The following is a 57671-nucleotide window of genomic DNA, read 5'->3' on the forward strand; positions in this document are numbered from 1 at the left end:
GAGCCCGACCCCTCGGATCCGGACCTGCTCCGGTACGCCGAGGACCGGGACTCGTTCAAGGTGGAGCTGGCCGCCCGGCTGCGTGAGCGCGGCGAGCGCCCCACCCCGGTGCTCATCGACCGGGAACTCGCCCGCTTCGAACGGCTGCAGGCGGCGCTGACCGCCGTACAGGCCGTCGAGCGGGCCGGCGGATCGGTGCACTACCACGCGGTCGACCTGACCGATGCGGGCGCCGTCGAGAAGGTCATGGCCCAGGTACGCGACACCAGCGGCCGGATCGACGTGCTGCTGCACGCGGCCGGCGTGGAGATCAGCCACGCGCTGCCCGACAAGGAGCCGGCCGAGTTCGACCTCGTGCTCCGGGTGAAGGGCGACGGGCTGTTCACCGTGCTGCACGCCGCGCGCGGGATGCAGCTGGGCACGGTCGTCGCGTTCAGCTCGGTCGCCGGCCGGTTCGGCAACGTGGGGCAGACCGACTACAGCGCCGCGAACGACCTGCAGTGCAAGGTGCTGAGCAGCCTGCGGCGCAGCCACCCCGGCGTACGCGCCCTCGCGATCGACTGGACCGCCTGGGGCGACATCGGGATGGCCACCCGCGGCTCCATCCCGCAGCTCATGGAGCGGGCCGGGGTCGAGATGCTCCCGGCCGCGACGGGCGTGGCCTGGGTACGCCGCGAGCTGACCTGTGTCACCGCCGACGCCGAGGTGGTCGTCGCCGGGGCGCTCGGCGCGATGGCGGCCGAGTACCACGCGACCGGCGGGCTGGACGTGGCGACGTTGCCGGCCGGCGGCCCGGTCGCGACGGCTCCGGCGGCCCTCAGCGTCCACGAGGGACTCGTCGTGCACACCACGCTGGACCCGGCGGCCACGCCGTTCCTGAACGACCACCGCATCGACGGCACCCCGGTGCTGCCGGGCGTGATGGGCGTGGAAGCCTTCGCCGAGGCGGCGCGCCTGCTCGTGCCGGACCGGCACGTGGTCGCCGTCGAAGACGTGGACTTCGTGGCGCCGGTGAAGTTCTACCGCGACGAGCCGCGCACGCTGCGGGTCACGGCACTGCTGCACCCCGACGGCACCGACCTGCTCGCCGAGTGCCGGCTGTCCACCGAACGGACGCTGCCCGGCACCGGTGAGGTTCAGCGGACGGTCCACTTCACCGGGTCCGTACGCCTGTCGGCGCAGCCGTACGAGCCCGGGCACGACGACGGCGAGGTACGCCCCCAGCCGCCCGAGCTGACCCCGGACGACGTGTACCGGCTGTACTTCCACGGGCCCGCGTACCGGGTCGTCGGCTGCGCGTGGCGGCAGGGCGACAGCGCGGCGGCCCGCTTCGCCGACGGCCTGCCGAGCCAGGCGGACGCCCCCACCGTGACCGCGCCGCGCCTGGTGGAGCTGTGCTTCCAGACCGCCGGGCTGTGGGAGGCCGGGCGGCAGGGACGGCTGGCGCTGCCGGCACACGTCGACGCGGTCCGGCTCGGCACGGCGCCGGCGGAGGCCGCCGGGCTGCTGGCCGTGGCGCGGCCCGACGGGCGTGGCGGCTTCGACTGCGTGGTGCGCGACGAGGGCGGCGCCGTGGTGCTGCGGGTCGACGGGTACCGCACGGTGCAACTGCCCGACCCGGTGCCGGACGAGATCCGTGCCCCGTTCCGTTCCGTCATGGACAGCTGAGGAAGGACGGACGCCATGCTGCCCCCCATCCGGCGGCTGGCCATCGCGAACCGCGGTGAGCCGGCGATCCGCGCCCTGACCGCCGTACGCGAACTCAACCAGCTGGGTGACCGGCCGCCGATCACGACGGTGGTGCTGCACACCGATCCGGACGCCGACGCGTGGTTCGTGCAGGAGGCCGACGAGGCCGTGTCGCTGGGCTCGGCGACCTGCGCGGACCCCGTCACCGGCGAGCGCCGGTCCCGCTACCTCGACGAGCCGGCGGTGCTGGACGCGCTGGTCCGCGCCGGCGTGGACGCGGTCTGGGTCGGCTGGGGCTTCCTGTCGGAGCGGGCCTCCTTCGCGCAGCTCTGCGAGGAGGCCGGGATCGCGTTCGTCGGCCCGGACAGCGCCACGATCCGGATGCTGGGCGACAAGGTGGCCGCCAAGCGCGTGGCGCAGCGGGCGGGCGTACCGGTGGTGCCGTGGAGCGACGGTCCGGTCGGCGATCCGGCGGAGGCCCTGGCGCAGGCCGGGCGGATCGGGTACCCGCTCGTGCTCAAGGCCGCGGCCGGGGGCGGCGGGCGGGGCATCCGGCTGGTGCACTCCGCGGACGAGCTGCCGGCGGCGTTCGCCTCGGCGCGCGAGGAGGCGCGGCAGGCCTTCGGCGATCCGACGCTGTTCCTGGAGAAGCTGGTGCCGAGCGCCCGCCACGTCGAGGTGCAGGTGATCTCGGACGGCCGGGGCACCACGTGGGCGGTGGGCGTTCGCGACTGCACCCTGCAACGCCGGCACCAGAAGGTGATCGAGGAGTCCGCCTCGACCGTGCTGGACGCCGCGGGCGAGGACGCGATCCGGGCCGCGGCGGTCCGGCTCGCCGACGCCGCCGGCTACCGCAACGCGGGCACCGTCGAGTTCCTCGTCGACCCGGACACCGGCCGGTTCCTGTTCCTGGAGGTGAACACCCGGCTGCAGGTGGAGCACCCGGTGACCGAGGCGACCACCGGGCTGGACCTGGTGAAGCTGCAGCTGCACGTGGCGGCCGGGGGCCGGCTGACCGGAACGCCGCCGCCCGTGCGGGGTCACGCGGTGGAGGCTCGGCTGTGCGCGGAGGATCCGGAGGACGGCTTCGCTCCCGCGCCCGGCCGGCTCGTCCGGCTCACCCTGCCGGCCGGGACCGGCGTCCGCGTCGACCCGGGGTTCCGCGAGGGCGACCGGATCCCGCCGGACTTCGACTCGATGATCGCGAAGATCGTGGCCTGGGGGCAGGACCGGGCGGAGGCGCTGTCCCGGCTCCGCCGCGCCCTGGACGACACCACGGTGGTGATCGATGGCGGCACCACCAACCGGTCCTTCCTGCTGGGCCTGCTCGGCCGGCCCGAGGTGCACGCCGGGCGTTTCGACAACCATTGGCTGGACCGGCTGACCGCCGACGGCGCCCATCTGCCCGCCCCCGATCCGGTGGCGCTGCTGGCGGCCGCCGTGACGTCGTACGACCTCGATCAGGCGGCGGAACAGGCCGCGTTCCACGCGCGGGCGCGGCGCGGCGGGGCGGAACCCGCGGCCGAGGTGGGACACCGCTGCCGCCTGCGCTACCGCGGTCAGCACTACGACCTGCGGGTGTACCGGACGGGGCGGTGCACGTACCGGATCACCGGCGGGACCAGCGCCGCCGACCTCACGGTGGAGCGGCGCGACGGCCACCAGCTGCGCGTGCGCGTCGCCGGCCGGCCGTACCGGATCATCGCGGTCGTCGAGGGCGCCACCCTCCGGCTGGACGTCGACGGCCGGTCCCATGTGATCTCCCGCGACGACGGCGGCGTGGTCCGCAGCGCCGGCCCGGCCTTCGTGGTGTCGGTGCTGGTCGCCCCGGGCGACCCGGTGAGCGTGGGACAGCCGCTCGCGGTGCTGGAGAGCATGAAGATGGAGTCGACGGTCACCGCCCCGTTCGACGGGGTGGTCGCCTCGGTCGAGACCGCCGAGAACGTCCAGCTCGACGCCGGGGCGCCGGTGGTCCGCATCCGCCCGGACAGCACCCGGACGAGCATCGCGGGGGCCCGGCTGGACCTCACCGGGCTGGTCGCCGTCGAGCCTCCGGGCACCCCGCCGTGCGAGCGGGTGTACGCCGCCCTGCGCGGCTACCTGCTCGGTTACGACCTCGACCCGGCGTCCGTCCGGGCGATGATCACCCGCCAGCGCCGCCTCGGCGAGGTCTCGCCGCCCGCCGATCCCGGCCTGCTGCGGTGCGAGAACAGCCTGCTGGACCTGTACGCGGACGTCGGCTCGCTGTACCGGCCGCGCGGCCCGGTCGACCCCGACGACGCGGCCACCGGCGGCAGCGCCCAGGAGTACCTGCTGTCGTACCTGCAGTGGCTGGACCCGGACCGCGCCGGGCTGCCCGACGAGTACCGCCACCGCCTGGAGCGGGCGCTGCGCCGGTACGACGTGGCCGGCCTCGACCGCACCCCCGAGCTCGAGGAGGCGGTGCTGTGGATGTCCCGCTCGTTCCGCCGCGTCGGCGAGCTCGCGCCGGTGATCACCACCATCCTGACGCGGCGGCTACGGCACCACGCCGACCTGGCCCGCCACGCCGACGCCGGCACCCGCGGCCGGCTCGACCGGCTCGCCGCCGCCGCGCAGGGACACCATCCCGTCATCGCCGACCTGGCGCGCGACGTGCGCTACCACTACCTCGACGAGCCGCTGCTGGACGACGTCGTGGCCCAGGAGTACGCCCGCGTGGAGGCCGACCTCGACGCCCTGGGCGACGGCGCGCCGGGCGAACGGATCGAGCGGCTCGTCGGCTGCCCGCAACCGCTGCGGGGCACGCTGCTGCGCCGCTGGCGGGACACCGCCGACCCGGCTGTGCGCAGGACCCTGCTCGAGGTGTACACCCGCCGGTTCTACCGGATCCGGGCGCTGTCCGACGTACGCGTCACCGAGGTGGACGGGTGGCTGCTGTGTTCCTCGGACTACGGCGTGGACGAGCTCGCGGTGCATCTCGTGACGGCGTACGCGGCGCTGACCGAGCTGCCCCGGCTCGCCCGGGCGGTGGCCGCGCACCTGCGCACGGCCGGCGCCGGGCGCGAGGTGGTGGTGGACGTGGCCACGTGGCGGCACGGGCAGCCGGCCGACACCGAGGCCGTCGTGGAGGAACTCGGCAAGCTCCTGCCGGACTGCGACTTCGGCCGCCCGCTGCGGCGCCTCGACGTGACAGTGACCATGGTGGACGGTTCCGCCCCGGAGCGGTTCCGGACCCATCACGTCACGTACCGGCAGAGCGACGGGGACTTCGTCGAGGACCGGCTGTACCGCAACCTGCACCCGATGCTCGCCAAGCGGCTGGACCTGTGGCGGCTGGGCAACTTCCGGCTCGAACGGCTGCGCTCCGCGGAGGACGTGTACCTGTTCCACGGCGTCGCCCGCGACAACCCGAAGGACCATCGGCTTTTCGCCCTCACCGAGGTGCGCGACCTGCGGCCAGCCCGGGACGCCGGCGGGGCGATGCGGTACCCGAGCCTCGAGCTGATGGGCCTGCGCGCGCTGTCCGGCATCCGGGAGGCACTCACCGCTCTCGGTACGGACCCGCCCGCGGCCAACCGGATCGTGCTCTACGTCCGGCCGCCCTGGGACCTCACGCCGGACGCGTGGACCGAGCTGGTGCGCTCGCTCGCCCCGCTGGCGATCGGCGCCGGCCTGGAGAAGGTGGTGCTGCGGGTACGCCGGCCCGACGGCAGCGACACGGTCCTGCACGTGGAGGGCTGGGGCACCGGGGTCACCGTGCGCGAGCGGCCGCCGGGGCAGGAGCCGATCCGGCCGCTGACGCCGTACCGGCAGAAGGTGCTGCGGGCGCGGCGGTTCGGGGCGCCGTACCCGTACGAGATCGTGCGGATGCTCACTCCCCCGCCCGGCGCCGTGGCGCGGTTCCCGGTCGGCCGGTTCACCGAGTACGACCTCGGCGAGCACGGCGAGCTGGCCGAGGTGTCCCGCCCGTACGGCCTGAACAGCGCGAACATCGTCGTCGGCGTGCTCAGCAACGACACCGAGACGGTGCCCGAGGGGATGGCCCGGGTGGCGCTGTTCGGCGACCCGACCCGGGGCCTGGGCAACCTCGCCGAGCCGGAGTGCCGGCGCATCATCGCGGCCCTGGACCTGGCCGAGCGGCTGCGCCTGCCGGTGGAGTGGTACGCCCTCTCCTCCGGCGCCAAGATCGCGATGGACAGCGGTACCGAGAACATGGACTGGATCGCCGCGGTGCTGCGCCGGCTGATCGAGTTCACCCAGGGCGGCGGGGAGGTGAACGTCATCGTCACGGGCATCAACGTGGGCGCGCAGCCGTACTGGAACGCCGAGGCGACGATGCTCATGCACACCCGCGGGATCCTGGTGATGACGCCGTCGAGCGCCATGGTGCTGACCGGCAAGCAGGCGCTGGACTTCTCCGGCGGGGTCTCGGCCGAGGACAACTTCGGCATCGGCGGCTTCGACCGCATCATGGGCCCGAACGGGCAGGCGCAGTACTGGGCCGCCACGCTGGGCGACGCCTGCGACATCCTGCTGCGCCACTACGAGCACACGTACGTCGTACCGGGCGAGGCGTACCCGCGCCGGCACGCCACCGCCGACCCGGTGGACCGTGACGTCCGCACCGCCCCGCACGCCGCGGTGCCCGGTACGGACCTGACGTCGGTCGGCGACGTGTTCTCCGCCGAGCGCAACGCCGACCGCAAGAAGCCGTTCGACATGCGGTCGGTGATGCGGGCCGTGACCGACGCCGACGCGGCGCCGCTGGAGCGCTGGGCGTACTGGCGCGGCGCGGAGATCGCGATCGTGTGGGACGCCCGGATCGGCGGCATCCCGGTCTGCCTGCTGGGGCTGGAGGCTCACACGGTGACCCGGCGCGGGTTCGTGCCGGCCGGCGGCCCGTCGGCGTGGACGTCCGGCACGCTGTTCCCGCAGTCGTCACGCAAGCTGGCCCGGGCGGTGAACGCCGCGAGCGGCAACCGGCCCCTGGTCGTGCTGGCCAATCTGTCGGGCTTCGACGGGTCACCGGAGTCGATGCGGCGCTGGCAGCTGGAGTACGGCGCCGAGATCGGCCGGGCGATCACCAACTTCCGCGGCCCGATCGTCTTCGTGGTGGTCTCCCGCTACCACGGCGGCGCGTTCGTGGTGTTCTCCAAGGCGCTCAACGAGCGGCTGGAGATGATCGCCGTGGAGGGCTCGTTCGCCTCGGTGATCGGCGGGGCGCCCGCCGCCGCGACGGTCTTCGCCCGGGAGGTGACCGCCCGCACCGGGCGCGACCCCGGGGTGCGCGAGGCGGCCGAGCGGCTGCGCGTCGCCGCCGACCCGGAGGCGGGAACGTTGCGGGCCCGGCTCGCCGAGATCACCGCGACGGTACGGTCGGCGAAGCTGGGCGAGGTGGCCGACGAGTTCGACAGCATCCACACGGTGCAGCGCGCGATGGCGGTCGGCTCGGTGGACCGCATCATCAGCGCCGAGCGGCTCCGCCCGGATCTCGTGGCGGCCCTGGAGCGGGGGATGACAGCCAGGAGTGCCGCGGCGCCACGGTAGCGAGGGCGCCCCGCCGGTCGAGGTGGATCGGCGGGACGTCCGGCGCCGGGGTCACGACGGTGATGACGAACGCGCCCTCCCGCCGCCACCAGCCGGTCAGCGGGGGGCCGCCGGCCACGCGTACGCCCAGCGCACCCCAGCCGTCCCCGCCGGCCGGATCCGGGGTGACCTCGACGCTGCGGGTGTCGCGCCGCAGCCCGGTCCGGAGCACCTTCAGCGCGCTCTCCTTCGCCGACCAGATCAGGTTGGCCGCGAGCTCGTCCCCGGCGGCCAGGCGCTGTTCGGCAGCGGTCAGGTAGTCCCGGACGAACGCCGGGCTGCGCGGCTCCACCAGCTCCAGGTCGCAGCCGGCCCGCCGGCCCACGACGCAGACGGCCCAGCCGGCCCGGTCGGCGAGCGACACGTCGAAGCCCGGCGCCGCGCCGTCCACGAGCAGGTACGGCGAACCGTCCGCCGCGTTGAGCACCTCCACCCCGGCCAGCGCCGCCGGCTCCAGCGACCGTCCCAGGACGAGGCTCGCCGCGTGCTTGCCCGCCAGCCGGCGCAGGAGGTATTCGGTACGCCGCTTGGGAAAGCGCAGCGCGGCGGCACGGGCGGTCTCGACGGGCGAGAGCCACTCCTCGCCGTCCGGCAGGGACGTCTCACCCCGCGCCAGCCACCACGTCACGGCGCCGGCTCCGTGGCGGCGAGCAGCGCGCACAACTCCTCGTGCACCGCGGGGTGGTTGAGCAGGTCGAAGTGGTGCAGGCCGCCGAGGTGGCGGTCCGTCGCGGTGCCGGGCGGGAGCCGGTGCGGGTGCCCGGCGCCGACGGCGCTGCGGTACGGCACGATCAGGTCACCGAGGACGGTCGCGAGGGGGTTGTCGTGCTCCCGGGTGACGGTGGCGCCGACGAAGTAGTGGTCGGCGTGGGGCAGCACCGGCTCCTCGGTGCAGCAGTCGCTCGGCAACGCCTCCGGGTCGGCGTCGCGCCAGTCCTCCTCCACCAGCGCCCCGTACCCGAGGTCGTGGACGCCGGCGCTGCGCCCGCCGAGCAGCCGGGCGACGGGCCGGCTCTCCGGGAACCGGGCCAGCAGCCACGCCGCGCTGTGCACACCCCGGGCGAGCGGCGCGCCGAGATGCGGGGTTCCCAGGCAGACCACGTGCCGCACCGCCGGCACCCACCGGTGCCCCGCGGCCGCGCCCTGCCGGCCGGCGCTGCGGATCACGAGGCCGCCCATCGAGTGGCCGACGAGGGTCAGCTGTTCCACCGGAACCGGCCACGACGCGACCAGCTCCTCGAGGAGCGCGGCCAGCGCCAGCCCGTTGTCCGACACGTGCAGGCCGCTGTTGTACCTCAGGTCGACCGCGGTGCAGCCGAGCTCGCGCTCCAACCGCGAACCGAGCGTCGGGCGGGCCCCGAGGGACCAGTACTCCTCGGTCTCGCACAGGCCGTGGACGAACACCGCGAGGTGCGGGCTCGCCGCCGGGAAGGCAACCCGCAGCGCCTCGGTGGTGGGCGCGATGTCCTCGTCGCCGGACCGGACCGTCATCGGCGTCGCCAGCTCCGGGTGCCGGGCGTCGAGCGTGTCGCCCCACAACCCGTTGAGCACGGCGAGCGTGAACCGGCCGGACCGATGGCCCGACAGCGGGGCACGCTCGGGGCGCCACCCGTAGCCGACGGCGACGCCGATCATCCGGGGCAGCACGGCGTGGGCACCGCGGACGGTCGCGTACACGCCCTCGGAGATCAGGCCGTGCACGACGCGGACGGGCTGCCCGACCGGTCCCACGGCGGCGAACACCCGGCCGGCGACCGCGCGGTGGGTGTCCCGGACGACGCCCACCGCACCGGCGAGGGCGTCACCGACCACCCGTCCGGCGGCCCGGATCTCCGCTTCGCTGCCCATCGCATGCTCCGTCCCGGTGCTGGGTTCACCGCCAGCCTGCGGTGCCGAGGGGCGCCGCACAAGCCCGGCGGGGTGTCACGTACGGGCCAGGGCCAGCACCTCGTCCAGGCCCTCACGCATGCACTCCACGAGCACGGGCAGGTCGGGCACGACGGAGCCGTCGACGGTCAGCCCCACGCAGCAGGTGCCGGCGTGCGGTGCCATCGCCGCCATCACGGCGACCCCGGGCAGCGGCCCGAACGGGTACGTCCGCTCCACCTTCGCGCCGGCCAGGTACGTCTCGCACGGCGCGCCGGGGAACGTCGAGGCGGACAGGTCCGCGGCCCCCGGGAGCCGGCCGACCGTGGCCCGCACCGCTGACGGGACCCGGTTGAGCACCGGCAGGAGCACGGAGGTGCTGCCCAGCGCCGGTTCCACCCGCAACGACAGCGCGGTGCCGCGGAGCTCGGCGATGCGTTCCGCGGCGTCCTCGACCCCCACCGGCGCGGCGACCGTCGCGCCGGCCCACTCGTTGCCGCCCATCGGGTCGTCCGACCGGTGCAGGCTGAGCGGCATCGTCATCGACATCCGCGCCAGGTCGGTGCCGTGCCTCGCGTGGTAGCGGCGCATCCCGCCGAGCAGCGCGGCCAGGTAGGCGTCGCCGGCCGACCCACCGGCCACCTCCCCCGCCGCGCCCAGCTCGGCCAGGGAGCATTCGAGGACGCCGAACCTCCAGGACTTCCCGGTCCGGCCGCGGAACAGCGGTGAGCCGGGCACGGACCAGGGTGCCACGGTACGCCGCAGCGACCCGACGAACCGCAGCGCGCTTCCGGCCGCCGACTCGGGGTGGGTCAGCGCGTGGGCCGCGGCCGAGACGAGCTTCCCGGCCGCCGACGGGAGCGCCAGCGCCTGCTCGGCGAGCTCGTCGGCGGCCAGCCGTCCGGCGTCCGGCACGGGATCGGGCCGTGGTGGCGCCACGGGCTTGTCGTCGGTGTGCTCGCGGCGCCGGCTCTGCAGCAGGGACACCAGCTGGACGCCGCCCGGGCCGTCGGTGAGGGTGTGATGCAGCTTGAGGAAGTACGCGGCCCGCCCGCCCGGGAGCCCCTCGATCAGCGTGCCCTCCCACAGGGGACGCGTACGGTCCAACGGCACCATCGCGGCGCCCTGGGCGTACGCCAGCACCCCGGCCATCGCACCGGGGGCGGGCAGGCGTACCCGCCGCAGGTGATAGTCCAGGTCGAACGCGCGGTCGGGCACCCACGCCGGCGGCCCGACCGGTACGGCCGGCTCGAGCACCCGGCTGCGCATCCGGGGCACCAGCCGGGTCGCCCACTCGTGCGCCGCGTGCAGCCGCTCCCAGTCCGGCGCCGTGTCCAGCATCATCAGCACCGAGATCGTCGAGGACCGGCGCGGATGCCGCTCGCTGCGCCACAGGAAGGTCTCGAGCTCGTTCATCCGGTCCTCGGCGGGCCACTCGCCGGCCCGCGCCCACGCCTGCTCGTTCGTGGTCACCACGCCTCCCCGTCCACCTCGTGCCCGGGCGTGACGCGCAGCAGCCCCCGGTACGTCTCCTCGACCGGCTGCCGGTGGTTGAGCACCGCGTCGACCTCCCGGACGATCGGCATCTCGACGCCCCGCTCGGCGGCGAGCCGGATCACCGCCGCGGTGGTCCGTACGCCCTCGGCCACCTGGTTCATCGACGCCATGATGTCCTCGAGCGGCCGGCCGCGCCCGAGCTCGAACCCGACGAACCGGTTGCGGCTGTGCGGGCTGACGCAGGTGACGACGAGGTCGCCCATGCCGGCGAGGCCGGCGAGCGTCTCCGCGCGCCCGCCCATCGCCACGCCCAGCCGGGTCAGCTCGTGCAGCGACCGGGTGATCACCATGGCCCGGGTGTTGTCGCCGGCGCCCAGCCCGTCGCCGAAGCCCACCGCGATCGCGAACACGTTCTTCAACGCCCCGGCGATCTCCACCCCGACCACGTCCTCGCTGGTGTAGACGCGGTAGCGGGAGGTGTGCACCAGGCCCTGCAACGCCTGCGCGGTGCGGTGGTCCGGCATGGCCAGCGTCGCCGCCGCCGAGTAGCCCTGCACGACCTCCCGGGCGATGTTGGGGCCGGAGAGCACCCCGGCCGGGTGCCCGGGCAGCTCCTCGCCGATCACCTCGGTCATCCGCAGCAGCGACCCCTGTTCCAGGCCTTTGACCAGGCTCACCACCGGGATGAACGGGCGTACGTGCTCGGCGACCTGCTTGAGCACGTCGCGCAGGTACTGCGACGGGACCCCGGCGACGAGGACGTCGGCGTCGCTGACCGCCTCGGCCAGGTCCGCGGTGGCGCGCAGGCCGGGTGCGAGGTCGAAGCCGGGCAGGTACCGCGGGTTGCGATGGGTCTCGTTGACCGCCGCGGCGATCTCGGGGTCCCGTACCCACAGCAGCGTCCTCGTCTTGCGCGCGGCGATGGAGGCGACGGTCGTGCCCCAGGTGCCGCCGCCGAGGACGGTGAGCCGGGGCCTGCGGCCGGTCATCGCCGCGCCGCCCCGGGCCAGTCCGCCAGCGTGTCCGCGAAGCGCTGCCGCACCCCGGCGATCCGTTCGTCCAGCTCCTCGACCGTCCAGCCGGCGGTGTCCACGGGGTCCAGCACGGCGACGTCGACCGTGCCCGGGTTGACCACGAGCGACCGCCGCCAGGCCAGTTCGCCGGTGTTGCGCAGCACGATCGGGACGATCGGCACGCCGGCCTGCAGCGCGATGTGGAACGCGCCCTTCTTGAACCGGCCCAGGCTCGGCGTCGGCATCCGGGTGCCCTCGGGCATGACGAGGATCGAGGTGCCCGCACGCAGCCTGCGCACGACCCCGTCCAGGGACTCCTTCGCCTTCGCCAGGGTGCCGCGGTCGATCCACGCCGGGTCGAGTACCGCGCCGATGACCAGCATCCGCGGGTCGAAGCGGGCCTCCTTCTTGGTCACGGCGGTGAAGTCACGCCGCAGCAGCGCGCCGAGCACGAGAGCGTCCAGGGTGCTCTGGTGGTTGGCGATGAACACCGCGGGCCGGGTCGTGAGCTTCTCCTCGCCGATCACATTGAGCTTCACGCCGGCGAGGGCGAGCCCGCTCCGGGCGGCGAGCCCGATGCTCGCGTTCACCCCGCCGCGACGGTCGCCCCTGAGCCACCCGTACGCCGCGCCGGCGGCCAGGCCGAGGTTCACGCCCGCCACCGCGCCGAGGGTGCCGGCGTACGCGCGCAGCCCCGCGGATCTCGGCTCCCGGAGCATCAGCACCGGCCAGTCGTACTCCTCGGCGGCCCGGCGCAGCAGCGGGTGCGGGTTCGTGGCGTACGGCCGCCCCACGGAACCCAGGAACGCGATGTCCTCCGAGCCGTTGGCGTACCCGTGGCTGCGGGCGAGGTCGATGTCCCGGGTGCGCGCGAAGGCCCGTACCGCGGCCGCCTTCCGTTCGCCCCACAGCATGCCGGTGGTGCTGTGCCCGGTGAGGATGCCGTCCTCCTCCTCCAGCTCGGTGCAGACCAGGTGCGGGATGCCCAGGTCGCGGGCGACCGGCTCGATCTGCACCCGGGTGGCCGAGGACGCCACCACGACGGTGTGGCCGCGGCGCAGATGCGCCCGGACCAGGTCGCGGACCTCCGGCCGGATCGTCCCGGCGATCCGCTGCACGAACAGCCGCTCGCCGACCTCGGTCACCGATGCCACGGTCCGGCCCCGCAGCGCGGCGAAGCCGATGTCGCCGATCGTGTGCGGGTTGCCGCCGAGCACGGTCCCGTCGACCGCCGCGACGATGGTCCGGGCCAGCTCGAGGGCGCCGATCTCGCCCTTGCGCAGGCGCTCCTGATAGACGGCGTTCGCCGTGTACCCGTGCACCAGCGTCCCGTCGAAGTCGAAGAAGGCACCGATCCGCGGCCCCGCGGGCCCGTTGCGGACGCTCTCGATGATGTCGGCGGCGGTGACGCTCATGGCCGGTCCCGCTGCGCCAGCTGGGCGACGACGGTGACCCGGTGGACCGTCTCGCGCATCTCCTCCAGGAACGCGTGGCGGCGCTTGGCCGTGTCCGGCGCGTCGGGCCGGATGAGGTCGCGGTGCTTCGCCAGCCGCAGCGCCGGCTTGAAGAGCTCCAGCGAGACCGACTCCTCGCTGGCGAGGTGCCGCTGCAGCGCCCACTGCCGGCCCACCCGCAGGCATTCGCCGAGGAAGCGCTGCTCGTCGAACGGCTCGTCGTCGTCCTCCCAGGCAGCCAGCCGGTCGGCCACGACGTGGTAGGCGTCCAGGAACGGCCGCAGCACGAGGTGGGCCACGAGCGGCTCGGCGGTCGTCAGCCACCGCCTCGCGTCGGCGGCCCCGAACTCGTGGAACCCGTCGCCCTGCGCGGGGTCCGCGATGGCGAGCTCGGCGGCCATCTCGTCGGCGAACTCGGCGCGCGGCGGGAAGAAGAAATCGAACTTGAGCAGCTCGCGCAGGCGCAGGGTCTCCCGGTTGGCGGTCTGCAGCCCGTTCTCGCCGTCCTCCATCGCCGCGACCAGCCCCAGCTCCCCGATGGCCCGGTCGACCAGCATGTGCACGGCCGTGTTGCGGTAGAAGGCGGCGACCAGGTGCCGGCCCGGGCCGATCCACCAGATCGTCTCGGTGCCACCGTCGTAGCTGGTCAGCACCCCGGAACGGACGAGGTCGTCGAGGGTACGGCGGATGGTGGCCCGGTCGGTCAGGTCCGCCGCACCGGCTACCGGCCGGCCGCGCTGCCTCAGGTAGCGGGCGAGCGGCGCAACGGTGGCGAGCACTTCGTTCACAGTGAGCGCACGGTCGGCGGCGAGCAGGGCCAGGCACACGACCGCGGTCGTCGTCAGCGGCGTGGCGGCGTTGATCCGGCGGCAGGTCTCCAGCGCGATCCGCTCGACCGTCCGCGCCTGGGCCCGCTCGTCGCCGCGCAGCTCGGCCAGCCGTTCCCGCAGCGGCAGGGGCTCGCCGAACTGCAGGTACACCCGGCCGAACCGTTCCCGCTGGGACCGGCCGAAGTCCCACAGCCAGCGCAGGTCCTCCGGGCGCTTGCTGATCCCGCGGGCCTCGTCGGTCATCCTCGGCACCTCGTGCAGCTGCTCGTACACGATGGAGACCGGGACGATCAGCGCCTGGGCGTCGGCCGCGGTGTCCAGCGCGTCGATCATGTAGCGCAGGACGCCGTACGTCGGCGGCCGCAGCTTGCCGGTGCGCGTCCGGCCGCCCTCGATCGACCAGCACAGGTTGCGCCGGTTGCGGATCGTCCGCGCGATGTACGCCCGCAGCACGAACCGGTACACCGGCAGGTCGGTGGTGGAGCGCCGGACGTACACGAACCCGGACCGGCGCAGCAGGTGGTTGAACGGGAACACGTCGAGGTTGGCCCCGGCCAGCACGAGCGCCGGCGTGATGCCGTTCTGCGACACGGCGGCGGGAACGGTGACGCCGTCCAGATAGGAGCGGTGGGAGAACGGGAACAGCAGCGAGTACTTGCGGTCGAGCGCGCGCAGCTGCCGGGTCTGTTCCGGGTCGACGACGAGGTCGTGCGCGCGGGACAACCACCGGCTGAACCGCGCCCAGTCCTTCGGGGCACGGCCGGTGTGCGTGGCGCCGATCTCGCGCAGGTAGCCGGCCGCCTCCGCGCGTACCTCCCCCGCCGGGCGGCCGAGAGATCGGGCGAGCTCGTCGCGCCGCGCCGCGAAGTCCGGGTCGGACAGCAGCTGCGCGACCTCGGGCGGGTCCGTCGCCAGCGGGCCGGTGGGCTCCTCGAACAGGCCCGCCCGCTGCAACGGCCGGCGGGCCCCGACCCGGTCCAGCGAGTTCAGGATCGACGGATGGCCGGTCATGTCCGCGTTCATCGCCACCTCGCAGGTGCGCGCACTGGGAGTATGCAGCCAGTCTTTCCGCGGTGCGGCAGGCGGCTCTACGGCCGAAGGGCCCGGACAGGGCGGCCGTCCGGGCCCTCGCGCCGCACACCGTCACCGTGACAGCACGACCTTGAGCGCGCCGGAGCGCGCCGGGTCGGCGAAGACGTCGTACGCCGCCATGAACTCGTCGAGCCCGAAGCGGTGCGTCACCATGTGGCCGAGGTCGAGCTGCCCCGCCACCAGCATGTCCAGCAGCCTCGGCGTGGAGAACGTGTCGACCAGGCCGGTGGTGATGGTGACGTTACGGATCCACAGCTCCTCGAGGTGCAGCGTGACCGGCTTGCCGTGCACGCCGATGTTGGCGAGGCGGCCGCCGGGCCGGACCAGCTTCGCGCAGAGCTCGAAGGTCTGCGGGGTGCCCACCGCCTCCATCACCACGTCCGCGCCCAGGTCACCGGTCAGGTCCCGCACCGCGGCGACCGGGTCGTCCGTACCGGCCACGACGGTGGTGTCGGCGCCGAACATCTTCGCCGCCTGCAACCGGCTCTCCGCCTTGTCCACCACGACGATGTGCGCGGGCGAGAAGAGCCGCGCCGTGACGACGGCCGCGAGCCCGATCGGGCCGGCGCCGACGATCACCACGGTGTCGCCCGGCCGGACGTGGCCGTTGAGCACGCCGACCTCGTACGAGGTGGGCAGGATGTCGGCCAGCAGCACCGCCGCCTCGTCGCTCACCCGCTCCGGCAGCCGGTACGTCGACAGGTCGGCGAACGGGATCCGGGCGTACTCGGCCTGCACGCCGTCGACGAGGTGGCCGAGGATCCAGCCGCCGCCGCCGAGGCACTGCCCGTACGAGCCCTGCCGGCAGTAGCGGCAGATGCCGCAGGCGGAGATGCAGGAGGCCAGCACCCGGTCCCCGGCTTTGAGCCCCGACACCCCGCTGCCGGTCTCGGTCACCGTGCCGACGGCCTCGTGCCCGAGCACCCGCCCGGAGGCGACCTCGGGCACGTCACCGCCGAGGATGTGCAGGTCCGTGCCGCAGATGGTGACCGCGTCCACCCGGATGATCGCGTCCCGCGGATCCTCGATCGCCGGGTCCGGAATGTCCGTCCAGTTCCGTACTCCCGGTCCGCCGTACACAAGCCCTTTCATGACCGCTCCTCTCGGGTGTCGGTACCTCCACGCTCGTCCCGCCGGGCGCGACAAGGTAGGGACCTCCGGCCCTAGGCTGCGATGCTTCTGCCGGGCCCCGCTCAGAGGCAGGCGCGGGGCAGCCGGAACCACCGCCGCGCCTCGAGGTCGGCGGGCAGCGCCGGGTCGTCGCCGGTGACGCCGGGCCGGTCCCGCAGCAGCCGCCGCCCCTCGGCCAGGTGCTCCGCCAGCGCCTCCTCGCCCAGCGTCCGGCGCGGCGGCGGGCGTTCGGCGCCGAGTTGGAGGTCGGCCAGGCGCAGCGGGGCACCGGCCACCGTCCGGTGCGTCCACAGGCCGGACCGGGGATCGAACCGGTAGTCGGTCAGCAGCCTGTCCCCGTACCGGGCGATGAGGGCGACGGCGTCGACGAGGTAGTCGGCGACCGTGTCGGAGAGGAAGTAGTGCAGGTTGATCCTGCTCCAGCCGGGCTTGAACCCCTCGAACCCCCGGCCGCTCAGCTCCCGGAAGGCCACCGACGCGGCGTCGTCGATGCCGAGCAGGCGATGACCGTACGGCCCGGCGCACGAGCAGCCGCCGCGGGCCTGGATGCCGAACAGGTCGTTGAGCACGGCGACGACGAAGTTGTGGTGCAGGTACCGGTCCCCCGAACGCACCCGGAAGGACGCGATGGGCAGCCGGTCGGCGCGCAGGTTGCCGAGGATCTCGAGGTTCTCCTCGTCCCGCCACCGATGCAGCGCGCGCTCCCACAGCCGGCGCTCCCGGGCGGCGATGAGCTCCACGCCCACCGCCTCCTTGAGGCCGACCACGATCCCGGCCCGGATCGACTCCACGATCGCCGGCGTGCCGGCCTCCTCACGGGCCACCGGGTCGTCGAGATAGCGGTGGCCGCGCGGGTCGACGAAAAGCACGGTGCCGCCGCCGGGCGCGGTGGGCGCCGGGTCGGTCACGAGGTCGCGGCGCAGGACCAGGACCCCCGGGGTCTGCGGGCCGCCGACGAACTTGTGCGGCGACAGGAACACGGCGTCCTTGTGGTCTCCCCGCCCGGGCGCCGACTCCCCCATCCGGATCGGCACGTACGGCCCGGCGGCCGCGTAGTCCCACAGCGACAGCGCACCGTGGGCGTGCAGCAAGCGCGCGATGGCCGCGGTGTCCGACAGGATCCCGGTCACGTTGGAGGCCGCCGAGAAGCTGCCGATCCGCAGCGGGCGCCCGGCGTGCCGCACCAGCTCCTGCCGCAGGTGCGCCAGGTCCACATGTCCGTCCGGGTCGGCGTCGATGGTGACGACGTCGGCGATCGACTCGCGCCACGGCAGCTCGTTCGAGTGGTGCTCGTACGGCCCCACGAACACCACCGGACGCTCCGCGGGCGGGATCCGCTTGCTCAGCCCGTACCGGCGGTCGAGGGTTCCGGGCAGCCGCAGCCCGAGGATGCCGACCAGCTTGTTCACCGCGGCCGTGGCGCCCGACCCGCAGAACACGACCAGGTCGTCCGGCCCGCCGCCGACCGCACGGTGGATGGCCTGCCGCGCCTCCTCGCGCAGCGCGCCCGTCTGCCGCCCGGTGCCGGACGACTCGGTGTGCGTGTTGGCGTACCAGGGCAGGACCCGGTCCCGGATGACGTCCTCGACGAAGTCCAGCGCCCGGCCGGAGGCGGTGTAGTCGGCGTACGTGATGCGGCGTGGCCCGTACGGCCCGTCGAGCACCAGCCCCTCACCGATGACGCCCTCGCGGATCCGCTCCATCAGCGGGGACGAGGGTGCGTCGCCCTCCGCGGCCGGCGTGGCACGGACAACCGTCACGGCGACCCCCTCCCGCCCGGCAACTCCGCCGTTTCCGGCACAGTAACCATGCGGCGCCCGCACCCGCGTAACTTCTTGCCCGTAGGGGCACGGGCGGCGCCGCGCACCGCTCACGGCAGAGATGGGGTTCCGGGCATGGGAGAACCGTCCGACGACCGGTGGCTCGGTGAGGTCGCCGCGGGGGCGAGCCGGGACGCCGGCGGGGTGCCGGTGGAGCTGCTCGGCGACTACCTGCCGCTGCTCGCCGATGCGGCGATCACCGGCCGCCGGCCGAAGCGGGCCGAGCTGGAGGCCGTGGAGACGCTCGGGCGGCGCGCCGCGGAGCAGGGCATCTCGGCCGGACGGGCGGTGCAGCTGTACCTGTCCGCGGCACGCCGGCTCTGGCAGGACCTTCCGGCGGTCGTCCGCAGCCGGGACCGGGAGGCGGTCCGGGCCGCCGCCTCGGCCGTGCTGCAGGTGATCGACGACGCCGTCGCGACGCTCGCCGAGGGGTACGCCCAGGCCCGGCGGGACCTCGTCCGGCGCGAGGAGGCGCTGCGCCGCGAGCTCGTGGACGATCTTCTGCGGGGCGACTCCGACCCCGGCGCGCTGGTGGACCGGGCCGAGCCGTTCGGTCTGGACCTGGCCCGGTCCCACCAGGTCGCGCTGGCCGCGCCGAGCCGGCGGCTGCCCGACACGGAGACGGCGATCACCGCGCTCGAGGCGGTGATCTTCAACCGGATGGGTGACCGGGACGTGCTCGTGGCCACCAAGGAGGGCCTGCTCGTGGTGCTCGCGCCGGCCGACGGCGACCCCGGCCGGCCGACACCCCCCGGCCTGGGCCGGTTGATGCACGACGAACTGCGCCGGCTGCCCCGCGGACGGCCGTGGCGGGTCGCCGTCGGCCGGCCCCACAGCGGGCTGTACGGCATCGCCCGCTCGTACGAGGAGGCCCGCGAGGCCCTGACCATGGCGACGCGGCTGCGGCTGGAGGCCCCCGTCGTCAACGCGCGGGACCTGCTGATCTACCGCGTGCTGCTGCGCGACCAGCCCGCGATCGCCGAGCTGGTGCAGGCGGTGCTCAGCCCGCTCGAGCAGGCCCGCGGCGGTGCCGAGCCGTTGCTGGGCACGCTGCAGGCGTACTTCGACACCGGCGGCGTCGCGACGGACACCGCCCGGCGCATCCACGTGTCCGTCCGGACGGTCACCTACCGGCTGCAGCGCATCAAGGACCTGACCGGCTACAGCCCGTCCGATCCCGCGCACCGCTTCACCCTTCAGGCGGCGGTGCTGGGCGCCCGGGCGCTCGAGTGGCCGCAGAAGCCGGTCCCGCACCCGGCCTGAGCCCCGGCGCGGCCCGTTTGCCGAGAGCCGGCAATCTCCGGTCCCCCGGTTCGCCGCCGGGCGCCCTGCCGGCGGCTGCGCCCGTGGGGAAGGCTGGTGACAGATCGGTGAGGAGGCCCCGCGATGCTCGACCAGGTCCGGCAGCAACCCGTCGTCGTCGGCGTCGACGGCTCACCCGGCTCCAAGGCCGCCCTGCGGTGGGCGCTGCGGCTGGCCGGCCGCAGCGGCGCGGACGTCGAGGCCGTGTCGGTCTGGAAACCGCAGCCGGCGTCCTCCTACGGGGTCGAGTGGGCGGCGGCGGTCATGGCCACCGGGGACGATCTCGCCGCCGACACCGAGCGGATGCTGCTCGACACCCTCGTCGAGGTCGCCCGCCGCTACGGCCCGTCGGTGCCGATCCGGCCCCGCGTGCTCCGTGGCCGCCCGGCCGACGAGCTGCTGAGGGCCGCGCGAGAGGCGCAACTGCTCGTCCTGGGCGGCCCCGCCCACGGCACCGTCGCGGGGCTGCTGCTCGGCTCCGTCAGCCATCGCTGCGTGCAGCGGGCGACCTGCCCCGTGCTCGTGATTCCCGCGGAGGCCGAGGCCGGTCCGTCCCGGTACGGCCGCCAGCCGGGCACCGTCACCGCACCGTGGGCCTGACCCCGCGGTGATTGCCGGCAGCCGGCAACCGGGACCGCCTCAGCCGGGAAGCGAGAACGGGCGCGGAAGCTCGGGCATCAACACATTGCCCAGCTCCGGAACGCGCCGTTCCAGGTCCTCCCGCAGCAACTGGTAATAATGTTGCGCGAAGTCGGCCAGGTTGGCGACCGCGCTCTCGAACGCCACCCTGTCAATTTCGATCTTGGCCACCGCGGAATCGTGCGTCCGCTGCGCCGAATCGACGTCGCGCATCGCGTTCTCGCGCGATTCCTCCCATACCTGCGTCGCCTTTGCGCGGGCCTCCGCGACCAGCTCCATGGCGTCGCGGCGGGCGTCCTCGAGGTGGTCCTCGGCGGTGCGCCGGGCCATCACCAGCACCGCCGGGACGGCCTCGCCGGCCCGGTCCGGCTCGGGACCGGGACGTCGCGTGCGGGCATCGTCCAGCTCCGCGCGGAGCCGCCCGGCCTGCCGCTCGGCCTCGGCCCGCTCGTCCTGCAGCCGCCGGAGCCGCGCCGCGAGGTCCTCGAGCTCGTGCCGGGAATCGGGACCCGCGTGGACGACCTCGTCGCGCAACCGCCGGTTGCTGTCCAGCAGCCGCCCGAGCTCGGCCTCGACCTCGGTGAGGAAGGCGTCGACCTCTTCCTCGTCATAGCCGCGCTTTCCCACGGGCGGCTTGTTGAAGAAGACGTTGCGAACATCCTCCGGCGTTAAAGGCATTGCCGCTCTTCCGCCCTTCGCTGACGCGATCCCTGAGCGGCTCAGAATACAAGACCGATCGCGCCGGCACGTCCGTACCAATTGTCACGGCATTTGCGTCACCTGGCGGCCTCGCGGCCCTGGACCAGGGCACGCAGCGAGACCTTCGAGAACTTCCCGGTGGCCGTCTTGGGGATCTCGTCCACCACGATGATCCGTTCGGGGATCCACCACGACGCGACGGTTCCCGCGAGGTGGGCGCGCAGGTCCTGCTCGTCGAGCGACTCGCCGGGGACGAGCACGACGCAGGCCAGCGGCCGCAGGTGACGACCGGGCTGGTCTCGGTCATCCCCCACGCGTTGGTCAGCGGGACCCCGGCACCGTCCTGCCACGCTTCGGACAGGGTGTCGGGTACGGAGCCGCCTCCCGAGACCACCATGCGCAGGCTGCTCAGATCCGCTTCGAGACCGCGGGCCGGTGCTGCGACCTCCTGCAGAGCCTGGGCGTGACGGACCGGGGAGCGACGGCCGACGAGTACGCCATGTTCGCCCTGCTGTTCGACACCGGCCGCGCCCAGGAACTCGACCGGTTCCTGGGCGACACGCTGCAGCCGCTGCTGGACTACGACGCGCGCAGGTCCACCCGGCTCGTGGCCACCCTGTCCGCGTACTTCACGCACTCCGGCAACCTGACCCGTACGGCCGGCGCCCTGCACGTGCACCTGAACACGCTGCTCAAGCGTCTCGACCGGGCCGGGAGCCTCCTCGGCCCGGACTGGCGTGAACCGGATCGCGCCCTGCAGCTGCAGGTGGCGCTGCGGCTGCACGACCTGCGTGGCCAGCTCGACCGCCCGTAGCGTCAGGGCCGCAGGTTCTCCAGGTCCGCGAGCAGGCCGGGGTGCACCGGCCGCCATCCGAGGGTCTCGCGGGTGTGAGCGCTGGACGCCGGCTGGTCCATCGCGAAGATCGGCCCGAACGGTCCGAACGTGTCCGCCGGCACGGGCTCGACCGGCAGGCCGAGGCGCCGGCCCACGACGGCGGCGATGTCGCGCACAGCGTCGCCCTCGTCGGCCACCGCGTGCCACACCGTCCCGGCCGGTGCCGATTCAAGCGCGATCCGGAACAGCGCCGCCGCGTCGAGGGCGTGCACGGCCGGCCAGCGCTGGGTTCCGTCGCCCGGATAGCCGGCGACCCCGGTGCGGCGGGCCGCCTCGGCGAGCAGCCCGGCGAAGCCGCCCTCTCCTCTGTTGTGGACGGTGCGTGGCATGCGTACGGCCACGGCACGCACCCCGCGCGGGGCCAGCGCCAGCAGTGCGTTGACCGACTGCCCGCGCCGCCCCACCGGTCCGTCGGTCGGCGTGGGATCGGCCTCGGTGGAGGCGCGACCGGGGACCCACGGCGTGCCGGAGACCGTGACGATGGGCCGTCCGGTGCCGATCAGCGTCTCACCCAGCGCGGCCATCGCGGCGGCCTCCTCGGCCATCGCCGTGGTGAGGGCGTCCGGGCTGCTGAAGTCGTGCCCGAACGCGAGGCTGATCACGCCGTCGGTGCGGGCGGCGCCCTCGCGCAGGACGTCGAGGTCGGCCAGGCCGCCGCGCAGCACCTCGGCGCCGGCCTCCTTGAGGGCCCGCTCGGCGCCGTCCGAGCGGGCCAGGGCGAGAACGGCGTGGCCGTGGCCGAGCAGTTCGGCGATCACGGCCGAGCCGATGGTGCCGGTGCCGCCGGTGACGAAGACCTGCATGGTGACGCTCCAGGGGTGATGGGAGTGTTGTCCCATCACCGTAGCACCGTGACGGGACAGTTGTCCCATCGCGAGGGCGTCGCCTACGATGGGCCCGTGGCGCGATGGCAACCGGAGACGACGCAGCGCCTCGTCGTCGCCGCCGTCGACCTGTTCACCGAGCAGGGGTATGACGCGACCACGGTGGCGCAGATCGCGGAACGGGCCGGGGTCACCAAGAGCACGTTCTTCCGGCACTTCTCCGACAAACGGGAGCTGCTGGTCGCCGGTCAGGAGACGTTGAGCCGGCTGCTCGCCGAGGGCATCGCCGAAGCGCCGCCCGGCGCCGCCCCGCTCGACGCCGTGGCCGCCGGGCTCGAACGGGCGTCGAGCGAGATGGGACCGGCCAACCGGGAGCTGGGCCCACGCCTCAAGGCGGCCGTGGCGGCCAGCACCGAACTGCAGGAACGGGACGCCCTCAAGAGCGTCGGTCTCGCGGCCGCCATGACCGGGGCGCTGGTCGCCCGCGGCGTGCCGGAGCTGACCGCCCAGCTCGCGGCGGAGCTGGGGGTTCTCGCGTTCAAGCGCGGCTATGCACAGTGGTCCGAGGGCGACCGCGACGACGACAGCGGGCTGGCCCCGCACGCCCTGGCCGCCCTGAAAGACCTGCGAACGGCTACCGCGTCACTGGCCTGACGGCAACGCGGGCAGCGCACGCCTGTCGAGCCACGCGGTGAACAGCCCGTCGAGGGGCTTCCCGGTGAAACGCTGGGCGTGCGCGCGGAACCCGGCCGTCGTCACCGTGCCGTGCCGGTGCTCGGCGACCCAGGCCCGCAGAAGCGCGAAGAACGCCTCCTCCCCGACCGTCTTGCGCAGCGCGTGCACCGCGAGCGCGCCGCGCTTGTAGACCAGCGGGTCGAACATCCGGTCCACCCCGGGATCGGCGATGACGACGTTCGCCGGGCGGGACGCCACCTCGGCGTACCAGCGGGCGGCCAGGGCGTCCGCCGGCGGGCCGCCGCCGACGCCCGACCACAGCCATTCCGCGTACGTGGCGAAGCCCTCGTTGAGCCAGATGTGCCGCCAGTCCGCGACGGTGAGGCTGTTGCCGAACCACTGATGCGCGAGCTCGTGCGCGACGAGCCGCTCGTGGGTGCGCCGCCCGTCGACGTGGTTACGGCCGAAGACCGCCATGCCCTGCGCCTCGACCGGGTCGTCGAGGTCGTCGTCGGCGACCACCACGACGTACTCGCCGAACGGGTACGGGCCGAAGAGCCGCTGGAAGGCCTCCATGATCTCGCCCTGCCGGCCGAAGTCGTGCAGGACGCCGGCGCGCAGGGCGGGCGGGACCGCGGCGCGCTGCAGCACCCCGCCGTACGCGAGATCCACCCGCTCGTAGCGGCCGATCTGGACGCTCATGAGGTACGGCGAGGTCGGCTCGCGGCGCTCGTACACCCAGGTGGTGGAGCCCGCGCCGCGCCGGCGGGACACGGGGTCACCGGTCACCAGCACCGTGTACGCCGACGACGTGGTCAGCGCCACCCGGAACGTCGCCTTGGCGCCGGGCTGGTCGTCGCACGGGAACCACGACGGTGCCCCGTTGGGCTGGCTGGCCACGAGCGCGCCGTCGGTCAGCTCGTCCCAGCCGATGTCGCCCCAGCGGCCCGGGATCGGCAGCGGCTTGCCCGCGTACCGGACCTCGACCCGGAAGGTCTCGCCGGCGGCGAGCGGGCGCTCCGGCTTGATCTGCAGCTTGTCCGGCCGGTGGGTGTACTTCGCCGGCCGGCCGTTCACCCGCACGTCCTCGACCCGCAGCCGCCCGAGGTCGAGGGTGAACCGGGACAGCGCGTGCGCGGCCACCGCGGTGACGGTCGCCCGGCCGGACAGCCGGTTCGCGACGATCCGGTAGTCGAGGTCGAGGTCGTAGTGCAGGACCCGGTAGCCGCCGTTGCCGTGCCCGGGAAGGTACGAGTCGGCCGAACGGTCGGCACCGGGCGTGGCACCGCCCGGCACCTTCGAGATCATGCCCGGCGCGCGGCCGACGCCGGCCAGGCCGCGATCGGGTTGCCGAGCCACCGGCTGTTCTCGGGCACGGCGTCGCCGCGGGTCACCAGCGAACCGGGCCCGACGCAGCTCCGCGCGCCGATGCTCGCGCCGGGCAGGATGATGCCGTGCGGCCCCATCGTGGCGCCCGCCCCGAGACTCACCTCGTGCATGCTCATCACACGATCATGGAACAGATGGGTCTGCACCACACAACCGCGGTTCACCGTCGCGCCGTCGCCGAGCCGCACGAGGTCGTACTCGGGCAGCCAGTAGGTCTCCAGCCACACACCCCGCCCGATCGTCGCGCCGAGCGTGCGCAGCCAGGCCGTGAGCAGCGGCGTGCCGCTCGCGAAGCGGACCAGCCAGGGTGCGGCGAGCACCTCGACGAACGTGTCGGCCAGCTCGTTGCGCCACACGAAGGACGTCCACAGGGCGCGGTCGGCGACCCGGAACCGCCCCACCAGCAGCCACTTCGCGGCGGTCGCGGTGGCCGCGGCGACGATCGCCGCGGCCAGCAGCACCGGCCCGGCGGCGAGCGCGGCCGCCCAGCCACCGGCCAGCTCCCACACGGACGCGAGCGCCGCGAGCACGCCCACCGCCAGCGCCGCGGCACACATCACGGGCACGATGCGGCACAGTTCGACCGCGGCGCGGGCCAGCTTGAGGCGCAGCGGCGGGTCGAACGTGCGGCTGGTGTCGGCCGACTCGACCGTACGGCGCAGCGGCATCGGCGGCGCGCCGAGCCACGACGAGCCCTTCTTCGCCTTGCGCGGCGCCGAGGAGAGCACGCCGACGAGGCCCCGCTTGGGCACCGAACGACCGGGCGCGGCCATCCCGGAGTTGCCGAGGAACGCCTGCTTGCCGATGCGGGCCGGCTCGACCCGCAGCCAGCCGTGGCTCAGCTCGTACGTGGCCACCATCGTGTCGTCGGCCAGGAACGCCCCGTCCGCGACCGTGGTCATCGCCGGCAGCGCGAGCACCGTCGACGCCTCCACGCCGCGTCCCACCTTCGCGCCCAGCAGCCGCAGCCACACCGGCGTGAACAGGCTGGCGTAGAGCGGGAACAGCCCGGTGCGGGCCATGCCCATCAGCCGCTCGGTCGTCCACACCTGCCACGCCACCCGGCCCTGGACGGGGTGGTAGCCGGCGCGCAGGCCGATGCTCAGCGCGCGGACGGCCACGAGCACGACGAGCGCATAGCAGAGGACGTACGCCACGGCAGCCGCGGCGACAGCGGCCAAGACCTGACCGGCGGCCGGACGGGACGTCAGCGTCCCGGCGAGGAGGGCCAGGCCGGGCAGGGCGGCCAGGACCGGCACGAGACCCAGGAGCTGGGCGGTCACGCCGTACGCGGCGGTCCAGAATCGGGATCGCATCCGCGAGCGCGACGGGCGCTGGGCGGGCCACGCGGCCCGCTCCGGGGCGGCGGGCGCCGCCGGCGACCCGGACCAGCGCCGGCCGGCCGGCACGGCGCCGGTCACGGTCGAGCCGGCGGCGATCCGCGCGCCCTTGCCGATCCGGGCGCCCGGCATGAGCGTGCTGCGGGATCCGACCCGCGCGCCCGCGCCCACCCGCACCTTGCCGACGCGGACGATGTCGCCGTCGACCCAGTGGCCGGACAGGTCGACCTCCGGCTCGATGGCCGCGCCGCGGCCGAGCTTGAGCAGCCCGGTGACCGGCGGCGCCGAGTGCAGGTCGACGTCGGGCCCGATCTGCGCGCCGAGCGCCCGGGCGTACGTGATCATCCAGGAGGCCCCCGCGACGCTGGTCGCGCCGGTCAGCTCGGCGAGCCGCTCGGCGGCCCACAACCGCACGTGTACGCCGCCGCCGCGCGGGTAGTTCCCGGGCCGTACGCCGCGCAGCAGCATCCGGGCCCCGCCCGCGGCGATCGCGATCCGGCCGAGCGGGCTGTACAGCAGCACCCAGCCGAGCGCCACCCACCACCACGACACCGCCGGTGCCCACGGCGCCGGCACGAGCAGCGAGACGACGTTGCCGAGCGCGGCGAGGGCGGTCAGCCAGCGCAGCCCGACGAGCGCGAGCATCGGCAGCATCAGCACGGCCTGGGCCGCCCCGGCCCGCCGCGGCGTAGGGCGCACCTCCCGACGGACCGCCGTCATCGTGCCGAGCGCGTCCAGCACGGCCGCCAGCTGCGACAACCTCGGGTTCTTGTAGATGTCGGCGACCGAGACCTGCGGATGCCGGCGCCGGATCCACGCGACGAGCTGCGCCGCGCTGAGGCTGCCACCGCCGCTGCTGAAGAAGTCGGCGTCCGCCGCGGCGGGGCGTACGCCGAGGATCTCCTCCCAGCCGCCGGCGAGCCAGTCCTCGGTCTCACTCAGCTCGCTCGCCGCGCCGGTTCCGGTGGCCAGCGGCCAGGGCAGCGCGGCCCGGTCCACCTTGCCGGAGGTACGGGTGGGCAGCGCCTCCACCACGGCCAGCAGCGGCACCAGCGCGGCGGGCAGCTGCTCCCGGATCCGCAGGGCCGCGGCCGCCAGGTCGAGCTCGGCGCCCTCCTGCGGGACCACGTACCCGACGAGGAGCTGGTTGCCGGCGGCCGTACGCTGCACCGCGGCGGCCGCGCCGGCGACACCGGGCAGCGCCTGCAGCGCGGCGTCGACCTCGCCCAGCTCGATCCGGCGGCCGCCGAGCTTGACCTGCTCGTCGCCGCGGCCCAGGAACAGCAGGCCCTCGGGCTCGGCCCGGACGATGTCCCCGCTGCGGTACGCCCGCTCCCACCCGAGCGCGGGCAGCGGCGCGAACTTCTCCGCGTCCTTCTGCGCGTCCAGGTATCGCGCGAGCCCGGCCCCGCCGATCACCAGCTCGCCGGTCCCACCCATCGCGACCGGCTCACCGGCGGGGTCCACGACCGCGAGCTCCCAGCCGGCGAGCGGCAGCCCGATGCGCACCGGCCCGTCCCCGGTCATCCGCGCGGCGCACGCCACCACGGTCGCCTCGGTCGGCCCGTACGTGTTCCAGACCTCGCGCCCCGGGACGGCCAGCCGGGCCGCGAGCTCGGGCGGGCAGGCCTCGCCGCCGAAGATGAGCAGCCGCACCTCGTCGAGCGCCTCGACGGGCCACAGCGCGGCGAGCGTCGGCACCGTGGAGACCACGGTGATGCGCTGCACGGCCAGCCACGGCCCGAGATCCACGCCGCTGCGCACGAGCGAGCGCTCGGCCGGCACCAGGCACGCGCCGTGCCGCCACGCCAGCCACATCTCCTCGCAGGAGGCGTCGAACGCCACCGACAGCCCGGCGAGCACCCGGTCACCCGGACCGATCGGCCCGCCGGCCTCCGCCGGGTCATCGCCGTCGCGGGTGCCGGCGGCTGCGGCGTCGGTGTCGATGTCGGTGTCGGCGCTGCCGGCGAGCAACAGCTGCGCCTCGGCGTCCACAAAGGCCGCTGCGGACCCGTGGCTGACGGCCACACCCTTCGGGGTGCCGGTCGAGCCCGACGTGAAGATGATCCAGGCGTCGTCGGCCGGCCCGGGCCGCCCGCCGCGGCCCTCGGGAGTGCGGCGCGGCGTCAGGGCGAGGCCGGCGCCGAGGACCGCACACACGCCGGCCTCGGTGAAGACCAGCTCGGCACGCTCGTCGGGATCGTCGGCGTCGACCGGCACGTACGCCGCGCCGGCCGCCAGCACGCCGAGGATGGCCAGATACAGCTCCGCCGTGCCCGAGGGAACCCGGACACCGACCCGGTCGCCGACGCCGATCCCGTGCCCCGCGAGCATCTTGCGCACCGCTTCGACCTCGTCGGCGAGCTCGGCGTACGTCAGTACCGTCGTGCCGTTGTCGAGCGCTTCCGCACCGGGGTGGGCGCGCACCGTCTCGTCGAGCACGTCGACGAGGGTGCGGCGGGCCGGGGCCGCGGAGGACCGGAACAGCGCCGGGGTGGCGATCGACGGAAGGGCGGGCAGCGACAGGTCGGTCGTCACGGTCACCGGGCGTGCACCATCTTCACCTCACGGGTCGGCCTGAGCGACCCTCAACGCTACGTCGCGTGAGCGGGAAATGACGGCGAACCGACGGATTCGTGGTGGGCACCACTGTGAGGTGCCCGACACCTCAGCGCCAGCGTTGCGGGCACCGGCCGGAGCGGCGCAACCGGCCGAGGATGTCCTCGACGGCGTACGCGCCGAGGATTCCGGCGAGGCCGGTGGCGACCGGGGTGGCGAGGTCCTGCAGCAGTGTGTGCATGTCTGTCTGGTCGGCCGGGCCAGGTGCGGCGGCGGGCACGGAACGGGTGCGGGACGGGTGCACGAGGGCCGGCGTCCGGCGGTCGAGTCCGATCGAGGACGTAGTGCTGCCGGTACGGGCGATCCGCGGCCATCCTGCTTCAGGTGAGCGATTACGGATCCACCGGTGCGGCTCCGCGGAGGGGACGGCGCCGCACGCTGCTGGTGCTTCTCCTGTCGCTGCTCCTGCTTCTCCTGGTGCTGCTGCTGCTCGCCTTCTGCGGCCGCGACACCGGAGGCGGCGGGGGCGGTGGCGCCTCTCCACCGCCCGTGGTGACGACGACGCCGACCACAGCGCCACCCGTGTCGCCGTCGGTGTCCGCTCCCCCGTCGGGTCCGACCACGCCGCCGACGACGACCACGTCGCCGGCCGAACCGTCGTCGCGCCCGCCGTCGTCGAAGCCGGTCGTGCCCAAGGGACCGCCGGAGACCGGCGGTGGCAGCACCGCGGGAGTGGACCTGACGCCGACCGTCGCGGGGCTGATCCTGGTGCTGGCGGGCGGGTTGCTGACGGTCCGGCTGGTCCGGCGCCGGCGACAGTAGGGCCCCGGTGCGGATCCGGGTCGTCGCCGAGGCGGCGCTCGCGGCGGCCCTGGCCGTCAGCGGCGCCGCCCTGACGTTCATGGGGGTCCGCCCGGCGCCGGGGCCACCGCCGCCTGCCCCTCAGGTGGTGCCGGATGCCGTCACGTCGCCCGTGGAGCCGCCGGTTCGTGCTTCCAGAAAGGCCGCTGCGCCACCGACCATCCTCGACATTCCGGCGATCGGCGTACGGACGCCGTTGCTGCGGCTCGGCCTGCAGAGCGACGGCACGGTCGCGCTGCCCCCGCTCGGGGCGGGCTCTCCCGCCGGTTGGTACCGCCTCGGCGCGATCCCCGGCGAGCCCGGCGCGGCGGTGATCCTCGGGCACGTGGACTCCGCGCGTGACGGGCCGGCCGTGTTCTACCGGCTGCGCGAGCTCCGGCCCGGCGCGCTGATCCGGGTCGGCCGCGCCGACGGGAGTGCCGCCACCTTCGCCGTCACGCGCACGGCCCGGTATCGCAAACGCGACTTCCCCACCGAGGCGGTGTACGGCCCGGTGGACCGGCCGGAGCTGCGCCTGGTCACGTGCGGCGGCAGCTACGACCGGTGGCGCCGGACCTATCGCGAGAACCTCGTCGTCTACGCGGAGCTGCGGTCCCGGTCAGAGCGGCCGTGAGATCGGGTCGAACAGCATCCGCAGGTCCTGGGCCTCGCCGTTGGGCTGGAACCACACCAGCGGCGCCAGGTGCTCCTCCGGGCCGGCCGGCGGCAGCAGCACCCGGTCGCCGTCCGCCTCCGGCCATTCCACGTCGCCGTCGAGCGTACGGGCGGCCACCGTCCAGTACTCGCCGGTGCGGTACGCGCCCTCCCCGCCGAACCGCACCTGCACCCCCTGCTCCAGCGGGATCCACTCGTTCTCCACGATCGGCACCGCGCCGGACGTCAGGTTCCGCCCGCCCCGGCCGGCCGCACGCTGGTCCCACCGGCGCAGGTACGGATGCCGCGCCGGATCCCGCCCGAGCTCATCCGGCGGCGCGCCGGAGAGGCGTACCCGGCGGCCGCCGAAGTCCACGTCGACGACCTGGAGCAGCGGGCCGGGCTCGTCGCCGCGCGCCACCGTGTCGTCGAGCACCTCGACCCAGTCCTCGACCTCGGGCAGCGTCTTGTCGTCCGTGGAGCCGGTGACGGTCGCCCAGGCGCCCTCCAGCCCGCTGACCGCGTACACCGCCGAGCCGTTGTCCCGCGACCACTTGAAGGTGGCCGTGCCGGCCGCGCCGCCGCGGTGCACCTCGACGCGGTAGAGCTGGTTCTCCGGCCCGCGGTACGCAGCCTCCGGGTCGGCGATGCACGGATCGTCGTGGGAGTTTCCCGGGCGTTCCACGCCGAACGCCGCCCGGCTGCGGGGCGTACGCCGGTCCGCGGCCCAGGCCTCGAAGGCTTCCCGTACGGTCTCGAAGTTGCCCCGGTCGAAGTCGGCGGCGACCAGGACCTGCCAGGCCACCCGCAGCCGCAGCGTGGTGCCGGGCAGCGACGGGCCGAGCGCCTTCTCGTGCAGGCCTGGGTCCTCGATCGCGCTCACCACCCGCTCGCGCACCCGCAGGTACGCCAGGAAGGGATTGTCCGGCAACGCGTCGTGGTCCGGGTCGATGACGGCGTCCGGCTGCGTCAGGTACGTCCAGGAGCCGCCGTCCGGCCGGGTCGCGTCGCACAGGATGCCGTCCACGTAGTACCGCCCGGGGCCGATGGTCAGGTCGGGGTGGTCGCCCTCGTCGGTGCGGGCCAGCGTGAAACCCAGATCGGCCGCGGGTCCCGCGTACGGTCCGATCAGGTCCATGGTCGCCCGCCGGGCGAGGTACGCCTGGATCGCGGCCTGCTCGTTGTCGTCCGCGTCGAGGCGGAGCCGGCCCTGCTGGCTGAGGACCGCGGTGTGGTGCTTGCCGGGCTGGAAGGTGAGGCGCGAGAAGTCGCCGTGCATGGTGGGCCCTCCGTCGATCGCGGTGGTCAGGTGACGAGGATGAGGCCGGCGGCGGCCCCGGCGGGGGTGAACTCGTCGAGCCGGCGGCGCAGGTCGTCCTCGCGCTGCGGCTGGAACAGGTGGTGGTGGACGCCCAGCTCCGAGCGGTCCTCGGCGCCGCGCCGGAGCTCGTCCGGGCACGAGCGGGCCAGTTGCAGGTATCCGGGCATGCCATACCGGCGGTCGGTGAACCGCGGCCGGACCCGGTTGGTGATGAGCAGCCGGTCACCGGGGTCCGTCGTGCCGCTCAGGGCGGTGTCCGGCTCGCAGTGGAAGCGGCGAGGCGTCCGCGATCCGGCTGGTACGTAGCAGAAGCGCATGCAGCCGGTCGCGCGGCGGCCGACGCGTACCTTGCCGTCGAAGATGCTGTCCTCGGCGAGGCGGATCGCGTGGGTGCCGACCGTGCCGATCACCGTGCAGCGCTCGACGTCCAGGACGGCGTGGGCCAGCCGGCCCTCGGGTGCGGTCAACGCCTCCCGGTGCGCGTCGGTGGCGTCCAGGATGCTGTCGGTGAGCCGGATGCCGAGCGGGTCGGTGTGCACCTCGTCGGCGACGACCACGATGGTGCCGAGGATGCTGCGGTGGATGCGGACGCACGCGCGCGTTTCCTCGAGCACCAGGCTGGGCTCGGCCGGATGCGTGGGCGCGCAGTGCGGCTCCAGCGACCAGCCCGGCACCAGCGTGCAGTGGCGGATGTCCACCTCGGACAGGTGCCCGGTCGCGCTCACCCCGCGGCCGGTGATGAGCAGGCCGTCCAGGACCACCCGGGCGCCGCGGCCGGTGCCCCGCAGCTGGAGCGCGTCCGGCCGGTTGGAGTACCAGTTCAGCAGCCGCAGCGTGGGACGCCGGCCCTCCGCCGCCCGCAGCGTGAGCCGCTGGCCCTCGCCCACCTCGAACTCGAGTTGTTCCTGGTATGCGCCGTTGTCGGTGATCTCGATGACCGCATCGGCGGGCGCGTCGGCCTGCCACCGCTCGTACGCCTGGTTGATCCGCTCGAAGTCGGCGCCGGCCCCGACGCGGTAGACAGGCACGTCGTCGGGGGTCACGGGCAGCCGCGGATACTCCCCGCCGCCCAGGTCGTCGGGGAACGCGTGGTGGTACGACACCCACACGCCCCGGCGCGGCAGGACCCGGCGGCCGAACGCGATCCGCCCCAGCACCGGGTCGACGACCACCTGGCCGGGGCCGGGCCGGTAACGCCAGCCGGACAGGTCGGCGACCACGAGGGCGGAGGGCGGGATGGGCACCGGCGGGGCGTTGCGCACGCCCGCCCAGATGGTGAAGCTCTTGTCCGGCCCGTAGAACTCGGCGAGCCGGTCCCGCGCGGCGCGCCGGGTGATGGCGACCGGCAGGTTCTCGGCGCCGGCGAGGTGCGTGCGTACCGGCTCGGCGACCGGCCGGGTGATCAGCTGGGTGTCGTTGCCGAGCACCGAGAACGTGTAGAGGTTGCGGGCGCTGTCGATGCAGTTCGCCGGCGCCCCGGTGACCGCCTGCGTGCTGAGCCGCCACACGAAGACGCCCACGGCCTGCGGGTTGTGCCGGCCGGTACGGCGCCCGGGCGAGCTCAGGCGCGGCGCCTCGGCCAGATGCGTGGACCGGTCGAACGGCGTGCCGATCAGGTCCAGCGCGGCGCCGTCCCGGACGTCCACCAGCCGGCCGGGGGTGAGGCGGGAGCGGCGGGCGATCGCGGCGGCGTCGCCGTAGAGGCGTACCGGCTGGGTGATGCCGAGGGTACGGCGGAACTCCACCGCCCGCGCCGGCCAGTCCGCGACCGAGCGGGCCAGGTCCTCGAGCACCGACAGCGTGCCCTTGCGCCGCCGGGCGGCCACCGTGTCGGCGACGTCACGCCGGGGCGCCAGCCGGGCGGCGAGCAGGCGCGCGGACTCGTCGCCCCCGGCGAGCGCCGCGGTGTAGCCACCGGCGATCCGGTAGCCGACGAGGTCCCCGAGGTACGGCACCGCCCACGGCGCGCACGTCTCGATGAACCAGTCCTCGTACAGCTGGGCGACCTCGTCGGCGGTGAGCCCGACCTGGTCCCCGACGACGGCGAGCAGCGCGCCCAGCGCCCCGCCGGTCTCGGCGTCGCGGCGCTGGACGTGCACCGGCAGCAGCGCGGCGAGGTTGTGGCTGGTCACGACGTGGCCTCCCGCAGGATCAGGGTGTCGGGCAGATCGGCGGAGAACATCACGAGCTGCGCCGGCCGGATGCCCCGGAACACCACCAGCTCCGTCCCGCCCGGCACGCCGGCGTCCGGCGGCAGCGCCGGGTTGAGCGCCAGCAGCCGCGCGACGCTGATGCCGTTGGCAGCGGCCACGGCCCGCAGCGGCATCGCCCCGCCACCGGGCACCGTGAACCTCGTCTCGTCGAACCGGGCGGGCCGGGCCGGGACCGCCTTCGCCAGCGTCGTGATCCGCCCCGGCAGGTTCTGCAGGTCGTCCGGCGTCAGCGAGCCCGGCACGTCGGCGAAGACGTCCACGGTCACGTGGTCCACGCCGGGCACGCTCTGCACGGCCGCCTCCAGTTCGGAGCGGTACGCGGGCTGGCCGAGCTCACGGGCGGCGAAGCCCAGCCGGTCCAGCACGGCCGCCCGGATCGCGGGCTCGACCAGCTCGTACGAGAAGTCGGGCAGCACCTTGACCGTCGCCGCGGCCAGCAGCAGCACCGCCTCGCGGACCCCCACCTCGGTGGCCAGGCGCGGATCGCCGAAGCTCACCAGCGACGCGCGCAGCGCCACCACGATGTCGGAGTCGTCGGCCAGCGGGATGTCGCCGGACCCGGCCACGGTCACGTGGACGAGCTCCCGGGTCCCGTCGTGCAGCCGCCGGGCCGAGGCGCGCCCGATGCCCGCCCGGGCCCGCGCGAAGTCCTCGTAGTCCGGGACGCCGACCAGCCGGTCCAGCGCGGCGACCGCCACCGGGATGCCCCGGCGCAGCTGGTGCGCGTCGTCGGCGTCGGCGCCGCCGTCGGCCGGCACCGGGTTGGTCACCCCGGAGACCCCGGCCGGGCGGGACACCAGCTGGGTGATCTGCCGCTCGCTGACGTTGCCGGCGGCGCCGACCCCCACCCGGTACGCGGCCCGTACGTTCTCCACGCCGGTGGGCAGCCGCGCCCCGTTGACGCCGTCGCCGAACGTCACCCGGGTACGCCCGTCGTCCCCGGTCGACGTCGTGTAGATCCGCTCGTGCGGCCCGCGGCCGGCGAAGTCGTCCACCTCGTGCCAGCGCACCCCGTCGACCCGGACCACCAGCGTGTTCTCCGCGCCCAGCGGCGTGTCCGCGGCGACCCAGCCGAGCGGGCCCTGGAAGAGCGTGAACGTCTGCCCGGCCCGGCTCGCGTCGCCGCTGCCGATCACCTCCTCGCGGCCGGCGCCGTGCGTCGCCCGGGCCACGTTGCCCAGGCAGCGCACGGTGGACCGGCGGTACGTGAAGTTCAGCGGCACGGCCAGCGTCAGCACCGTGTGGATGAGCGCGGTCGGGCGCCGGTCGTCGACGAACTGCTCGACGGCGGCCACCATCACCACCTCCGTACCGGTGACGCCGGGCGCGTCCACGTCGGTGCGCTCGCCGGTGACGACGATCAGCCGCCCCGGCTCGATGCCCTCGTGCAGCGCGGCCAGCTCGATGCGGTCGCCCTCGACGTCGCTGGGATCCTCCTCGGTGGCCAGGTCGAGCCGCTCGCCCCGGGCGTAGACGATGGTGTCGCGGATGTGCGTGAGCAGCGTGTCGGCCGGGTCCAGCCAGTTGTCGCGGAGCACCAGCTGGGTGACCTTGCCGGTGATGCCGAAGGCGGCGAGGGCGACCGTACGGACCTCGTCGACCCGGGTGAACAGCGTCATCTGCCGGCCCGGGCGCTCGACGACCACCCAGCTGTCCAGCGCGATGCCCTCGTACACCGCGTCCAGCGCGATCACGTTGCGGGCGAACGGTGTCGAGGTGGCCAGGGTCAGCGTGAACCTCGGGTTCGGGTTGTCGCCGGAGGTCCGCCGTACGCTGACCGTCCGGCCGCCCTGGCTGCCGCTCTGCGACTGGCTGGTCACCGGCAGGGACAGCGATGTTCCGTTGTGGACGGTGACCGAGACCGGGGCGGTGGCCGGGGTCCGCGGAAGCGTCACCGCGAACGCCGCCGCGCCGTCCTGGCTGAAGGAAACCTCCACGCCCGGCTCGGGCCCGTCCGCGCCCGGGGCCACGCCGACGCCGCCGCCGTCCTCCGCCGGCTGGGTGACCACCAGCGACACCTGCCACGGGCCGAGGGCGAACTCGTCGTCGCCGTCCTCGATGTCCGCCCGGGCGGTCCATGTCACGCCCTCCGGAGACGTGTAGCTGAACTGGATCACCGACGGCATGCGGTCGGCGTAGGTGACCCGGAGCGCCAGCTCATCGGCGCGGCCCAGCGGCCATTCGATGACGCCGGTGACCACGCCCTGATTGTTGAACGTGACCCGGTCGGGCGCGGTCGCACCGAACGGCGCGGCGGTCACCCGCATCGCCTGCAGCCCCTTGAGCTCCTGCTCCTGGGCGACGTTGATCTGCCGCCACGCCGGGTAGAGGTTGCGCAGCCGGGGGTCGACCGCGGTGAGCAGCTGAGCGCCGAAGTCCGAGCCGGGCGCGAAGATCTCGGCCGGTTTCCGGTCCAGCTGCCGCGCGCTGGCCGGCGGGCGCGACGGCGGCCGGCGCAGCGGACCGAGCAGCGCGGCGATGCCGGCCAGGGCGGGGTTCGGCGGCGTCGCGGCGTCCAGGGCGAGCTGGCGGAACAGCGGCGCGGGCGGGGCCGCGGACGGCGGTGGCGCCTCGTCGTGCAGCTGGGCCAGACGGTCGCGGTGCCCGGCGAACCAGGCGCGGACGCTGTCGTACGCCCGACCCTCCGCCGCGGCGGCATCGGCCCGGCCGAGCGCCTCGCCCAGCCGGGCACGCGGGTCGGGCGTGGCCGCGAAGCTCTCCGGGAGCGGGGCGAGGTCGCGGTCCACATAGCGGCGGACGATGCGGCTGCGCTCGTACATGGGATCGGTTCTGGCTTGTTCGACCGCCGCGAACAGCTGCTGCTGCAACGAGTTCGCCGCGGCCTGCGCGGTGAAACCGATGACCGTACGGCGGGCAGCGACGTCCTCGCGCACCGTGCTGAGCACCAGCAGCTGCGGCGAGCCGGTCACGTCGGGGCCGAAGTCGAACAGCAGCCGGTCGGCCGGCTTGAGGTTGAGGCCGGCCCCGGCGAGGGTCAGCTCGAGCAGGCCGGCCAGGTCCCCCGGTGAGACCTGGATCGGGCGGTTCACCTGGACCGGCATGTCGTTCAGCGACCAGCGCGCGACCAGGTCCTCGCCCGTCTCGAACGGCTGGGCGTCCTGGCCCGGCGCGGGCACGCTCTGCGCCCGGGTCCCGGCCGGGACCGGCACGTCGACGTCGCGCTGGGCGGCGTCGCGGTCGGCGGTGAACGCGAGGTACGTGCCGGCGGCGACGCCCGGGCGCGGGGCGTACCCGACCAGCCGGCCCAGCAGCCGCAGCGACCGGTCCTCGGTGGCCGTGCGCAGGTAGCCCTCGTCGGCGATCCGCTCGGAGTAGAACGTGAGCAGGTCGCCCAGCACGGCAGCCGCGTCGAGCAGCGCGATCGCCGGGTCGTCCGGGGTCCGGGCGGTGAACCGTGCCAGCTCCGGCATCGAGGACAGCCGGGCCAGCATCGCCGCGAGGAACGTTCCGTGTTCCCCGGCCCGGTAAGGGATCGCCGGCAGGCCGGGCGGCGGCCCCGCCCGGTCCACGTCCGCGCGGCCGCCCCCGCAGCCACATGTGCAGTTCATCGGCCACCTCCGGCCACGACGATGGACAGCCGGCCGTTCTCCGGCCGGTCGGACGCGTTGTCGAGCTGGGCGATCTGCAGCGGGCCGAGCGGCAGCAGCCCGGCTTCGGCCTCGCCGTCGTCGGTCCCGAACAGCCGCCGCAGCCCGGTCACCTCGGCGCTGACGACGCCGGGTACGGCCACCGCAGCGGCGACCAGGCGACTGGCCCGTACGGGCTCGCCGAACGAAACCGCGTCCGGCCGGAACAGCTGCAGCAGCGTCGCGGCGACGGCCTCGGTGACCTGCCCGCGCGGGTAGCCGTCAGCGAGGCAGACGGTCACCTCGACGGCGAGCGGGACCAGGTCGGCCGGGCCGGCCACCACGTCGTGCCCGATCCTGCGGTACGGCTCCAGCGCGGCGGTGACCGTGTCGATGAGCCGGTCGCCGGGCGCGTCGGCGCCGAACGGGTCGATCGCCACGTGCACCTCGGCGGACCCGGCGACGAAGCGCAGGGTCGCCGCCGCCCGCTGCACCCCGGGCACCCGCGCGGCCAGCTCGGCGTAGTCGTCCGCGGTGACCGCCCGCAGCCGGGTCCGGTGCAGCGCGAGCGGGGCCATGGTGCGGACGGCCGCGACCGGCTCGGGGTCCGTGCCGCCGGCGGCCGGCATCGGGTTGCGGACCTGCTCGACCCCGCCGGCGTCGATGCCCTCCGCCAGCACCAGGTGGGCGATGGCCTCGGCGCCGACGTTGCCCGCGGTGCCGTTGCCGATCCGGTACGACGCCCGCACAGTGCTGCCAGGAGCCGGGGCCCGGCCGTGCAGGCCGTCGCCGAAGCGCAGCGTCAGCCGGCCGTCGTCGCCGAGCTCGCCGACGAACGCGGCGGACCGCGGGCCCTCGCCCAGCAGGTCACGCCGGGGCGTCCAGGTGCCCTCGTCGAGGCGTACGGCGGGCAGCGCGGCGCGCGGGTCGGGCGTGACCAGGGCGGACGCCGGGCCGGCCAGCGCGGGGTCGTCCGGCTCGAGGTGCTCGGCGTACGCCGGACCCCACGAATGCCGGATCTCCCAGGCGATGTCGGGGCCGAGGACCCGTCCGTCGGCGGCGATCGCGACCAGCCGGGCGATCCGGGCGAGCTTCGCCGCGAGCAGCGTGTCGAACCGCCCGGCCAGGATGGCGAGCGCCCGCACCCGGTGCCGGTCCGGCCGCAGCGCGCCGACGGTGGCGGCGCCGAAGAGGCGGATGAGCTCCTCGTTCTCGTCCGGACCGGGGTCGCGGCCGGCCCGGGCGTCGCGCCACAGGGTGGCCACCCGCTCGCGCGCCCTGCCCGGCACCGCGGCCAGCAGCCGGGACTGCGCCGCCGCCACCTGCGCCGGGGCCGGGAACGGGACGGCCTGGGTCACCGGGCTGCGCGTCAGCCGGGGCCGCGACGGCGGCACCGTCAGCTCCTCCGGACGCCGCCCGTCGAACGTGAGTGACTGCCCGTGATCGGCCACGACGGCGTTGCCCCGCGCCACTGTCAGCTCCTCCTCGCCGCAGTGGACCAGCGTGGCGGTGAATCCGAGTGCGTCCTCCTGTGCCCAGGTCACCTCGAGGACCGGCTGGCGGTAGAGGCGATCCACGCCGGGCTCGACCGCGGTCACCCGGACGGCCTGGCGGTGGTGCGGGTCGCTGCCGGACTCCTCGATGACCAGGATGTCGCCCGGCGCGAGGTGCAGGGCGCGCGGCCGGTCGTGGTCGCTCTCCTCGTAGTCACCCTCGGCGTGCTCGTCGGTCCATTCGTCGCGCAGGGTGGCGGTGGTGGCGCCGGCGGGGATGCGGCAGTCGAGGCCGCCCCACGTCCAGAACGCTATCCGGTTCTGTTCCGGCCGGAACGTCACGTCGTCCGCGCCCATCGGCTCGAAGACCTCGACCGGCACCGTACGCATCAACCGCAGCAGTTCCTCGTCGGACAGCACCGTGCCGGGCGCCGGGCGGTCGCGAGGGTCGACGCGGCTGGTGTCGACGGCGGCGAACCGGAACTCGCCCGCGTGCAACGTCACCGTTTCCGTGGTCTGCACCGTGACGACGGCCCGCGCGTTGCAGCCGTCGTGCATCGCGTAGTCGACGAGGCGGACGTGCCGGCGTACCGACTCGCGACGGCGGGCGGTGTCCAGGTACGCCTCGGCGGCCACCGCGTCCTGCGCGTACGAGATCTGGTCGCCCCGGTACGCCAGCAGCTCGACCAGCGTCAACGGCAGGTCCGGCACGTGGCGCTCGACCCAGCGCGGCGCGGTCAGCGTCATCCGGTCGAGCAGCAGCCGTCGCAGCGTCGCGTAGTCCCGGGCGGTGTAGTCGATGACCGGCGGGGGCGGTACGGCCGGTGGGGCGGGCCGGGCCGGGCGGCAGTCGAGGTCCGCCGGGCAGCCCGGCCGGAACGTGAAGTCGGCGCCGGCGTACCGCTCGTCGAAACCGTGGTAGGGCACCGTCCCCGGCCGCCCGTGCGGTCCACGCTGGACGACGGTGAGCCGGTAGGTGGAGGCGTCCCCGATCCGGTCGAGCCCGACGGACATGCGGTCGTCGAGGTCGGGGTCGTCCTCGCGCTCGATCGTGACGTCCAGCGCGACGATGCCGGTGATGCGCCGGCCGCCGTCGATCCGGATGTTCTGCGGGCCCAGGTCGTGCCGGGGCGCCTTGCCGAGGAACGTGACGGTGAGCGTGCGCCCGTCGTCACCGACCTCGATCTCGTCGATGCCGTTCCAGTGCCGGCGGCGTACCCTTCGGCGGCGCTCGGGCGTCGCGCAGTCGATCTCGGCGCTCATGTCGCCGCCCTCCCCGTGAACACGTCGTCGCGGGCCGTCCCGGTGGCCTTGACCGCGTACGCGATCCGGACCGACAGCGTGCCGTCGTCCCGGTCGATCTCGATGGCGCCGATGTCGATGACGTCGCCGAGCCAGCGCTGCAGGCTCGCCAGCACCGACACCTGCAGCGTGGCGACCAGCTCGATGCTGTTCGGCTCGAAGACGAGGTCGCCCAGCCCGCAGCCGAAGTCGGGGCGCATGACCCGCTCCCCCGGCCCGGTGAACAGCAGCAGCTCGATCATGTCGGCGACGTGGTCGTCGTAGCCGGCGTCCGCGGTGCGCCCCCGCCCGTCGATCGCGAACGGGAACGCCACATCCAGCCGCCCGTTCACTGCGCCACCACCCGGGGTTGCACGGCCGGAACCGTGGGCGGGCCCTGCGGCGCCTGCTCGGCGCTGCGGCACAGACCGGTCGAGGTGGCGAGCACCACCGGGTTGCCGTTCACCGTCACCCGGGTGGCCGGACCCGGCCACTGGATGGTCACGCACGGCTGCGGCTTGCCGTTGATGTTCAGCGGGCAGCCGGTCACCGGGTACGTGTCGGCCGCCCTCGCCACGGCGCTCCCGGACACGGTGACCCGGGTCTGCGCGGCCTGCACCGTGGCAAGTCCGCCGTGCGGGCAAACGATGGTGGCCCCCACGTGCAAGATGGTGCCGGGCATGGCTTCCCCCTACCTGACGGTCAGCGCGCCGTTGTTGATGTCGACCTGCGTGGCGGACAGCGCGATGACCGCCCCCTTGCCGTTGTCGAGCGTGATGCCGGTGTCGTTGATCTCGAGCTTGGCGCCGCTCGAGAGCCGGAGCGTGATGCCGGGGCCGCCGGGCAGGTCGGAGAGCACGATGCTGTGCCCGCCGCCGGTCTGCAGGACGATGCTGGGCGAGTCGGGGCGGCCGGTGAGCGCCTGGCCGGGTACGTCGGACGCCCGGTCGTACCAGCAGCCGGTCCAGATCGGCGTGTTGATGTCGCCCTGCTCGAACTCGAGCCAGACCCGGGACCCGATCGGCGGCAGCACGAACACGCCCAGGTGCGAGCCGGCCAGCGGGAGTGCGGGCAGCGCCCACGACGACGGGTCGAAGTCGTGCACGCCGGTGACGTTGACCCGTAACCGGCCGCGGCGTTCCGGGTCGAGATTGTCCGCGACCGTGCCACGGAACTTGCCGAGCAGGGCATCCGCCACGGCACTGCCTCCGTTCCTGCCTGCGCCGGCCTTACGGCACGACGACCGGGGTGAGCGAGATCAGGCCCTCCCGGGCCAGCGTGAAGTTCTGCGTGTACGCGCCGCGGCGCAGGTTGTGCGTGACGCTCTTGACGAAGTACAGGCCGTCGTACGTGAGGCCGGCCCCGCGGACGCCGACGAGCTCCCGCGAGCGCAGCAGGAAACCGTGGCGCAGCACGTCGAGCTGCCCGGAGCCGGTGACCGCGTCGGCCGACTCGGCGACCTTGGCGAGCGTCTCGGCCAACACCTGGGTGGTGTCCTTGTTGGCGGTGTCCTTGAGGACCTTCTTGCGCAGCGCCGGGGCGGGCCGCAGCGCCAGCGGCGGCCGCAGCACGCTCACCTCGGGCACCGGCAGCACGGCGGACACGGGCGTTCCCGGGATCTCCACCCGCGCCTCGAGGTCCTCCTTGGCGGAGCCGTCGAAGCTGAACGTCAACTGGTCCACCGTGGACAACGCGTCCATGTTGACGTTCAGCGCGTGCTGCGGGACGCCGATCCGGACCTCGGGACCCCAGTACGCCCTGCTCATCCCCGGCACCGGGCCGGGATCGAGGTAGAAGACGAAGCCGTTGGCCTTGGCCAGCTCGTTCAAATACCCCAGGTCGGTGCCCTGCTGGAACGGGATGCGCGCGGTCGGCATCGGGGTGTCCGGGAACAGCTCGGGGACGACCAGCGGGACGATGCCCCACTCGGCGTACCCGGCGATGATCTCGGCGACCTGGGCCGCGTGCGGACGGGCGGCGAACGACGTACCCGTCTTCTCCGCCAGGTCCATGAGGATCGTCAGGTCCTCGCCGGTGACGGTGAGCGTCGACTGCCCCGGCTGGTTGCTGATGCCCACCTCCTGACGGGTGATGACCCCGTCGATGAGCACCGTGGGCACGCCCCGCACGGTGGCGACGAGGATGACCCGGATCTGCGGGTCGAAGAACCCGGTCGGCAGCAGCGCGGTGCTGATCAGCCCGTTCTTCGCCAGGTCGAAACCCAGCTGGAAGCCGCTGCGCTGGCCCGCCGTCACCGTCACCTGCGCGGACAGCAGCGCGTCGGTGACCGGCTGCGGCACCGGCACGGCCAGCCGAGGGCCCATCAGCAGGCTCAGGTGCACGGGTGCGTCAGCCATCGAGTCCTCCCGGCACCCCGTCGGGCAGCGTGATCCGCAACCGGCGGCCCGGCGTGGCGGTCAGCTCGTCTGGGTCCAGCACGGGGTTGGCGTCGGCGATCCGCCACCACTGCTCGGCGTCGCCGAAGTAGCGGTACGCCAGCAGATCGGCCCGGTCCCCCTCGGACACCTCGTGCTCGGTGAGCACGGTGAGCCGCTCGGCGGGCGGCAGGATCCGGCGCCGCAGATACGGCACCTCGACGCCGTCGGCGCGTACGTGCACGGCCACGTCGATGCCGAAGTAGCGGCTGGTCCTCGGATAGGACGACGCTCCCGCCATGGCGGTCCCCTCTCAGATCCTGGTCAGCCCCAACGCGGAGAGTCCGGCGCCCCGGGTGGCCGCGGCGAGGTTCTCCTTCTGCACGAGGTGAGCCAGATACAGCTCCGCCCCCCGGTGCCCGGCGGGCAGATCGTTGACGGTCAGCACCCGCAGCCCGACACTGACGGTCGCGCGGATCGGGTTGAGGTTCGCGTCGAACGCGTCCTCGGTGATGGACAGCTCGGTCAGCCGTACGGGAAGGACGCGACGCCCGCCCCACACGAACACGGTCAGCGGCGCCTCCACCGGCAGCACCTCGATCGTGCCGACGGCGGCCAGCGCCTGGTTGGTCCGCAACCGCCCGCTGGGCGGCTGGATCAGCAGCTCCAGCAGGGCCAGCTGCGGGTGGATCCCGTCCGGCGCCGGCCGGTCGGTCTGATCGGTGGAGTCGACCTCGGCATCGAACTTCCACGTCTCCACGGCCGGCCCGGTGAGCCGCAACGCCTCGGTCCGGTCGCCCTGCCCCTCGGCGGCGGTCGCCTGCGGCGCGAGACTCCGCTGCAGCGAATCAGGATTGAACTGCATGACCACGACCCGCTGCGGCGCCCCGCTGACCGGATCCACCGTAACGAGCCCGGACCGCACGGGCCGCCCCAGATCCGCAAACCCGACAGTCATGATTCGTCCCCGTCCAGCTGCTCCAGTTGCCCGGCCGTCGCGGCCGCCAATTCCCGTACGTCGGCCGACGGGTCGTCGCGGGCGACCTCACGCAGCACGGGCAGCCATTCCCGCCACGGCGAGTAGGTCGTCGCGTAGACCGTCGACTGCCGCACCATCGCGTCCTCGTTCGCCAGCCCGCCCCGGATCACATCGAAGACCGTGGCGTCGAACGCGAGCGGCGCGCCGAGTCCCACGCGCAGCAGGGCCCGTGCCAGCTCCGGACCCGCACCGGCCTCGCCGACCGCCGCGGTGAGCTCCTTCATGGTCAGCGTGTCGAGCTCGCGGCCGAGGGTCTCGACCCGGGACTCGATGTCGGCGGTATCGCGGCCGGTGACGTGGACATGACCGCTGCGGGACACGACGTCCTCGACGTAGTGGAGGATGACGGCCGGCGCCATCGACCACGTCATCTCGTAGCCGGTGCCCGCATCCTCGTCGCCGAGCCGCTCCGACACCGGGGCGAAAGAATGGTCCTCGGCATACCTGTGGACGCGGGCGAAATCCGGGTATTCGCGGAGGACCCGGCGGGAACTTCGTCGCTCGAAAATCATCGGGGGGCCCTCACTTTACTCATCACCGACGCCCTCTCCTCCGCGGTCAGCCGATAGATCTCGAAGATTCTCCCACGCACCGCGGAATACAGCCGTGTCAGCATGACGTCTTTTGTCGGCTGATCCAGGGCGAACAATTCATGCGACCGCACCCAGGCGTCGATGACACCGATCTGCAAGGTGGCGAGCTCGCGCGCACCCTGGCCCATTCCCCGGCCATTCGTCCGGTCCAGATAATTGTTCAACGTCCGGGCCTGGTTCTGCGCGCCCTCATCCTTCATCGGCAACTTCTTCACCTGCTCGAGCAGCGAGGTGCGGTTGTCGCCCACGCCCTGCGCGGCGGCGTCCAGTGCCAGAGCCGACGTGACGAACGCCGAAGGGTTCCGGCGGGCTTCCTGCTGCACGAGCCATGTCGTCAGCTCGTTCGCGACTCGAGCGTTGTCGCCGACCGGCACCCCGCCGCTCAACCGGTCCAGGGACTGCCGAGCCAGCACCTGCTGCTGGTCCGGTGAGAGGCGGCCGATCTTGTCCTCGAGCTCCTGGTACGACAGCACCTTGAGCCGGCCGGTACCGGGATCCGCCATGTGGATGAGCTGATTCTCCGGATTGGCACCGACGATCTGCCGCTCGTTGGTGACCGGGTCCAGCCGATACCGGCCGCCACCGGTCCGCTTCACGTCATGATGCGGATCGCCCTGCGTCCGGGCCAGATACCGAACGATGTTCACGACCTTGGGCTTGGTTTTCGGGTCCTCGAGAAGAGCTGCCTGCACGTCGTGCCCGCGGGTGCCCGGATGAACTTCGAGAAGCGTGCGCCGGTACTTCTCAGGAACGTGGGCATCGGCTGTCGGATCGAGTTTCCTCTTGTTCCGGGTGTCGTATTGCCCCCGGCTGACCCGGTCCGGGGTGTTCTTACCCTCCTCGATCACGGCATGGGCGAGGTCGCGGACATAGCGCAGAATTTCCCGGGCGTCGTTGTCGTCCAGTTCGACACCGGCGATGACGAAGTCCTGGGGATTCAGCCACGCCTTGAACCGCACCGAACCGCGGCCCTCGACGGCGAGCCCGGTCAGCCGGTAGAACAGCCGCATCGCGGCCAGCACGCTGCGCACCACCAGCTTGGGAAGGCCGCGGCGGAGCATGAAGGCGAGCTTGGGCCGGATGCGCGCGACGGCCGCCTGCAGCCGCTGTTCCTTCGACGGTGGCTGCTTCCTGGGCTTGCTCCGGCGCTTGTCCCGCCAAGCCTGATACTTGGCCTTCGCCTTCTGGTAGCCGGCCTTGACCTTCCGCCCGGCCGCGGCCAGCGCCTTGCCCATCTTCGTCTTGGCGAACCGCGCGCCCAGCCGCTTGGCCCCGTTCCGAACAGCGCCCAGCGCCTTCTTGGCCCCCGTCTTCGCCCGCGCCAGCCCCTTACGCCCCCACGACGCGACCTTCTGCGTGCCGCGCTTCAAAGCGCCCGCAGCAGCCTTGGCCCCGCGCTTCGCCGCGGTGATGGCCCTTCCGGCGCCCTTGCGGGCCGCCGACGCCCCGCGCTTCAGCGCGGCCATGATCTTCTGGGCCAGGCCCTTCAGCTTCGAGGCGACGCCCTTGGCCGCCGACACCAGCCGCATCAGCAGGAAGTTGGTGATGAAGTCGAGCAGCGCCACCACGCCGGCGGCCACGGCCTGGGCGAACAGGCAGGCCGCCGTCACGCCGCCGGCCTTGACCGCCCGGAGGAAGGCCCAGAACTTCTGGAAGACGGCGATGATCTTGCTGATCGTGCCCCAGGCGGCGATCACGCCCTGGACGATCGTCATGATGGCGCCGGCCGCCGGGATGATCATCGAGACGACCTTCTCGATGACGATCGAGATGATCATCATGGGCAGGGCCTTGATGAGGGCCTGCCACGCCATCCGGGCGATCTTGCCCATCGAGAGGCAGCCCTTGACCAGGACGTTGAAGATCATTCTGCCCAGGCCGAGGATGGACTCGACCTTCTGGTTGAACCACTGCTTGACCGCGGCCTTCGTGGCCGTCCACAGGTATTCGCGGATACCTTGCTTGGCCGCCGTGCCGAGTTTGCCGAGCCAGCCGAGCGGGTCCGGCGCGATGTCCGCGACCAGCGCCGCGAATTGGCCGAGCAGCTTGATCGCGTTCTCCACGAAGGCGATCGCCTTCTCGACCGCCGCCCGGGCCAGCTCGATCGCGGCCAGCATGCCCTTCTCGAGCAGGTCGAGCAGCTTGGTCAAGCCGGCCGCGAGAGCGTCGAGCAGTTTCTGTACGCCCCGCTTGAGCTTGTCCGCGAGCTGGTTCACCTTCCTGATCGCGGCGTCCCGGCGGCCTTCGATGAACGTGCGGACCCTGTCCCGCAGCTCCGGGAACGCGGCGAGCAGCACCCCGCTGATCGCGATCAGCGCCGTGGCGACCGCCTTGATGAAGCCGACGATCGCCCGGCGCGCCGCCTCGATCAGCCCGGTGACGAACTTCTTGAAGCCGTCGATGATGCCCTTGATCGCCCGGCGCGCCAGGTCGAAGATGCCCTTGACCAGGCTGACCAGCGCGTTGAAGGCCGACTTGATCTTCGACTTGGCCCAGCTGAGCCAGCCGTCGTCGCCCTTCTTCTTGTTCTTCTCCTTCTGCGCCTCCGCCTCGGCCTTGCGCTTCTGCTCGCCGATGCTCTTGTCGTCGGTCTGCCGGCGCGTCTCGATCTCGCCGTCGGTGCCGGTCTTCTTCGCCGAGATCAGCTTGAGCTGCGCGGTGTGCTCGCCGTCGGCCTTCTTGCCGTTCTCGGTGAGCATCCGGTCCTGCTCGGTGCGCCACTGCGAGCGCTGCGCGGCCGCCACGTCGCTCAGCGACACCCGCTCGCCGGCCTGCTCGGCGCTGTTGGCCTGGATCTCCCGGTCGACGGCGGCGGCATTGTCGGTACGGGCGGCCGCCTCATCCGTACGCTGCGTCTCCTGCTCGGTCCTGATCGCCGTACGGCCCTGAGCGACCCCGGCCTGCACCTGCGGCCCCCGCTCCTGCTGCACCACGGCCGACACGGCTTGCGGCGGCGTGCTGCTGCTCCCCGCCGCGGGCCCGGCCGCCGCCGGTACCGCTCCCGCCGCTTTCCCGCCGGGCGCCGGTCCGGCCCCCGGGGCGGAGCCACGCAACGTCTCCGGCCGTACGTCGGGATAGATCCGGCGCTCGCCCAGGTCGGTGGCGGCATCCGTACGCCCGATCTGCTGCAGTGTGCCGGCCTGCACGGCAAGCCGGCGCCGCTGCTCGTCGGCGAGCGCGGGATCGGTGTCGCCGGACAGCGAGACGGCCGGCGCCGCGCCGACGGTCTGGTTCAGGGCCGGGTCGGTGGTCGGCACGGCGTCGACGGCGTTGTGCAGCCCCCGCACCTCGGCCTCGCTGAGGCTGTCCTGCCCGGTGTCGGCGAAGTGCGGCGGCGCCACCCGGTCGGTCGGCGGGGGTCCGGACGGCGCCGGCCGGCCCTCGGGCAGCTTCTGCTTGCCGAGCGTGTCCGGCGTGACCTCCTGCAGCGTGGACAGCGACGACGCGGCCGGCGGGGCCGATTCCGGGGTACCGTGCTGCGTCTGCGGCGCACCGACCGGCCGGTCCATGCTCGGCGGCGCGGCGGCCAGCTCGGTGCGTCGCTCACCGACCGACCGGTTCACCGACGCGTCGACGCCGGCGAGGGAATCCCGCATCTGCGTGGCCGGCAGCGCCCCGGCGGCGGCCAGCGCGCCCTCCGGCTCCTGCCCGGACAGGTCGGGCGTCCCGGCCGCCGACACCTCCTCCGCCTTGTCCACGGCGGGCGCGGGCGCGCCGCACGCGGCACCGCCGCCGTCGGCCTCGGCCGCCGGTTCGGGAGTCGACCCACAGGACCCGCCGCCGGCTTCGAGCGACGCATCCGCCGGCAGGGCATTCCCGGGTACGCCCTCAGCCGGCCCACCGCCGCCGGCCGCCACCTCCGGCGTACTGGAAGCAGCCGCCGTCTCCGGCGCGCCGGCGTCAGGAGCATCCACTGTGGTCCCGGGCTCCCGGTCGAGCGCATCGGGCGAGACCTGACCCGGTGCCTCCCCGACCTCGGCAGCCTCGGCGCGCTCACGTTCCCGGTCCCGCTCGGCGGCCTCGGCCACCGCCTTGACCGTGCCGGGCCCACCGGCCGGATCGTCGACGATCTCCGGCTCGGGCGGCGCCGGGAAGGACGGCGCGGCCGGCGGTGGCGGCGGCGACCCGCTGGACGGCAGCTCGATCGCGTCGGCGGCGGGCACGGCGGAGACGTCGAGGTCCCCCTTCGGCAGGTACGCCTGCGGCCCGGGCGGCTCAGCCCTCGGCCCCTCGGCCCCCGGCCCCTCGGCCCCGGTCGGCTCGGGGCCCGGGTCCGGATCCGGCACGTCGTCCTCGGCGAGCGGCTCGACCCCGAGCGGCCGCTCCCCCTCCGGGATCTCCTCGACGGTGGCACCGGCCGGCCGGTCCCGCAGACCGTGATGCGCCAACGGCCCCTGCGGATCCTCGGCGACGGCGTCGATCTGGCTCAGATCGACCAGGCCCGTACCGGCGGGCGCGGCACCGCCACCCCCACCCCCCGCGACAGGAGCCGGCCCGGCGCCCCCGGCCGGCCCGGCAGTCGTCCCCGGCGCGGCGGCCGCGGACCCGGCGGCGGGCGGCGTCTCGGGCCCTTCCTTCTTCTCGCCCTCCTTACCGCCCTTTCCCTCCTCGCCCTTCCCCTCCTCGCCCTTTCCCTCCTCGCCCTTCCCCTCCTCGCCCTTTCCCTCCTCGCCCTTCCCCTCCTCGCCCTTCCCCTCCTCGCCTTTCTCCTCCTCGGCCTTCTTGCCCTTGTCCTTCTTGTCCTTGTCCTTGTCCTTGTCCTTGTCGACCTTGTCCGGAGCTGCCTTCTCGGCGTCCTTCTCCTCGGACTCAGCGTCTCCAAGCTCTCCCTGTTCCTCGGGCGCCTTGTCTTCCTCGGGCGCCTTCCCGTCGTCGGGTGCCTGGGTCGGCACAGGCGCGGGCGTCGACGCTGTGTCGACCGCGCTCCCGTTCACCGCCTCCGCCGCGCCCTCCGCGCCCAGGTCCTGGACCCGCCGGTATTCGGCCGACGGCAGTCGCACCTCGAGCCGTTCCAGCACCGCCGTTTCGAGCTCCGGCGTCAGCCGCCCGAACTGCAACCGGATCCGCCCGGCCGCGTCCGACGGGTCTCCGCGCAGGCTCCGCAGCACGCCGGCCACGAGCCGGTCCACCAGCGTCGCGGGATCGAGGTGTTCGATGCGCAGCTGGGCCGGGTTGACGGAGGCGTACCGCATCCAGGCCGGCGCCCCGCCCACCGGACCCACGCCGGACGCCTCGGACGCCGAGTCTGCCGCCCGTTCGGCCTCCCGCTCCAGCGGCTCGGTCGGCCGGCTCACCGCCCCCGGCTCCCGGCCGGCCCGGGGCATGACGGCCGCGTCGGGCAGCTGGATGGTGTGCATGAGCTCGTGGACCAGCAGACGCCGGCCCTCCGCGGTGTCCGGCCGGTACGCCCCGACGGCGAAGAAGATGCCGGTGCCCACGGCCACCGCGTCGGCGCCGGTCAGCTCGGCCAGCGCGGCAGCGTCCCGGTCGGCGTGGATGCGTACCCGGCTGAAGTCGTGCCCGAGCCGCTCCTCGAGCTCGCGCCGTACGGACGGCTCGAGCGGCCGCCCGGCCGAGGCGACGATCTCGCGCAGCTCGGCCGGAGCCCGCTTGCGCCGGCGGCGGTCACGCCGGCGTTCGGTGGTCCCGCGCCGCAGCTGCGCCTTCGCCGGCGGCACCGCGGCGGGCCCGCTCACAGCGTCTCCCCGGCAGCGGTCCCCATGGCCGTTCCGGCAACGGTCCCGGCGGCGCTCCGGGCAGCGGCACCAGTGCCGGTCCCGGCAGCGGCGGCCGGGGCAGCCGCCGGAGCGGTGTCGGGGACGAGCGTCTCGTGCACCGAGCGGGCCAGCATCCGGCCGATGCGGCGCGGCGAGCCGGTCAGCGGCACCGGCGGCCGGGTCACCGTGTCGCGGCGGGCGTCCACGGCCGGCAGCCCGTGCTCGGTGAGCAGGCGGGAGAGCTCACGGGTGAACGCCTCGGCCACCCGGGCGCGGTCGGCCGGGCGTACGCCGTCCAGCAGAAGAGCGTCGATCTCCACCAGCACCCGCTCGGTCAGCGCCATCCGGCCACCTCCGCCGAGGTGACCGAGCGTTCGAGCTTGAGATATTCCGTACGGGTGGCCGCCAGCACGTGCCGCATCTGCAGCGTCGCGCCCTCGTCGGCGGCGAGGAAGGCGGCCGACAGCGCGATGTTGCGGATGCTGCCGCCGCTGACCGTCAGCTGGGCCAGCCGTTCCGGGTCGAGGCCCTCGGCCGGCGCCCGGGCGGGGATGACCCGGCGCCAGATCTCGGCCCGCTCGGGCGCGTCCGGGAACGGGAAGTCGACCACGAACCGCAGCCGGCGCAGGAACGCGGAGTCCATCGACTTCTTCATGTTGCTGGTCAGGATCGCGAGCCCGCGGTACGCCTCCATCCGCATCAGCAGGTAGCTGACCTCGATGTTGGCGTACCGGTCGTGGCTGTCCTTGACCTCGCTGCGCTTGCCGAACAGCGCGTCGGCCTCGTCGAACAGCAGCACCGCGCCGCCCCGCTCGGCCGCGTCGAACACGCGGCGCAGGTTCTTCTCGGTCTCCCCGATGTACTTGTTCACCACCTGGGACAGGTCGATGACGAACAGGTCCAGCCCGAGGTCGTGGGCGAGCACCTCCGCGGCGAGCGTCTTGCCGGTGCCGCTGCCACCGGCGAACAGCGCGGTGACGCCGAGGCCGCGGCGGAGCACGTCCTCGAAGCCCCAGTCGTCGTGCACGGTCGACCGGCGGCGTACGTGCGCCACGATCTCGTTGAGCACGGCCCGTTGCGGGGCGGGAAGCACGAGGTCGTCCCAGCCGGCCCGGGGCGTGATCCGGCGGCCGAGGTCGTCCAGCGCCATCCGGGCGTGGTCGAGCCCGGCCTGCCACGCGAGGTCGTACCCGGCCGGTGCGCCGGACGCGGCTCGGCGGCGGGCGTCCGAGGCGGCGGCGCGGATCACGTGGCCGGGCAGCGTGAACTGTGCGACCAGGCGGCTCAGGTCGCCGTCGCCCACCGGGACCACGCCGTCGAGGGCGGCCGCCCACAGCTCGCGCTGTTCGTCGGGGCGGGGCGTGGCGACGGCGATCCGTTCGCCCACGCGGTCGTCGGCGGTCACCTCGGCGGCGGACAACGCCACCGGCGCGGCCAGCGAGCGGCAGAAGGCGGCGGCCACCTCGCGGCGTTCCGGGCCGGCGTCGTCCACCTCGACCAGGAGCGCGCCGGGCAACAGGATCGCCTCGCGGTCCCACAGGCGGGCCAGCGCCTCGCGCTCCACGGCATCGGTGGGCAGATCGGCGGCGCGGGCGGCGTACGCGCGTACCCCTGCCTCCCCGGCCGCGGCGGCCGCGACCTCCCGGCGGGTCTGACCGTCCGCACCGGCCAGCGTGGCCCGTCCCGTACCCGTGGTCCACGCGCCGGCCAGCGCGGTCGCCACGGCGTGCTGGGTGCCGGGCAGCGCAGGTGCGGCCGGCAGCGGGGTGACGAGGCCGTGCAGCCGGACGTCGAGGTACGGCACCCCCGCCAGCAGGTGCAGGATGCGCTCGTCGATGCGCAGCCGGGCGGTGGTGACCGGGCTGTCCGGCTCGAGCTCCACGAGGTGCCAGCGGCGCAGCGGGGAGACCGGCGCCAGCGCGCTCCAGTGCGGCCCGGCCAGCGTGGCCAGGGCGAGCGAGAACGTCGGGTACGGGCGCCCGCCGGCCGTCCGGCACACCTCGGCGCAGCCCGGGTCGACCTCCACGCCGGCCGTCAGGACCAGCACGTCGCGCTCGAACGGGGTGAGCCCGAAGCAGGAGGAGACCATGTCGAGCGCGCTGCCGCCGGGTGCCTCGGGGGTCTCGTCGCGGCGGCCGCCGACGCGGGCGAGCACGCGCGTGACCGCCGCGGTCAGCGCCTCCTGATGCACGTCGCCGGCCATGGCTCAGGACACTTCCGGCAGCGTCTCGGCCGGCCCGGTGACCTGGCCGGAGGCGTTGCGCGCGATCGGGCTCTGCGCGCCGTCGACCTGCACGCGGATCAGGTACGTCCCGGCTGCCATCGGCCCGAGCGGTACCGTCACCTGCTCCGGCGGCCGCGCGCCGGGCAGCGGGAACGGCGCGTCGAACTGGTACGCCCGCGGCGCCCGCCCGTCCGGCGGCTCGAGCTCGTCCAGCAGGAGCTGCACGCGTTGCTCCGCACCGACCGGAAGGTCGAGCGTGATGCGCAGCTCGCCGGCACCGGCCGCGGTGCCCGTCACCCGGGCCACGCGGACGAACGGCACCACGTTGGACTGCAGCACCTTGGCGAGGGTGATCCCGGTGTCCACCGCCACGCTCTGCAGCACGCGCAGCGGATGGACGCCGGCCGGCAGGTCGTCGGGCGGCCGGACCAGCATTCGCGTGTCGGTCACCCGTGCCGCGGGCACCTCGACGTCGGCCGTGCCGAGCCGGGCGAACACGGCGTCGGCGGCCAGGGAACTGCCCTCGATGACGAGGTCGTTCTCGCGCGGTGCCGGCCCCTCGACCGGGGTCGCCTCCGGGGTGGCGCGGGGCCGGGACAGGACCCGGTCGATCACCGGGCGGCCGCCGGGCAGGGCGGTGACCGTACGGCGCTCCACGGGTTTCCCGGGTGGCGCGCCGGTGCGTCCCTCGATGAACACCAGCGACGCCTGGTAGCAGGCCGACAGCGCGTACGGCGTCTGCGACAGCATCGTCCAGAGCTTGTACTGGTCGTCGATGTCCAGGGTGGACGGCGTGAAGCGGACCCGGTCGGGTGCGGCGGCCAGGTCGCTGCCGCGCAGGAACGCCTGGGCGGCCGCGTCCTCGATGTCGGCGCGGGCCAGCACCGGCTGGACGTACAGGGCGCGGATCACGGCGCCGAGCAGCTTCTGCGGCATCAGGTCGGTCTCGTCGCCGTAGCAGCTGATCAGGTAGTGCAGGTCGAGCGCGGCCCGGGGCCGGGTGATCAGGGTGCCGTCGGCCGTACGGGTGGGCGCGTCCCGGTTGCGCTGGGCCGGGTTCGGCGTGACCTGGTAGCAGAACACGCTGATGGTCGGGTCGGTCGGTGGCTCGGTGAACGGCTTGCGGGCGGTCACGTCGACGGCGGGAGTGATCTCCGGCAGCAGGTTGTTGGCCAGGAACCGGCGCAGCGCCTCGGTGACGGTCGCGATGGCGAGGGCGTTGCTCATCGCACTCCCCCCTCGCCGAGGTACTTGTCGAGCGTCAGGTCGGGCGTACGGCGCTGGGCCCGCTCCGGCCTGCTGTCCGGTGCGGGCGGTGCGGAGACCTCGATGCGGCCGATGTGGACGCGTACGGTGCGCCCGGCCGGCTCGGCGCGGCGCGTGCGGCCGTCGGGTGCCACCGCGAACGCCGGCGAACCGGGTGTCGCCGGCGGTGTCACCGGGGCGACCCGGGGTTCGGACGGCGCGACCAGCTGCGGGGCGGGGGCGACGAGCGCCGCGGCCGGGACCGGGATCGATGGCGTCTCGATGCGCGGCGCGGCGGGCGGCGGAAGCATCGGCGCGTGGACGACGGCTCGTGGCGTCAGCACGGGCGCCGCCGGCTCGCCCGTGGCGGTCGTCGTGGCCACCGCCGGAGCCGGGCCGGATTCCGGTAGGGGCGCGGCGAAGCGGGTGTTCGGCACCGGCGGCGCCGGCTGGGACGGCCGGCCCGGTGGCGGCGGCGCGACGGGAGCCGATGGCGGCGCGACGACGGCCGGCGGCGTGGCGGCCGGCCGCTCGACGGAGATCTCCTCCAGGCCGGTGGCCCGGGAGCGCTCGAACAGCGTCGGCACCCGCGGCCGGGCCCGGGTCACCGTGCCGGGCTCGTCCAGCGGACGCCGGCGGGCGAGCAAGCGGTCGAAGAAGTCAGTCATGTCCGGCCAGCTCCAGGTAGTAGCGGCGGCGCAGGGGGCTCAGGGCGAAGACCTCCGCCTCGGTCCAGCCGTACGTGCGGGCGAGCAGGTGCACGTCGAGCAGCAGGCCCCGGGCCCAGGTGTCCAGCTCGGCCCAGAGCACCGCCCCGATGTCCAGCGCGGCCGCGGTCCGGTGGCCACACATCGCGCAGGCGACCGCGAGCGTGATGTCGGCCCGCGGGTCGGCGGCGGCGCAGGCCTCGGCGACCAACCGGCGCACCTCGGCCGGGAGCTGGTCGGCGCGGGCCGGCCGCTGCCGCCGGGTCGCCTCGACGACGCACGCGGCCAGCAGCACCTGCCGGGCCCGGTCGGGCGGTGCGGCGGCCGCGGCGAGCAGGTCGCCGGCGGTCGGCGGGCGGACCAGCACGCTCCAGTCGCCCGAGGTGACCCGCCGCTCGCCGGCCGGTCCGGCCGGGGCGGGCACCGCGGCCAAGTCGAAGGCGAACTCGAGCTCCTCGTCGCACCCGGCGCAGGTGGCCCGCAGCGGGACCGCGTCGCCGAACAGCCGGCGGCGCAGCGCGAGCAGGTCGGCGTCACGCTCGCCGACCGGCGTCGCGAGGAGCCGGTCGGCCGGCTCGCCGGGCCGGGCCAGCGAGTGCAGCACCACGGCCCGCCGGCTCTCGTCGGCGCTCAGGCCGAGCTCCCAGCCGGCCAGCAGCTCCGGAACGCTGGACACCATCGCCGGCCCTCCCGTCACGGCAGCGCGAGGATCTGCTCCTCGGGCTCCGGGGTCTCGGTGTCGCGCTCCCAGCCCTCGTTCTCCAGCTTCAGCGTCTGGATGGCGACGGCGTTGGCGTTCGCGTCGAGCTCGCCGACGATCTGGTACTCGCTCACCCAGGCGCGGTAGACCTTGAACGCGACCGCCGGTTGCCCGGACTCGTTGAGCACCTGGATCACCAGGTCGCGCCGGAAGTCCCGGAGGGAGGACTCGCCGCCGAGGCCCTGACCGATGAGCCACACCTTGTTCGCCCAGTCGTCGAACTCCGTGTCGTGGGTCAGCCCGCGTTCCAGCGTGATCGCCTCGAACTCGGTGCGCCCGGCCGACTTGCGGATGCCGTTCGCGTCGCCGCCGAAGCGGTGCTTGACGACCTCGGTGGTCCGCTTCAGCGGGCTGATCTTGCTGATCCCGGCCACCACCCGGCCGTTGAAAAGGACCCGGAACTTGAAGTTCTTGTACGGGTCGAAGCGATTCGAATTCACCGTGAACTCGGCCATGCGGATTTCCCCTACACCTCGATCTGACCGGCCATCTGCTCGAGCTTGACGATGACGAACTCGGCCGGCTTGAGCGGCGCGAATCCGACCAGGATGTTGACGACGCCGCGGTTGATGTCGTCCTGGGTCGTCGTGTCCTTGTCGCATTTCACGAAGTACGCGTCGCGGGCCGAGGTGCCCTGGAACGCGCCCTGGTTGAAAAGCGTCCGCAGGAATGCCCCGACGTTGAGCCGGATCTGCGCCCACAGGTTCTCGTCGTTGGGCTCGAAGACCACCCACTTGGTGCCGCGGTAGAGGCTCTCCTCGATCATCAGCGCGAGCCGGCGCACCGGCAGGTACTTCCACTGCGACCCCTCGGCGTCGGCGCCGTCCAGGGTGCGGGCGCCCCAGATCACCGGGCCGATGATCGGGAAGGCCCGCAGGCAATTCACCGCGAGCGGGTTGAGCAGGCCGTTCTCCGGGTCGGTGAGCGGCGTGGACAGCGCCCGTACGCCGGAGAGCACCGCGTCGGTCCCGGCCGGCGCCTTCCACACCCCGCGCGCGCTGTCGGTGGCGGCCAGCACGCCGGCGACGGCCCCGGACGGCGGGAACTCGCGCAGCTGACCGGCGAGCGGGTCGAACATCCGGATGCGCGGGAAGTACAGGGCCGCGTAGCTGCTGCGTACCGAGTCGATGTCGGCGAGGCCGGCGCGGGCGGCGTCGAGTGACGTCCAGCCTTTCGGCGGGTCCACGATCAGGACCATCCGCTTGTCCCTGCACAGGCCGACGGCCTGGCTCAGCACGCCGATCATGTCGTCGACGGCCAGGTCGGCGACCTCGGGCAGGCACAGCAGGTTGACGTCGTCCACGTCGAGCAGCGCGTAGATGCCGCTCTTGGCGTCCTGACTGCCGATGAAGTCGGCCGCGGTGGGCGCGGCGCCGTCGCTGCCCCCGGTGAGCGGCGCGGCCGGCGCGTTCACCGCGCCGCCCTCGAGCTTGAGGTCGCCGGCGTCCGGCCCGGTGAAGCGGATGACCGCGCCCGGCTCGCCAGCCAGCACCTGCAGCCGTTGCCCGACCGCGTTGACCCGGGCGCCGGACAGCGCCCGCGAGCCCGGGGCGACCCGGCGTAGCTTGCGCTCGAGGAGCAGGGCCAGCTCGCCGACCCGCGCCGGACGGGAGCCGTCGTGGGCCGGGTCGTACAGATCGATCTCCCAGTCCTTGCCGCCGCCCTGCACGGAGACCTTGAACTTCTTGCCCGTCACATCGGGCAGCGGATCGGCGAACGGGTCCGAGACCGTCCCCGACGCCGCCGGTACGCCGGCCGCGTCGTCCGCGACGTCGAGCCGGACCAGCGCGGAGGACGGGTTGACCACCTTCTCCGCGAACCGGGGGCTGTCCTTGTCCAGGGAGAGGCCGGTGAACGTCTCGCCGGGGCCGCCGCCGGGCGCGGAGATCCGCAGCCCGAACGTGTCGTCCGGGGACGCCGCGTCGGGGTCGACGGACACCTGGATGCCCCGGCCGAACTCGCCGGGCTCCCGGGCCGACACGGTCAGCAGGGGCCCGCCACCGCCGGAGAGCGGCGCACCGGCCGGTGACCCGCCGCTGACCAGGCGCACCACGATGGCGGTACTGCCGCCGTTGAGGAAGAACTGCTGGACGCTGTAACTCAGCACGCTGCCGGCCGACAGACCGCCGAAACGGCGCTCGTAGTCGGCGAAGCTGGTCAGCGTCACGGGTTCGCCGAGCGGGCCCCGCGGGGTGAACCCGGCGAACGCCGTCACCGACGTCGAGACGGCGGTGATGGTCCGCACGGCACTGGGCGATTCTTCGATGTAGACGCCGGGATAGGTCGGAGTGACGGGCATGCCGCCTCCATTCTTTTCGCCGAAACGAAGGCCCGCAGCCGAAAAGGCGAGCGCCTCGTGAACGGGTGCGGCACAGCAACCAATTGCGGCAGGATCACGTCCGCACAGAAGGGGTGGCGAACACCTGCGGCCGAAAAGTCTGACGGCGGGGAACAGATCCCTCCGTCGAGCTTCCAAGGCTCCCGAAATGATCGCGCAGTGTCAACGCCGCATCACGGTCGGAAATCGGACTGTACTCAATAGAGGGTCACTCGACACCGCGGAGGCATCGATTCTCACCGCTCCGCGCTCCGGCAGCAGATTCCCCATCCGGGTCAGAAAAGCGGCGATCGTGACGACCCCGCGGCCGAGGGTAGGCAGGTGGGCGCTCTCATCGGGCCCGTGCGCCCGGTCCCCCGGAAGGGCGAACCCGAGCAGTGCTGTCCCGATGCCGAGCTTGTCCCGCAGGAGGGAGACGGCCGGGATGGTGCCGCCGGAGCGCAGCAGCAGTGGCGGTACGCCGAAGCCGCATCGGTAGGCGGCGACGCCGGCGGTCACGGCCTCCGATCGCCGGTCGAGCTGTACCGGTGAGGCGGCATGGACCAGGCGGAGCTCGCAACGGACGGTCGGTGGCGTGCGGCGAGCCAGGTGGCGGGCCACGGCGGCGGCCGTCCACGCCGGATCCTGGCCCGCACCGAGCCGCATCCCGATCCTCGCCGTGGCGTACGCCGGGATGATGCTCTTGGATCCGGGGCCCTGGTGCCCCGCGGTCAGGCCGTTCACGGTGAGCGCGGGCCACACGGTTGTGCGTTCGTAGAGGGTCGTGCCGGGGACCCCCCAGCCGCGCCGCACACCGGCGTCGCGCAGGAGGGTGCGGTCGTCGGGGCCGGAACGGCGCATCCGGGCCCGTTCCGCCGGGTCCGGCCGCCGTACGCCGCGATAGAAGCCCGGAACCCGGACCCGGCCGTCGTCGTCGTGCAGGGATGCGATCAGGTCGCACAGCACCTGTGCCGGGTTGTGCACCGCGCCGCCGTACGCGCCGGCATGCAGATCGTGGGCCGG

At 74.1% G+C, this 57671-nt stretch carries 42 protein-coding genes and 1 pseudogene (2 of these 43 running past the window's edge); 8 read left to right on the forward strand and 35 right to left on the reverse strand.

Translation table 11 applies throughout. From position 1 onward, the window contains the following. Positions 1-1668: the end of a type I polyketide synthase gene (locus IT780_RS17125; protein WP_199512559.1), read on the forward strand. It extends 6165 nt beyond the left edge of the window; the window shows 1668 of its 7833 coding nt (coding positions 6166-7833); its start codon lies beyond the left edge, outside the window; its stop codon occupies positions 1666-1668. Between the two features lie 15 nt (positions 1669-1683). Further along, positions 1684-7218, forward strand: a complete 5535-nt coding sequence (locus tag IT780_RS17130) for an ATP-binding protein (RefSeq protein WP_199512560.1) — start codon at positions 1684-1686, stop codon at positions 7216-7218. On the opposite strand, the gene IT780_RS43150 is transcribed toward IT780_RS17130, so the two are convergent. The 8 genes from IT780_RS43150 to IT780_RS17170 form a co-directional block, all read right to left on the reverse strand. Continuing rightward, positions 7136-7885: a 4'-phosphopantetheinyl transferase family protein gene (locus IT780_RS43150; RefSeq protein ID WP_199512561.1), complete on the reverse strand. Its 750-nt coding sequence runs from the start codon at positions 7883-7885 to the stop codon at positions 7136-7138. The two genes, IT780_RS17130 and IT780_RS43150, sit on opposite strands and share 83 nt — an antisense overlap. Then, entirely contained in the window at positions 7882-9105 is a 1224-nt protein-coding gene (locus IT780_RS17140) for an esterase/lipase family protein (RefSeq protein ID WP_199512562.1), read from the reverse strand. Before IT780_RS17140 ends, IT780_RS43150 begins: the two co-directional genes overlap by 4 nt. A 75-nt stretch (positions 9106-9180) precedes the next feature. Next, positions 9181-10596 (reverse strand): wax ester/triacylglycerol synthase domain-containing protein, encoded by a 1416-nt coding sequence (locus IT780_RS17145; protein ID WP_199512563.1) that lies wholly within the window; start codon positions 10594-10596, stop codon positions 9181-9183. Further along, a complete protein-coding gene (locus IT780_RS17150; protein WP_199512564.1) occupies positions 10593-11609 on the reverse strand; it encodes an NAD(P)H-dependent glycerol-3-phosphate dehydrogenase in 1017 nt (338 codons plus the stop codon). Before IT780_RS17150 ends, IT780_RS17145 begins: the two co-directional genes overlap by 4 nt. Then, the gene (locus IT780_RS17155) at positions 11606-13048 is read right to left on the reverse strand and encodes an HAD-IB family hydrolase (protein ID WP_199512565.1); all 1443 of its coding nucleotides are present in this window, start codon (positions 13046-13048) and stop codon (positions 11606-11608) included. The genes IT780_RS17150 and IT780_RS17155 overlap by 4 nt, the downstream gene beginning before the upstream one ends. Then, positions 13045-14928, reverse strand: coding sequence for a lysophospholipid acyltransferase (locus IT780_RS17160; protein ID WP_199512566.1), 1884 nt, complete (start codon positions 14926-14928; stop codon positions 13045-13047). The genes IT780_RS17155 and IT780_RS17160 overlap by 4 nt, the downstream gene beginning before the upstream one ends. 132 nt (positions 14929-15060) lie before the next feature. Continuing rightward, the gene (locus tag IT780_RS17165) at positions 15061-16101 is read right to left on the reverse strand and encodes a zinc-dependent alcohol dehydrogenase family protein (RefSeq protein WP_199512567.1); all 1041 of its coding nucleotides are present in this window, start codon (positions 16099-16101) and stop codon (positions 15061-15063) included. 101 nt (positions 16102-16202) lie between these two features. Beyond that, the gene (locus IT780_RS17170) at positions 16203-17900 is read right to left on the reverse strand and encodes an aminotransferase class V-fold PLP-dependent enzyme (RefSeq protein ID WP_307831233.1); all 1698 of its coding nucleotides are present in this window, start codon (positions 17898-17900) and stop codon (positions 16203-16205) included. Positions 17901-18035: 135 nt separating this feature from the next. Between IT780_RS17170 and IT780_RS17175 the strand changes: the two genes are divergently transcribed. After that, positions 18036-19223 carry a PucR family transcriptional regulator gene (locus tag IT780_RS17175; RefSeq protein ID WP_199512568.1) on the forward strand — a complete coding sequence of 396 codons (1188 nt, stop codon included), beginning with the start codon at positions 18036-18038 and terminating at the stop codon, positions 19221-19223. 123 nt (positions 19224-19346) lie between these two features. Further along, positions 19347-19862 carry a universal stress protein gene (locus IT780_RS17180; RefSeq protein ID WP_199512569.1) on the forward strand — a complete coding sequence of 172 codons (516 nt, stop codon included), beginning with the start codon at positions 19347-19349 and terminating at the stop codon, positions 19860-19862. A gap of 39 nt (positions 19863-19901) precedes the next feature. Here IT780_RS17180 and IT780_RS43155 read toward each other — a convergent pair whose 3' ends face one another. The 3 genes and pseudogenes from IT780_RS43155 to IT780_RS43465 form a co-directional block, all read right to left on the reverse strand. Continuing rightward, positions 19902-20579 (reverse strand): DivIVA domain-containing protein, encoded by a 678-nt coding sequence (locus IT780_RS43155; RefSeq protein ID WP_199512570.1) that lies wholly within the window; start codon positions 20577-20579, stop codon positions 19902-19904. A 98-nt stretch (positions 20580-20677) separates the two neighbouring features. Further along, positions 20678-20914 (reverse strand): AMP-binding enzyme, encoded by a 237-nt coding sequence (locus IT780_RS17190; RefSeq protein WP_199512571.1) that lies wholly within the window; start codon positions 20912-20914, stop codon positions 20678-20680. 11 nt (positions 20915-20925) lie between these two features. Then, positions 20926-20997: pseudogene (locus IT780_RS43465) on the reverse strand (hypothetical protein); the annotation flags it as partial. A 66-nt stretch (positions 20998-21063) separates the two neighbouring features. Between IT780_RS43465 and IT780_RS17195 the strand changes: the two are divergent. Beyond that, entirely contained in the window at positions 21064-21414 is a 351-nt protein-coding gene (locus IT780_RS17195) for a PucR family transcriptional regulator (RefSeq protein ID WP_307831234.1), read from the forward strand. 2 nt (positions 21415-21416) lie between these two features. Here the strand turns inward: IT780_RS17195 and IT780_RS17200 are convergent, their stop codons facing one another. Next, positions 21417-22334 carry an SDR family oxidoreductase gene (locus IT780_RS17200; RefSeq protein ID WP_233412980.1) on the reverse strand — a complete coding sequence of 306 codons (918 nt, stop codon included), beginning with the start codon at positions 22332-22334 and terminating at the stop codon, positions 21417-21419. 60 nt (positions 22335-22394) lie between these two features. Between IT780_RS17200 and IT780_RS17205 the strand changes: the two genes are divergently transcribed. Further along, positions 22395-22973, forward strand: a complete 579-nt coding sequence (locus IT780_RS17205) for a TetR/AcrR family transcriptional regulator (RefSeq protein ID WP_199512572.1) — start codon at positions 22395-22397, stop codon at positions 22971-22973. Here the strand turns inward: IT780_RS17205 and IT780_RS17210 are convergent. The 3 genes from IT780_RS17210 to IT780_RS42715 form a co-directional block, all read right to left on the reverse strand. Beyond that, on the reverse strand, positions 22962-24302 hold the full coding sequence (locus IT780_RS17210; protein ID WP_199512747.1) for a M1 family metallopeptidase: 1341 nt from the start codon (positions 24300-24302) through the stop codon (positions 22962-22964). The genes IT780_RS17205 and IT780_RS17210 overlap by 12 nt on opposite strands. Further along, positions 24299-28267: a Pls/PosA family non-ribosomal peptide synthetase gene (locus tag IT780_RS17215; protein ID WP_199512573.1), complete on the reverse strand. Its 3969-nt coding sequence runs from the start codon at positions 28265-28267 to the stop codon at positions 24299-24301. The genes IT780_RS17210 and IT780_RS17215 overlap by 4 nt, the downstream gene beginning before the upstream one ends. A 124-nt stretch (positions 28268-28391) precedes the next feature. Then, positions 28392-28523 (reverse strand): hypothetical protein, encoded by a 132-nt coding sequence (locus IT780_RS42715; protein ID WP_267910054.1) that lies wholly within the window; start codon positions 28521-28523, stop codon positions 28392-28394. A gap of 143 nt (positions 28524-28666) precedes the next feature. Here IT780_RS42715 and IT780_RS17220 point away from each other — a divergent pair, with 143 nt between their 5' ends. Beyond that, complete coding sequence (locus IT780_RS17220; protein ID WP_199512574.1) at positions 28667-29104, forward strand: hypothetical protein; 438 nt, start codon at positions 28667-28669, stop codon at positions 29102-29104. Between the two features lie 7 nt (positions 29105-29111). After that, entirely contained in the window at positions 29112-29756 is a 645-nt protein-coding gene (locus IT780_RS17225; RefSeq protein ID WP_307831235.1) for a class F sortase, read from the forward strand. Here IT780_RS17225 and IT780_RS17230 read toward each other — a convergent pair. The 20 genes from IT780_RS17230 to IT780_RS17325 form a co-directional block, all read right to left on the reverse strand. Further along, entirely contained in the window at positions 29742-31055 is a 1314-nt protein-coding gene (locus IT780_RS17230) for a DUF6519 domain-containing protein (protein WP_199512575.1), read from the reverse strand. The two genes, IT780_RS17225 and IT780_RS17230, sit on opposite strands and share 15 nt — an antisense overlap. Before the next feature lie 26 nt (positions 31056-31081). After that, positions 31082-33229 carry a hypothetical protein gene (locus IT780_RS17235; RefSeq protein WP_199512576.1) on the reverse strand — a complete coding sequence of 716 codons (2148 nt, stop codon included), beginning with the start codon at positions 33227-33229 and terminating at the stop codon, positions 31082-31084. Next, complete coding sequence (locus IT780_RS17240) at positions 33226-36879, reverse strand: putative baseplate assembly protein (RefSeq protein ID WP_199512577.1); 3654 nt, start codon at positions 36877-36879, stop codon at positions 33226-33228. Before IT780_RS17240 ends, IT780_RS17235 begins: the two co-directional genes overlap by 4 nt. After that, positions 36876-39653, reverse strand: a complete 2778-nt coding sequence (locus tag IT780_RS17245) for a putative baseplate assembly protein (protein ID WP_199512578.1) — start codon at positions 39651-39653, stop codon at positions 36876-36878. Before IT780_RS17245 ends, IT780_RS17240 begins: the two co-directional genes overlap by 4 nt. Then, complete coding sequence (locus IT780_RS41935) at positions 39650-40024, reverse strand: GPW/gp25 family protein (protein ID WP_199512579.1); 375 nt, start codon at positions 40022-40024, stop codon at positions 39650-39652. The genes IT780_RS17245 and IT780_RS41935 overlap by 4 nt, the downstream gene beginning before the upstream one ends. Then, positions 40021-40332: a hypothetical protein gene (locus IT780_RS17255; protein WP_199512580.1), complete on the reverse strand. Its 312-nt coding sequence runs from the start codon at positions 40330-40332 to the stop codon at positions 40021-40023. Before IT780_RS17255 ends, IT780_RS41935 begins: the two co-directional genes overlap by 4 nt. 30 nt (positions 40333-40362) lie before the next feature. Continuing rightward, the gene (locus IT780_RS17260; RefSeq protein WP_199512581.1) at positions 40363-40869 is read right to left on the reverse strand and encodes a phage baseplate assembly protein V; all 507 of its coding nucleotides are present in this window, start codon (positions 40867-40869) and stop codon (positions 40363-40365) included. A gap of 31 nt (positions 40870-40900) precedes the next feature. Continuing rightward, complete coding sequence (locus IT780_RS17265; RefSeq protein ID WP_199512582.1) at positions 40901-42028, reverse strand: hypothetical protein; 1128 nt, start codon at positions 42026-42028, stop codon at positions 40901-40903. Next, on the reverse strand, positions 42021-42347 hold the full coding sequence (locus IT780_RS17270) for a tail protein X (RefSeq protein WP_199512583.1): 327 nt from the start codon (positions 42345-42347) through the stop codon (positions 42021-42023). The genes IT780_RS17265 and IT780_RS17270 overlap by 8 nt, the downstream gene beginning before the upstream one ends. 12 nt (positions 42348-42359) lie before the next feature. After that, positions 42360-43004 carry a CIS tube protein gene (locus IT780_RS17275; RefSeq protein ID WP_199512584.1) on the reverse strand — a complete coding sequence of 215 codons (645 nt, stop codon included), beginning with the start codon at positions 43002-43004 and terminating at the stop codon, positions 42360-42362. After that, entirely contained in the window at positions 43001-43501 is a 501-nt protein-coding gene (locus IT780_RS17280; protein WP_199512585.1) for a hypothetical protein, read from the reverse strand. The genes IT780_RS17275 and IT780_RS17280 overlap by 4 nt, the downstream gene beginning before the upstream one ends. Before the next feature lie 92 nt (positions 43502-43593). Next, complete coding sequence (locus IT780_RS17285) at positions 43594-49374, reverse strand: eCIS core domain-containing protein (protein ID WP_199512586.1); 5781 nt, start codon at positions 49372-49374, stop codon at positions 43594-43596. Continuing rightward, on the reverse strand, positions 49371-49739 hold the full coding sequence (locus IT780_RS17290) for a hypothetical protein (RefSeq protein ID WP_199512587.1): 369 nt from the start codon (positions 49737-49739) through the stop codon (positions 49371-49373). Before IT780_RS17290 ends, IT780_RS17285 begins: the two co-directional genes overlap by 4 nt. Then, positions 49730-51598: an ATP-binding protein gene (locus IT780_RS17295; RefSeq protein WP_199512588.1), complete on the reverse strand. Its 1869-nt coding sequence runs from the start codon at positions 51596-51598 to the stop codon at positions 49730-49732. The genes IT780_RS17290 and IT780_RS17295 overlap by 10 nt, the downstream gene beginning before the upstream one ends. A 3-nt stretch (positions 51599-51601) precedes the next feature. Next, on the reverse strand, positions 51602-52846 hold the full coding sequence (locus IT780_RS17300; protein ID WP_199512589.1) for a Pvc16 family protein: 1245 nt from the start codon (positions 52844-52846) through the stop codon (positions 51602-51604). Then, complete coding sequence (locus tag IT780_RS17305) at positions 52843-53532, reverse strand: hypothetical protein (protein ID WP_199512590.1); 690 nt, start codon at positions 53530-53532, stop codon at positions 52843-52845. The genes IT780_RS17300 and IT780_RS17305 overlap by 4 nt, the downstream gene beginning before the upstream one ends. Next, on the reverse strand, positions 53525-54250 hold the full coding sequence (locus IT780_RS17310; RefSeq protein ID WP_199512591.1) for a T4 family baseplate hub assembly chaperone: 726 nt from the start codon (positions 54248-54250) through the stop codon (positions 53525-53527). Before IT780_RS17310 ends, IT780_RS17305 begins: the two co-directional genes overlap by 8 nt. Positions 54251-54264: 14 nt before the next feature. Continuing rightward, entirely contained in the window at positions 54265-54786 is a 522-nt protein-coding gene (locus tag IT780_RS17315) for a phage tail protein (protein WP_199512592.1), read from the reverse strand. Positions 54787-54797: 11 nt separating this feature from the next. Beyond that, the gene (locus tag IT780_RS17320; protein ID WP_199512593.1) at positions 54798-56630 is read right to left on the reverse strand and encodes a phage tail sheath C-terminal domain-containing protein; all 1833 of its coding nucleotides are present in this window, start codon (positions 56628-56630) and stop codon (positions 54798-54800) included. Between the two features lie 201 nt (positions 56631-56831). Next, on the reverse strand, positions 56832-57671 hold the 3' portion of the coding sequence (locus tag IT780_RS17325) for a M20/M25/M40 family metallo-hydrolase (RefSeq protein WP_199512594.1). It continues 606 nt past the right edge of the window; the window shows 840 of its 1446 coding nt (coding positions 607-1446); its start codon lies off the right edge, out of view — the gene reads right to left on this strand; the stop codon is at positions 56832-56834.

The organism is Nucisporomicrobium flavum (assembly GCF_016464385.1).
GTDB classification, from domain to species: domain Bacteria; phylum Actinomycetota; class Actinomycetes; order Mycobacteriales; family Micromonosporaceae; genus Actinoplanes; species Actinoplanes flavus_A.

Coding starts and splice junctions, on each gene's coding strand:
- IT780_RS17300 (WP_199512589.1), bottom strand. CDS start 52,846: ATGAGCAACGCCCTCGCCATCGCGACCGTCACCGAGGCGCTGCGCCGG.
- IT780_RS17140 (WP_199512562.1), bottom strand. CDS start 9,105: ATGGGCAGCGAAGCGGAGATCCGGGCCGCCGGACGGGTGGTCGGTGAC.
- IT780_RS17290 (WP_199512587.1), bottom strand. CDS start 49,739: ATGGCGCTGACCGAGCGGGTGCTGGTGGAGATCGACGCTCTTCTGCTG.
- IT780_RS17295 (WP_199512588.1), bottom strand. CDS start 51,598: ATGGCCGGCGACGTGCATCAGGAGGCGCTGACCGCGGCGGTCACGCGC.
- IT780_RS17320 (WP_199512593.1), bottom strand. CDS start 56,630: ATGCCCGTCACTCCGACCTATCCCGGCGTCTACATCGAAGAATCGCCC.
- IT780_RS17180 (WP_199512569.1), top strand. CDS start 19,347: ATGCTCGACCAGGTCCGGCAGCAACCCGTCGTCGTCGGCGTCGACGGC.
- IT780_RS17155 (WP_199512565.1), bottom strand. CDS start 13,048: ATGAGCGTCACCGCCGCCGACATCATCGAGAGCGTCCGCAACGGGCCC.
- IT780_RS17310 (WP_199512591.1), bottom strand. CDS start 54,250: ATGGTGTCCAGCGTTCCGGAGCTGCTGGCCGGCTGGGAGCTCGGCCTG.
- IT780_RS17165 (WP_199512567.1), bottom strand. CDS start 16,101: ATGAAAGGGCTTGTGTACGGCGGACCGGGAGTACGGAACTGGACGGAC.
- IT780_RS17200 (WP_233412980.1), bottom strand. CDS start 22,334: ATGGGACAACACTCCCATCACCCCTGGAGCGTCACCATGCAGGTCTTC.
- IT780_RS17210 (WP_199512747.1), bottom strand. CDS start 24,302: ATGATCTCGAAGGTGCCGGGCGGTGCCACGCCCGGTGCCGACCGTTCG.
- IT780_RS17270 (WP_199512583.1), bottom strand. CDS start 42,347: ATGGCGGGAGCGTCGTCCTATCCGAGGACCAGCCGCTACTTCGGCATC.
- IT780_RS17130 (WP_199512560.1), top strand. CDS start 1,684: ATGCTGCCCCCCATCCGGCGGCTGGCCATCGCGAACCGCGGTGAGCCG.
- IT780_RS17160 (WP_199512566.1), bottom strand. CDS start 14,928: ATGACCGGCCATCCGTCGATCCTGAACTCGCTGGACCGGGTCGGGGCC.
- IT780_RS17230 (WP_199512575.1), bottom strand. CDS start 31,055: ATGCACGGCGACTTCTCGCGCCTCACCTTCCAGCCCGGCAAGCACCAC.
- IT780_RS17275 (WP_199512584.1), bottom strand. CDS start 43,004: ATGACTGTCGGGTTTGCGGATCTGGGGCGGCCCGTGCGGTCCGGGCTC.
- IT780_RS17245 (WP_199512578.1), bottom strand. CDS start 39,653: ATGAGCGCCGAGATCGACTGCGCGACGCCCGAGCGCCGCCGAAGGGTA.
- IT780_RS17315 (WP_199512592.1), bottom strand. CDS start 54,786: ATGGCCGAGTTCACGGTGAATTCGAATCGCTTCGACCCGTACAAGAAC.
- IT780_RS42715 (WP_267910054.1), bottom strand. CDS start 28,523: ATGCACACACTGCTGCAGGACCTCGCCACCCCGGTCGCCACCGGCCTC.
- IT780_RS17240 (WP_199512577.1), bottom strand. CDS start 36,879: ATGAACTGCACATGTGGCTGCGGGGGCGGCCGCGCGGACGTGGACCGG.
- IT780_RS17305 (WP_199512590.1), bottom strand. CDS start 53,532: ATGACTGACTTCTTCGACCGCTTGCTCGCCCGCCGGCGTCCGCTGGAC.
- IT780_RS17175 (WP_199512568.1), top strand. CDS start 18,036: ATGGGAGAACCGTCCGACGACCGGTGGCTCGGTGAGGTCGCCGCGGGG.
- IT780_RS17265 (WP_199512582.1), bottom strand. CDS start 42,028: ATGGCTGACGCACCCGTGCACCTGAGCCTGCTGATGGGCCCTCGGCTG.
- IT780_RS17150 (WP_199512564.1), bottom strand. CDS start 11,609: ATGACCGGCCGCAGGCCCCGGCTCACCGTCCTCGGCGGCGGCACCTGG.
- IT780_RS43155 (WP_199512570.1), bottom strand. CDS start 20,579: ATGCCTTTAACGCCGGAGGATGTTCGCAACGTCTTCTTCAACAAGCCG.